The organism is Comamonas avium, assembly GCF_014836675.1.
GTDB classification, from domain to species: domain Bacteria; phylum Pseudomonadota; class Gammaproteobacteria; order Burkholderiales; family Burkholderiaceae_C; genus Comamonas; species Comamonas avium.
Genome location: NZ_JACSQK010000002.1, coordinates 513,355 through 569,521 on the forward strand (window position 1 = coordinate 513,355; position 56,167 = coordinate 569,521).

At 55.3% G+C, this 56,167-nt stretch carries 59 protein-coding genes (2 of these 59 running past the window's edge); 30 read left to right on the forward strand and 29 right to left on the reverse strand.

The window, feature by feature from the left end; translation table 11 throughout:
* The 6 genes in view from flgG to flgB are tightly spaced (at most 36 nt apart) and all read right to left on the reverse strand, a layout consistent with a single transcriptional unit that may run on beyond the window.
* Window positions 1-605, reverse strand: partial view of a flagellar basal-body rod protein FlgG gene (gene flgG, locus H9646_RS04990; RefSeq protein WP_191722220.1) — the 5' portion only. Its footprint begins 178 nt before the window's first position; only the first 605 of its 783 coding nucleotides appear in the window; the start codon lies at window positions 603-605; its stop codon lies beyond the left edge, outside the window.
* A 36-nt stretch (window positions 606-641) separates the two neighbouring features.
* Window positions 642-1,379: a flagellar basal-body rod protein FlgF gene (gene flgF, locus H9646_RS04995; RefSeq protein WP_191722221.1), complete on the reverse strand. Its 738-nt coding sequence runs from the start codon at window positions 1,377-1,379 to the stop codon at window positions 642-644.
* Between the two features lie 33 nt (window positions 1,380-1,412).
* Complete coding sequence (gene flgE / locus H9646_RS05000; protein WP_191722222.1) at window positions 1,413-2,711, reverse strand: flagellar hook protein FlgE; 1,299 nt, start codon at window positions 2,709-2,711, stop codon at window positions 1,413-1,415.
* A gap of 17 nt (window positions 2,712-2,728) precedes the next feature.
* A complete protein-coding gene (locus H9646_RS05005) occupies window positions 2,729-3,394 on the reverse strand; it encodes a flagellar hook assembly protein FlgD (RefSeq protein ID WP_191722223.1) in 666 nt (221 codons plus the stop codon).
* Window positions 3,395-3,417: 23 nt separating this feature from the next.
* On the reverse strand, window positions 3,418-3,822 hold the full coding sequence (gene flgC, locus H9646_RS05010; protein WP_191722224.1) for a flagellar basal body rod protein FlgC: 405 nt from the start codon (window positions 3,820-3,822) through the stop codon (window positions 3,418-3,420).
* A 28-nt stretch (window positions 3,823-3,850) separates the two neighbouring features.
* A complete protein-coding gene (flgB, locus tag H9646_RS05015) occupies window positions 3,851-4,276 on the reverse strand; it encodes a flagellar basal body rod protein FlgB (protein ID WP_191722225.1) in 426 nt (141 codons plus the stop codon).
* Window positions 4,277-4,445: 169 nt separating this feature from the next.
* Between flgB and flgA the strand changes: the two genes are divergently transcribed.
* From flgA to H9646_RS05030, 3 genes are all read left to right on the forward strand, one after another.
* The gene (gene flgA / locus H9646_RS05020; RefSeq protein ID WP_191722226.1) at window positions 4,446-5,189 is read left to right on the forward strand and encodes a flagellar basal body P-ring formation chaperone FlgA; all 744 of its coding nucleotides are present in this window, start codon (window positions 4,446-4,448) and stop codon (window positions 5,187-5,189) included.
* A gap of 93 nt (window positions 5,190-5,282) precedes the next feature.
* Window positions 5,283-5,609, forward strand: coding sequence for a flagellar biosynthesis anti-sigma factor FlgM (flgM, locus tag H9646_RS05025; RefSeq protein ID WP_191722227.1), 327 nt, complete (start codon window positions 5,283-5,285; stop codon window positions 5,607-5,609).
* 105 nt (window positions 5,610-5,714) lie between these two features.
* Window positions 5,715-6,080, forward strand: coding sequence for a hypothetical protein (locus H9646_RS05030; RefSeq protein ID WP_191722228.1), 366 nt, complete (start codon window positions 5,715-5,717; stop codon window positions 6,078-6,080).
* Between the two features lie 143 nt (window positions 6,081-6,223).
* Here H9646_RS05030 and H9646_RS05035 read toward each other — a convergent pair whose 3' ends face one another.
* The 9 genes from H9646_RS05035 to motA form a co-directional block, all read right to left on the reverse strand.
* Window positions 6,224-6,940 (reverse strand): RNA polymerase sigma factor FliA, encoded by a 717-nt coding sequence (locus H9646_RS05035; protein WP_191722229.1) that lies wholly within the window; start codon window positions 6,938-6,940, stop codon window positions 6,224-6,226.
* Window positions 6,941-6,944: 4 nt separating this feature from the next.
* A complete protein-coding gene (locus tag H9646_RS05040) occupies window positions 6,945-7,724 on the reverse strand; it encodes a hypothetical protein (RefSeq protein ID WP_191722230.1) in 780 nt (259 codons plus the stop codon).
* Window positions 7,717-9,246, reverse strand: coding sequence for a flagellar biosynthesis protein FlhF (flhF, locus tag H9646_RS05045; protein ID WP_191722231.1), 1,530 nt, complete (start codon window positions 9,244-9,246; stop codon window positions 7,717-7,719). Before flhF ends, H9646_RS05040 begins: the two co-directional genes overlap by 8 nt.
* Window positions 9,243-11,363 (reverse strand): flagellar biosynthesis protein FlhA, encoded by a 2,121-nt coding sequence (flhA, locus tag H9646_RS05050; RefSeq protein WP_191722232.1) that lies wholly within the window; start codon window positions 11,361-11,363, stop codon window positions 9,243-9,245. The genes flhF and flhA overlap by 4 nt, the downstream gene beginning before the upstream one ends.
* A gap of 22 nt (window positions 11,364-11,385) precedes the next feature.
* The gene (locus H9646_RS05055; RefSeq protein ID WP_191722306.1) at window positions 11,386-12,537 is read right to left on the reverse strand and encodes an EscU/YscU/HrcU family type III secretion system export apparatus switch protein; all 1,152 of its coding nucleotides are present in this window, start codon (window positions 12,535-12,537) and stop codon (window positions 11,386-11,388) included.
* Window positions 12,538-12,774: 237 nt separating this feature from the next.
* Complete coding sequence (locus tag H9646_RS05060; RefSeq protein WP_191722233.1) at window positions 12,775-13,524, reverse strand: protein phosphatase CheZ; 750 nt, start codon at window positions 13,522-13,524, stop codon at window positions 12,775-12,777.
* 4 nt (window positions 13,525-13,528) lie between these two features.
* A complete protein-coding gene (cheY, locus tag H9646_RS05065; RefSeq protein ID WP_287914643.1) occupies window positions 13,529-13,921 on the reverse strand; it encodes a chemotaxis response regulator CheY in 393 nt (130 codons plus the stop codon).
* Between the two features lie 75 nt (window positions 13,922-13,996).
* A complete protein-coding gene (gene motB, locus H9646_RS05070; protein WP_191722234.1) occupies window positions 13,997-14,974 on the reverse strand; it encodes a flagellar motor protein MotB in 978 nt (325 codons plus the stop codon).
* Window positions 14,975-14,977: 3 nt separating this feature from the next.
* Complete coding sequence (motA, locus tag H9646_RS05075) at window positions 14,978-15,835, reverse strand: flagellar motor stator protein MotA (protein WP_191722235.1); 858 nt, start codon at window positions 15,833-15,835, stop codon at window positions 14,978-14,980.
* 159 nt (window positions 15,836-15,994) lie between these two features.
* On the opposite strand from motA, the gene H9646_RS05080 reads away from it, so the two are divergent.
* A complete protein-coding gene (locus H9646_RS05080) occupies window positions 15,995-17,641 on the forward strand; it encodes an O-linked N-acetylglucosamine transferase, SPINDLY family protein (RefSeq protein ID WP_191722236.1) in 1,647 nt (548 codons plus the stop codon).
* Complete coding sequence (locus H9646_RS05085; protein ID WP_191722237.1) at window positions 17,638-18,795, forward strand: DegT/DnrJ/EryC1/StrS family aminotransferase; 1,158 nt, start codon at window positions 17,638-17,640, stop codon at window positions 18,793-18,795. Before H9646_RS05080 ends, H9646_RS05085 begins: the two co-directional genes overlap by 4 nt.
* Before the next feature lies 1 nt (window position 18,796).
* Here H9646_RS05085 and H9646_RS05090 read toward each other — a convergent pair whose 3' ends face one another.
* The 10 genes from H9646_RS05090 to H9646_RS05135 form a co-directional block, all read right to left on the reverse strand.
* Entirely contained in the window at window positions 18,797-19,810 is a 1,014-nt protein-coding gene (locus H9646_RS05090; protein ID WP_191722238.1) for a methyltransferase, read from the reverse strand.
* Between the two features lie 53 nt (window positions 19,811-19,863).
* Entirely contained in the window at window positions 19,864-20,964 is a 1,101-nt protein-coding gene (locus H9646_RS05095; protein ID WP_191722239.1) for an RIO2 family protein, read from the reverse strand.
* 60 nt (window positions 20,965-21,024) lie between these two features.
* On the reverse strand, window positions 21,025-22,368 hold the full coding sequence (locus H9646_RS05100) for a class I SAM-dependent methyltransferase (RefSeq protein WP_191722240.1): 1,344 nt from the start codon (window positions 22,366-22,368) through the stop codon (window positions 21,025-21,027).
* 56 nt (window positions 22,369-22,424) lie between these two features.
* On the reverse strand, window positions 22,425-23,099 hold the full coding sequence (locus tag H9646_RS05105; RefSeq protein ID WP_191722241.1) for a DapH/DapD/GlmU-related protein: 675 nt from the start codon (window positions 23,097-23,099) through the stop codon (window positions 22,425-22,427).
* A complete protein-coding gene (locus H9646_RS05110; RefSeq protein WP_191722242.1) occupies window positions 23,093-24,223 on the reverse strand; it encodes an aromatic ring-hydroxylating oxygenase subunit alpha in 1,131 nt (376 codons plus the stop codon). The genes H9646_RS05105 and H9646_RS05110 overlap by 7 nt, the downstream gene beginning before the upstream one ends.
* A gap of 13 nt (window positions 24,224-24,236) precedes the next feature.
* Window positions 24,237-24,872, reverse strand: coding sequence for an acetyltransferase (locus H9646_RS05115; RefSeq protein ID WP_191722243.1), 636 nt, complete (start codon window positions 24,870-24,872; stop codon window positions 24,237-24,239).
* Between the two features lie 28 nt (window positions 24,873-24,900).
* Complete coding sequence (locus tag H9646_RS05120) at window positions 24,901-25,668, reverse strand: SDR family NAD(P)-dependent oxidoreductase (RefSeq protein WP_191722244.1); 768 nt, start codon at window positions 25,666-25,668, stop codon at window positions 24,901-24,903.
* Window positions 25,669-25,672: 4 nt separating this feature from the next.
* On the reverse strand, window positions 25,673-26,710 hold the full coding sequence (locus tag H9646_RS05125) for a ketoacyl-ACP synthase III (RefSeq protein WP_191722245.1): 1,038 nt from the start codon (window positions 26,708-26,710) through the stop codon (window positions 25,673-25,675).
* Window positions 26,711-26,735: 25 nt separating this feature from the next.
* Window positions 26,736-26,966 (reverse strand): acyl carrier protein, encoded by a 231-nt coding sequence (locus H9646_RS05130; RefSeq protein WP_191722246.1) that lies wholly within the window; start codon window positions 26,964-26,966, stop codon window positions 26,736-26,738.
* Between the two features lie 99 nt (window positions 26,967-27,065).
* The gene (locus tag H9646_RS05135; RefSeq protein ID WP_191722247.1) at window positions 27,066-28,373 is read right to left on the reverse strand and encodes a flagellin; all 1,308 of its coding nucleotides are present in this window, start codon (window positions 28,371-28,373) and stop codon (window positions 27,066-27,068) included.
* 391 nt (window positions 28,374-28,764) lie between these two features.
* On the opposite strand from H9646_RS05135, the gene H9646_RS05140 reads away from it, so the two are divergent.
* From H9646_RS05140 to H9646_RS18365, 5 genes are all read left to right on the forward strand, one after another.
* Window positions 28,765-30,015 carry a flagellin gene (locus tag H9646_RS05140; RefSeq protein ID WP_191722248.1) on the forward strand — a complete coding sequence of 417 codons (1,251 nt, stop codon included), beginning with the start codon at window positions 28,765-28,767 and terminating at the stop codon, window positions 30,013-30,015.
* Window positions 30,016-30,236: 221 nt separating this feature from the next.
* A complete protein-coding gene (locus H9646_RS05145) occupies window positions 30,237-31,472 on the forward strand; it encodes a flagellin (RefSeq protein WP_191722249.1) in 1,236 nt (411 codons plus the stop codon).
* A 418-nt stretch (window positions 31,473-31,890) separates the two neighbouring features.
* On the forward strand, window positions 31,891-33,273 hold the full coding sequence (gene fliD, locus H9646_RS05150) for a flagellar filament capping protein FliD (RefSeq protein ID WP_191722250.1): 1,383 nt from the start codon (window positions 31,891-31,893) through the stop codon (window positions 33,271-33,273).
* Window positions 33,274-33,336: 63 nt separating this feature from the next.
* Complete coding sequence (gene fliS, locus H9646_RS05155; protein WP_404813081.1) at window positions 33,337-33,801, forward strand: flagellar export chaperone FliS; 465 nt, start codon at window positions 33,337-33,339, stop codon at window positions 33,799-33,801.
* A 67-nt stretch (window positions 33,802-33,868) separates the two neighbouring features.
* Complete coding sequence (locus tag H9646_RS18365) at window positions 33,869-34,117, forward strand: flagellar protein FliT (protein ID WP_225213982.1); 249 nt, start codon at window positions 33,869-33,871, stop codon at window positions 34,115-34,117.
* A 350-nt stretch (window positions 34,118-34,467) separates the two neighbouring features.
* Here H9646_RS18365 and fliE read toward each other — a convergent pair whose 3' ends face one another.
* The gene (gene fliE, locus H9646_RS05165; protein WP_191722251.1) at window positions 34,468-34,791 is read right to left on the reverse strand and encodes a flagellar hook-basal body complex protein FliE; all 324 of its coding nucleotides are present in this window, start codon (window positions 34,789-34,791) and stop codon (window positions 34,468-34,470) included.
* 183 nt (window positions 34,792-34,974) lie between these two features.
* Between fliE and fliF the strand changes: the two genes are divergently transcribed.
* The 13 genes from fliF (at window position 34,975) to fliR (ending at window position 46,144) form a co-directional block, all read left to right on the forward strand.
* The gene (gene fliF, locus H9646_RS05170; protein ID WP_191722252.1) at window positions 34,975-36,663 is read left to right on the forward strand and encodes a flagellar basal-body MS-ring/collar protein FliF; all 1,689 of its coding nucleotides are present in this window, start codon (window positions 34,975-34,977) and stop codon (window positions 36,661-36,663) included.
* 48 nt (window positions 36,664-36,711) lie between these two features.
* Window positions 36,712-37,707 carry a flagellar motor switch protein FliG gene (fliG, locus tag H9646_RS05175; RefSeq protein WP_191722253.1) on the forward strand — a complete coding sequence of 332 codons (996 nt, stop codon included), beginning with the start codon at window positions 36,712-36,714 and terminating at the stop codon, window positions 37,705-37,707.
* Between the two features lie 31 nt (window positions 37,708-37,738).
* Entirely contained in the window at window positions 37,739-38,545 is an 807-nt protein-coding gene (locus tag H9646_RS05180; protein WP_191722254.1) for a FliH/SctL family protein, read from the forward strand.
* A gap of 40 nt (window positions 38,546-38,585) precedes the next feature.
* Window positions 38,586-39,944 carry a flagellar protein export ATPase FliI gene (gene fliI / locus H9646_RS05185; protein WP_225214009.1) on the forward strand — a complete coding sequence of 453 codons (1,359 nt, stop codon included), beginning with the start codon at window positions 38,586-38,588 and terminating at the stop codon, window positions 39,942-39,944.
* 27 nt (window positions 39,945-39,971) lie between these two features.
* Complete coding sequence (gene fliJ, locus H9646_RS05190; RefSeq protein ID WP_191722310.1) at window positions 39,972-40,436, forward strand: flagellar export protein FliJ; 465 nt, start codon at window positions 39,972-39,974, stop codon at window positions 40,434-40,436.
* A 3-nt stretch (window positions 40,437-40,439) separates the two neighbouring features.
* Window positions 40,440-41,699: a flagellar hook-length control protein FliK gene (locus H9646_RS05195; RefSeq protein WP_191722256.1), complete on the forward strand. Its 1,260-nt coding sequence runs from the start codon at window positions 40,440-40,442 to the stop codon at window positions 41,697-41,699.
* A 222-nt stretch (window positions 41,700-41,921) separates the two neighbouring features.
* On the forward strand, window positions 41,922-42,464 hold the full coding sequence (locus H9646_RS05200) for a flagellar basal body-associated FliL family protein (protein WP_191722257.1): 543 nt from the start codon (window positions 41,922-41,924) through the stop codon (window positions 42,462-42,464).
* 18 nt (window positions 42,465-42,482) lie between these two features.
* Window positions 42,483-43,487 carry a flagellar motor switch protein FliM gene (fliM, locus tag H9646_RS05205; protein ID WP_191722258.1) on the forward strand — a complete coding sequence of 335 codons (1,005 nt, stop codon included), beginning with the start codon at window positions 42,483-42,485 and terminating at the stop codon, window positions 43,485-43,487.
* Window positions 43,477-43,926: a flagellar motor switch protein FliN gene (fliN, locus tag H9646_RS05210; RefSeq protein ID WP_191722259.1), complete on the forward strand. Its 450-nt coding sequence runs from the start codon at window positions 43,477-43,479 to the stop codon at window positions 43,924-43,926. The genes fliM and fliN overlap by 11 nt, the downstream gene beginning before the upstream one ends.
* Window positions 43,919-44,272, forward strand: a complete 354-nt coding sequence (locus H9646_RS05215; RefSeq protein ID WP_318244905.1) for a FliO/MopB family protein — start codon at window positions 43,919-43,921, stop codon at window positions 44,270-44,272. The genes fliN and H9646_RS05215 overlap by 8 nt, the downstream gene beginning before the upstream one ends.
* An 8-nt stretch (window positions 44,273-44,280) precedes the next feature.
* On the forward strand, window positions 44,281-45,057 hold the full coding sequence (gene fliP, locus H9646_RS05220; RefSeq protein ID WP_191722260.1) for a flagellar type III secretion system pore protein FliP: 777 nt from the start codon (window positions 44,281-44,283) through the stop codon (window positions 45,055-45,057).
* Window positions 45,058-45,075: 18 nt separating this feature from the next.
* Window positions 45,076-45,345 carry a flagellar biosynthesis protein FliQ gene (gene fliQ, locus H9646_RS05225; RefSeq protein ID WP_191722261.1) on the forward strand — a complete coding sequence of 90 codons (270 nt, stop codon included), beginning with the start codon at window positions 45,076-45,078 and terminating at the stop codon, window positions 45,343-45,345.
* Window positions 45,346-45,373: 28 nt separating this feature from the next.
* Entirely contained in the window at window positions 45,374-46,144 is a 771-nt protein-coding gene (fliR, locus tag H9646_RS05230; RefSeq protein ID WP_191722262.1) for a flagellar biosynthetic protein FliR, read from the forward strand.
* A gap of 98 nt (window positions 46,145-46,242) precedes the next feature.
* On the opposite strand, the gene H9646_RS05235 is transcribed toward fliR, so the two are convergent.
* Both H9646_RS05235 and H9646_RS05240 read right to left on the reverse strand, forming a co-directional pair.
* Complete coding sequence (locus H9646_RS05235; protein WP_191722263.1) at window positions 46,243-46,872, reverse strand: response regulator; 630 nt, start codon at window positions 46,870-46,872, stop codon at window positions 46,243-46,245.
* Window positions 46,873-46,908: 36 nt separating this feature from the next.
* Window positions 46,909-47,997 (reverse strand): hybrid sensor histidine kinase/response regulator, encoded by a 1,089-nt coding sequence (locus H9646_RS05240; protein ID WP_191722264.1) that lies wholly within the window; start codon window positions 47,995-47,997, stop codon window positions 46,909-46,911.
* A 139-nt stretch (window positions 47,998-48,136) separates the two neighbouring features.
* On the opposite strand from H9646_RS05240, the gene H9646_RS05245 reads away from it, so the two are divergent.
* From H9646_RS05245 to H9646_RS05275, 7 genes are all read left to right on the forward strand, one after another.
* Window positions 48,137-48,583, forward strand: a complete 447-nt coding sequence (locus tag H9646_RS05245; RefSeq protein ID WP_191722265.1) for a hypothetical protein — start codon at window positions 48,137-48,139, stop codon at window positions 48,581-48,583.
* A 50-nt stretch (window positions 48,584-48,633) separates the two neighbouring features.
* Entirely contained in the window at window positions 48,634-48,996 is a 363-nt protein-coding gene (locus H9646_RS05250; RefSeq protein ID WP_191722266.1) for a response regulator, read from the forward strand.
* 41 nt (window positions 48,997-49,037) lie between these two features.
* Window positions 49,038-51,161, forward strand: coding sequence for a chemotaxis protein CheW (locus H9646_RS05255; protein ID WP_191722267.1), 2,124 nt, complete (start codon window positions 49,038-49,040; stop codon window positions 51,159-51,161).
* Between the two features lie 114 nt (window positions 51,162-51,275).
* Window positions 51,276-51,764, forward strand: a complete 489-nt coding sequence (locus H9646_RS05260; protein ID WP_191722268.1) for a chemotaxis protein CheW — start codon at window positions 51,276-51,278, stop codon at window positions 51,762-51,764.
* A 92-nt stretch (window positions 51,765-51,856) separates the two neighbouring features.
* Window positions 51,857-52,729, forward strand: coding sequence for a CheR family methyltransferase (locus tag H9646_RS05265; RefSeq protein WP_191722269.1), 873 nt, complete (start codon window positions 51,857-51,859; stop codon window positions 52,727-52,729).
* Window positions 52,730-52,779: 50 nt separating this feature from the next.
* Window positions 52,780-53,481 (forward strand): chemoreceptor glutamine deamidase CheD, encoded by a 702-nt coding sequence (cheD, locus tag H9646_RS05270; RefSeq protein WP_191722270.1) that lies wholly within the window; start codon window positions 52,780-52,782, stop codon window positions 53,479-53,481.
* 17 nt (window positions 53,482-53,498) lie between these two features.
* On the forward strand, window positions 53,499-54,602 hold the full coding sequence (locus H9646_RS05275) for a protein-glutamate methylesterase/protein-glutamine glutaminase (protein WP_191722271.1): 1,104 nt from the start codon (window positions 53,499-53,501) through the stop codon (window positions 54,600-54,602).
* A 111-nt stretch (window positions 54,603-54,713) separates the two neighbouring features.
* On the opposite strand, the gene H9646_RS05280 is transcribed toward H9646_RS05275, so the two are convergent.
* Window positions 54,714-56,167: the 3' portion of an ATP-binding cassette domain-containing protein gene (locus H9646_RS05280; RefSeq protein WP_191722272.1), read on the reverse strand. The gene runs 481 nt beyond the window's last position; 1,454 of the gene's 1,935 nt are visible here — the last part of the coding sequence; its start codon lies off the right edge, out of view — the gene reads right to left on this strand; it ends in the stop codon at window positions 54,714-54,716.

Consider the following 56,167-nt stretch of genomic DNA (forward strand, 5'->3'; position numbering starts at 1 on the left):
TGTGGCGCACCCGAGGCGGCACTTTCGCGGTACAGGTTCTCGCCAATGGGCTCCAGACCGGCTGGATTGATGAACGAAGCTGTATTTAACTGGCCAATTTGCTGGGGCAAAGGGTTGCCTGGCACGGTGGCCGAGACCACGCCACTCTTGCTGATGCTCAGCTTGGTGGCGTCTTGCGGCACGGTAATGCCGTCCAGCAGCGGGTAGCCGCCTGCGGTCACCATCTGGCCGTTGGCATCTTTGCTGAATGTGCCGTCGCGGGTGTAAGAGGTGGTGCCATCAGGCATCTGTACCTGAAAGAACCCGTCACCGCTGATGGCCACGTCCATGTCTTTGCCCGACTCCAGGGGCGTGCCCTGTGTGAAGTTGCGGGTGGTGGCAACGGTGCGCACACCCAGACCCAGGTGCATGCCGGTGGGCAGAATGTTTTGTTCGTCGGCTTGCGAGCCGACCTGGCGCAGGTTTTGATAGATCAGGTCTTCAAACACTGCGCTCTGGCGCTTGTAGCCGGTGGTGGAGACGTTGGACAAGTTGTGCGAGACCACGTCCATTTGGGTCTGCTGGGCAGACATGCCGGTCTTGGCAATCCACAGGGAATTCATCATGGTGAAGTTTCCTTCCGTATTCGTTGGTCAGCGGCCTTAGCCGTTCATGCTCAGCAATTGGCTGGCCGTCTTGTCATTGGTTTCTGCCGTGGTCAGCAGCTTCATCTGCTGCTCAAACTGGCGCGAGGCGGCGATCATGCCCACCATGGCTTCCACCGCGTTGACGTTGGAGCCTTCCAGTGCACCGGCCACCATGGTGGCGTTGACGTCGGCTGGCAAGTCACCCTGCGCAGAGCGGAACAGGCCGTCATCGCCGCGCTGAATGGTTTGCTCCAGATTGGGTGTGACCATCTTCAGGCGACCAATGTTGATGGGGTCCTGGCCATCCAAAGTGGCCACCACCGTGCCATCACCGCCAAAGCTGATGCGGGCGTTCTGGGGAATGTCCACCGGAGCGCCGCCATCGGTGAGCACAGCCAGGCCGTTGGCTGTGACCAGCTGGCCTTCTGCATTTACTTCTAACGCGCCGTTGCGCGTATAGGCCTCCAGACCATCCAGACCCTGCACGGCAAACCAGGCATTGCCACGGGCCATCAGGTCCGTGCTTTTGCCGGTGGTCATGGCGGGGCCGGGCTGGTCCAGGTGGCCTGAGGTGGCATCCAGACCAAACACGCGCGTGCTGGAGCCCTGGCCTTCCAGTGGCACCGAACGGAAGGTGCTCAGCTCGGCACGGAAACCCGTGGTCGAGACGTTGGCCAGGTTGTTCGACAGCACCGCCTGCCGTTGAGCAGCGGCGTTGGCGCCGGTCATGGTGGTGTAGATGATGCGGTCCATGAATAACTCCTATGTGCGCGTGTTCAGTTGCGCTTAGCGCAGGTTGACCAGGGTCGAGAAGATCTGGTCCTGGGTCTTGATGGTCTGAGCGTTGGCCTGGTAAGCACGCTGGGCGGTCATCATGCCCACCAGCTGTGCAGTCAGGTCGACGTTGGACTCTTCCAGCGCGCTGCCGGCGATGGTGCCGAAGCTGCCGGTACCCGCTGTGCCATACACCGGTGGGCCCGAATCATTGGAGGCCACCCAGTTGTTGTTGCCATCGGGCTGCAGGCCCTGGCTGTTGGTGAACTTGGCCAGCGCCACCTGGGCTTCTGCGCGCGTGATGCCGTTGGAGTAAGTGGCCAGCAAGGTGCCATCCGAGGCGACATTCACCGAGGTGAGTTCACCCGAGGCGTAGCCGTCTTGCGTCAGCTTGGCCACCGAGAAGGCGCTGCCTCGCTGAGACACGCTGCCCAGGTCAATATTCACGTTCCAAGGCCCGGGATTGGGGTTGTTGGGGTTGGTGGTGGCAACCTGGGTGGACAAGGTGGTGCCTGTTGGGGTGCCGAAAGTGTGCGTGGTTTCGTAACCTGCATCACCGGGGTTCAGACCATTGGGGTCGACGCCCAGACCTGCGTAGGGGGCAACACCGTCGAGCTTGCCGGTGGAGTCAAACATCAGGCGGCCAATAGGCGCTGCGTTGGGGTCCAGGCTGTCGTACACGTCCCAGGTATTGGCACCTGTTTTCTGAAAATACATGGACAGCGGTGTCGCCATGCCCTGCTCGTCAAACACTTCCAGAGAAGTACCGTATGTGGCACGTGGAGGCGCGGGGTTGGCGTTTTGGTCCACGCGCGCATCCAGATTGAGCGTGGCCTTGACGTTGTCGGTCTGCTTGGCCGCAATCGGGGTGCCGGTAGGGAACACCAGATTGGTCAGGCTGACGCTGGTGCGCAGACCGGTGTTTGGATCGATCGGGTAGCCCTGCACCTGGTCGCCATTGACCGTGACCAGCTCGCCGCCCTTGTTCAGCTGGAAAGCGCCGTTGCGGGTGTAAGCAATGCCAGTGCCGGTTTGCACCACAAAGAAGCCATCGCCGTTGATGGCCATGTCCAGGCCGTTGGCACTGGGGGTGATCACGCCTTGTGTGAACTGTTGCGATACCGCGGCCACGCTCACACCAATGCCGGTGTTGTTGCTGCTGGATGCGCCCATGGCGCTGGCCACCATTTCATTGAATTCAGCACGCGAGCTTTTGAAGCCCACGGTGTTGCTGTTGGCGATGTTGTGGCCAATGACGTCCAGGTTTTTGCTGGAGGCGTTCAGGCCGGAAAGACCGTGATGGAAACCCATGCTTAGCTCCTAGAAATTTAGAACACAGCTTTGACGCTGTTGTAGTTAATGCTTTGACCGTTGGCCAGCTCCAGCATGAGGCCACCATTGGTGATGCTGGTGGCGACCACGGCGTTGGGCGACAAAGTGGTGGACTTGACCACCGCGTCGCCATTGGTGGCGGTGACCTTGAAGCGCAGGTCCATGCTTTCGCCGGTGTACTTACTGCCGTCCCAGGTGAAGTAGTTGCGCCCTGCAGTTGCCGAGCCCAGATCCATGGTCTCCACCACTTCGCCGCTGGCGGTGGTGATGGTGACGGTGACGTTGGAGGCGGAGCCATCCAGGTCAAAGGCTGCTGTGCCGCTCAGGCGCTTGGTGCCGTCTTCGTTTTCGGAGGCAGACAGGCCCAGCTGGTTGCCGTCGGACAGCACGGTGTGGCCAATCATGGAGATGCCTTGCTGCATCTGCATGGAGGCGAACTGCTTGGTCACGCTCTCGACGGTGCTGTTGAGCTTTTCAATACCGCTGACGGTGCTGATCTGTGCCATCTGCGACGTCAGCTGCGCGTTGTCCATGGGACTGGTGGGGTCCTGGTTTTGCAACTGCGCAACCAGCAGGGTCAGAAACTGATCCTGCATGTCTGCTGCTGTTTTGGGCGAGCTGTTACCGCCAGATGAGGTGTTGTTGGATACGCCGGAAATCATGCGTGCCTACTTTCTGTATGTGCTTATTGGCCCAACTGCAGCGTTTTGAGCAACAGCGATTTGGCGGTATTCATCACTTCCACGTTGTTCTGGTACGAGCGTGATGCAGAAATCATGTTGACCATCTCGTCTACGGCATTGACGTTGGAGTGGGTGACATAGCCCTGTTCGTCGGCCAGGGGGTGCTCTGGGTTGTGCAGGCGGCGGCCGGGGGTGTTGTCTTCGGTGATGCTTTTCACCTTGACGCCGGCAGCACCTTCGCTGCCCATGGGCGCTGTCTGAAAGACAACCTGGCGGGCCTTGTAGGACTGGCCATCGGGGCCGGCGACAGCATCAACGTTGGCCAGATTGGAGGCCACAACGTTCAGACGCTGCGATTGCGCGCTGATGGCACTGCCAGAGACGCTGAAAATGGAGAACATGGACATGGCGATGGTTTCCTTGTGTCAGTGCGGCTTACTGGCCGGTGATGGCGCTGAGCATGGTCTTGGAGGTGCCGTTGAGAAAGCGCAGCGTCGCTTCGTAGCGCACGGCGTTGTCCACAAAATTGGCGCGTTCACGGTCCAGATCCACGGTGTTGTTGTCCAGACTGGGCTGTGATGCCAGCGAGTAACCCAGGCGGCCCTGGCCGTCATTGCCAAACTTTTCCGTGGGCAGGGGCATGTGCTGAGCGTGCGAGGTGCTGGCTTCTTGCAGTGCCTGGCGCACTGATCCGTTGTCGCCCTGCGCTGCCTTGAGCGTTTTGGCGAAGTTGAAATCGCGCGCCACATAGCCGGGGGTGTCGGCGTTGGCAATGTTGCTGGAAATCACACGCTGGCGCTCTGCGCGCAACAGCAGAGCGTCGCTGTGGAAGTCCAGACGGCCGGTCATTTTGTCTAGCATGTGATTCCTTGCTGAAGATGAAAACAAAAACGGTGGCACCTGGCCACTGCGGACTTTGGTGCGTGCAGCGATTATGGAAACGCACTGCTTTTGCTAAAGCGCGAAGAAAGCGTGGTTGCACGGGTACTTCAATGCTTTAAAAAATGGCGCTCGCTCTAAAGTCGCTGTCATGCCCCATCTTGTATTTGCGACTCTCGCCGTCTCTTCACGTCTCTCGCGCGCTGTGGTGCGTGCGGCTGCCTGTGTACTGGTGAGCGGTGGTGCGGCTGTGGCGTCGGCCCAGGACCTGACGGAAATCAGCAGCCAGTGGCTGCAAGGGGCGCTGACCGATCAAACTGCAACGCAAACCATGCCGCTGCGCATGGAAGTGCAGGTGGGCAAGCTGGACCCCCGGCTGAACCTTGCGCCATGCCAGCGGGTAGAGCCTTATCTGCCCAGCGGCAGCAAGCTGTGGGGCCGTACCCGCATTGGAATGCGCTGTGTAGAAGGCGCACGACCCTGGAACGTGTTCTTGCCCGTCACCATCAAGGCACTAGGCCCTGCATGGGTGCTGACCAGCAATGTCAGCATGGGCGAGCAATTGACCCACGATCACGCAATGCAAAGCGAAGTCGACTGGGCGGAGTCGCCCCATTCGATCATCGCCATGCCAGACGACTGGGTGGGGCAGACCGCGGCACGCAACTTGACGGCAGGAATGGCCTTGCGCCAGACCATGGTCAAGGCCCCCCAGCTTTTCAAGCCGGGTACAGGTGTCAAAGTCTTGGCACAAGGCGGTGGTTTTACGGTCACTTCGTCTGGCAAGGCGCTGGAAGGCGGCTCTGTCGGACAAACCGTGCGCGTGCGCATGGACAACGGACGAACGGTGACCGGTACCGTCAATCAGCAAGGCGATGTCGTCGTTGCACAGTGATACAAGACTTTTTGAAAGAAAACACTCAAGTTCTCTTTCAATGGGTCGAAAGCTACACTACGGAGCCCTTGAGCGGGCGATTGGAGTAGGAAAATGAAGGTCGGACAAAATACCAACGTAGAAATGCTGGCAGCCAAGCTGCAGCAAAACGCTACGCAGCAAGCGCAGCAAAGTAAAAGCGGCACCGCCAGTGAGGTGGTGCAGCAAACCCGCAGCAATGCTGCGGGGGTGCCTGTGACTGTGTCGAACTCGGCACGGTCGCTGGACCAGAACGCCAAAACGTCGGCGGATGTGGACATGGCCAAGGTCAATGCCATCCGTGAAGCGATTGCCAATGGCACTTTCAAAGTCAATGCCAGCGTGATCGCCGACAAGATGCTGGTCGATACCGCCGACCTGCTGGGCGCGGCACGCGCTTAAACACCCACATCGGGCGCTTTGCGCCAGTCAGCCTTATCCGACCTTCGGCTGCACTGGTACCAAGCGCCCGAACTCCGTCTCAACCGCTCAAACACCCCCGACACCATGAAACTCAGCGAAGCCCTGGAACAGATTGACGGCATGATCGACCTGGTCAATGCCCTGATTGTGAAGAACCAGCCCGACTCCACCGAAGCTGCCATTCGTCAGCTGCGCGATGGCATGCAGGCTTTTGCGGGCTTGGCCCAGCGCTTTGGTGCGGAGCAATTTACCCCTGAGAACGTGCAGCGCATGCAGGCCATGTCCGAGCGCCTGACGCAAATGCGCGGCCATATCGCCAAAGTCTCTGCCATTACGGCGCAGCAGCTGGCCACCTTGATACCAGAGCAATCGGTCAGCCACACTTACGGCGCCAGCAAGCAGCCGGGTGCTACTGCTTCGGTGGCGCGGATGTACCACATCAGCGGTTAAGCATTAAATTGCATAGCTGCTTGCGCAGTGTTCATCGCATTTTCAATGTGAAATGTATTTGAAACGATGGACTGATAAGCGCTGGTAGTTATCAAAATAAAAAAGCGCCTTGTTTGGCGCTTTTTTTTGTGGGCAGATGCTTGTCAGTGTGCGCGCATCTTGGCGCGCAGGCGGGCAATGGCCTGGCTGTGCAGCTGGCATACGCGCGATTCGGTCACTTCCAGCACGGCCGCGATCTCCTTGAGGTTCATGTCGTGCTCGTAGTACATGCCCATGACGTATTTCTCGCGCTCTGGCAGGTTTTCAATGGCCTGCACCAGGGCGCTGCGCATGCGGTCATCGCGCAACATGCTGAAGGGGTCGGCATCGGCGTCGGCCACATGGCGGTCGAGAAAGCTGGAGCTGTCTTCTTCACCGGCAGAGATGTCTTCCAGATAGATCAGCTGGGTGCCGCGCACTTTGGACAGCATGGACTGGTAATCCACCAGCTCCATCTCCATGAAGGCGGCAATTTCCGATTCCCGGGGGGCTCGGCCCAGTTGCTGCTCCAGCCGGCGAATGGCCGATTCAATGTCTTTTTGCCCCTTGCGGGAGCTGCGGCTCATCCAGTCGTTTTCGCGCAGCTCGTCCAGCATGGCACCGCGAATGCGCTGGCCGGCAAAGGTCTCAAACTGCACGCCCTGGCTGGTTTCAAAGCGCGACAGTGCATCGGCCAGGCCAATCATGCCCACCTGGATGAGGTCATCCAGTTCCACATTCGGCGGAAGTTTGGCAATCATGTGTTGCGCAATGCGACGCACCAGCGGGGCATGCTGGCGAATCAGGGCATCGCGGTCCAACTGGCCATGGGCGGTGTACATTGACTCAATGGCTCCACACAGCAGATGAAGAAAGGGGGCTGACTCCAGCCGTTGCGCCATCTTGCGGGGCGTTCACGGTTTCGGAATGCTCCAAACATTGTAGGGCCCAGCGCTGCAGCTGTCGGGCTTGCAGCGGATCGAATTGCTCGCACAAAGGTTCGGTGTGCAGATGGCGCATGGCGCACTGCGACAGCGATTTCAAAACGTGGTCCAGCCCGTAGCCCGCCGGGCGCAGCGCCACCAGGCGCGGCATCAGGCCGCAGCCCATGTACAGCTGCTTGAGTGCGCGGTAGCTGCTGACCACGTTGCGTGACTGTGAAGGCACCAGCTGAATGGGGGGCTGCGTGCAGCCTTGCAGCATGCCTGCCAGCAAAGAGGCGGGAGCCCACAGCACCACCACCGCATGGTTTTGCACAAAGCGAAAGAGCAGATCGAGTGGGCGCTCGCCCGTGATCGATGCCTTGTGCTGCAGTTGCACCATGCCGCGTGCGGCGGGCAGTGTGGCAACGCTCAGCGGGTTGCTGATGTCTGCGGTCAACGTGGTGAAGGCATAGCCCTGACGGGGCTGCAGCATGTCCTGCAGACCGGGCAGTGAGGGTGACTCTTGCTCCGTGCCATCCAGCACGACCACGGGGTAGCCTTGTTGTTGCAGCTGCGCGCAGGCCATCCACAGTGCGGTGGCATCTGCGCTGTCACCGGATGGCACCACGGGCAGCACGCGCAGCGACGACTGTGCGCCTTGCCAGTGCAAACCGGTTCCCTGGTGCCAGACGCTCTCAAGCATGCATCGCTCCCTGAGACTGGCCCATGGAAGATTCGGTAAAGTAAAAATCCATGTCCAGCGATGAGGGGTCAAACGCCGACTTGGTGTGCGCGCGCATGGACGTGGCGACCAGTTCGTTGGCGTTGGCGCGCGTAAAGTCTTCGGGCACGCGCTGGCCGTTGGTGATGCCGCGCAGCACAAGCTGGTGGCGGATCAGCGCGTCCAGCGCCGGGGCCAGCTTCACGGCTTCATCCACCTTGGACAAGATGGCCTGCTTGCAGCCCACGCGCTTGAATGCGGCCAGTGCTTCGTCCAGCGTATCACCATGTGCGCCTGCGTTGGCGACCAGCAGACGTTCAATGCCTGGCAGGTTGAGCACTTCCAGAATGTCGTCCTTGCGAGGATCGCGGGGGGCCACGCCGGTAGTGTCGATGATCACCATCTTCTTGCCAGCCAGCAGACCCAGCAGGTCTTGCAGTGCGGCCTTGTCGTGGGCCAGATGCGCGACCACACCGAGCATGCGGCCATAGGCGCGCAGTTGTTCATGACCGCCGACACGGTAGGTGTCCAGCGTGATCAGGCCAACGCTGTTGGGGCCATGCTTTTGGGCGCACAGAGCGGCCAGCTTGGCTGCCGTGGTGGTCTTGCCTACGCCGGTGGAGCCCACCAGTGCAAACACGCCGCCCTTGTCCCAGATGGGAGCTTCGGCGTTGTCGGTGCGCAGATTGCGCTCCAGCACCTGTACCAGCCACTTCATGGCATCTGCAGGGCCCGCATTCTGCGGCAGGCGCTCCATGATGGTGCGCGACAACGCAGGCGAGTAGCCCGAGCGAATCAGCTTGAGCATCAAGTTGCTGTGCAGCGGATTTTGGCGGGTCTGGTTCATCCAGGTCAGGGTGTTGAAGCGCTCTTCAATCAGCTCCTTGACGGATTGCAGCTCATGCATCAAAGCCGGAGCCGCCGCTGGGGAGGCAACTGCCTTGCGGGGCTGCTCTGTGGGCAGCTCCAGCGCCAGACCGCGCAATGGGTTGTGCTTGATCACGGAAGGCGTAGTGGGCAGCGGTGCGCTGTCGCGCACGGTGTCGAGGCGGTTCTTGCGAGCAAAAGTGGGCAGCACTTCCTGGGGCAGCTCGCCCGTCATCTCTTCATTGCGGCGGCGCAGCATGCGTTCACGCACATAGTCCTGGAAAGACAGGGTGCTCATGGCCAGTTGCTCCGTGTCTTCTGCCACGCTTTGGCGTGGGTTGGCTTTCACGGCCGGCTTGGCTTGCTGCAGCAGGGCCTCCATGCGCATGGGCGCTTTGGGGGCTTGCTTGGGAGCACGGGTTTCATCGGCCTCGCGGGCCTGAATGGCGGCCATCAGGCCTGGGCTGGTGTGGTTGCCCTGGTCCAGATTGCCGAAGGTTTCTTCGGCAGTCGCCATGACTTCCACGCCGTTGCCCATGGGGCGGTTGGACAGGATCAGGGTGCTTTCACCAAAAGCGGCACGCGCCTTGTCCAGGGCCTCACGGGAAGTCGGGGCTATGAAGCGTTGGATGTTCATGCGTTTGCACCTTTAAGAATGGGGCCGATGCGGATGGTGTGGGTCTCGGGAATCTCACTGTGCGCAAGCACTTGGAGGCGAGGTGCCACACGGCGCACCAGGCGCGCGATAGCGTTTCGAATGGCGTCGGGCACCAGCAAGCAGGCGGGCATGCCCAGCTCTTCTTGCTTGTTGGCAACTTCGGCTGCACGTTGGGTCAGCAGGTCTGCCACGCCGGGGTCCAGCGACGGGGCCTGGGGGTTGCCCAGGGCTTGCACCAGCAGGCGTTCCAGTCCGGGCTCGATCGCAATGACGTTGAGTTCACGGGTGGGGCCGTAGATCTGCTGCACGATGGCAGGGGCCAGTGCAATGCGCACACGGCGGGCCAGCTCGACGGGGTCCTGGGTAGATGTGGCGTGTTCGGCCAGTGTTTCGATGATGGTGCGAATATCACGAATGTGCACAGCGTCTTCCAGCAGCAGCTGGAGCACTTTCTGGAACGATGTGATGGGCACCATTTTTGGAATAACTTCTTCGATCAACTTGGGCGCGGACTTGGCCACATGCTCCACCAGTTGTTGCACCTCATTGCGGCTTAACAGCTTGGCAGCATGTGTTTGCATCAAGTGTGACAAATGTGTCGCCATCACGGTTTCCGAATCAACGACGGTAAAACCAGCCATTTGTGCCGCTTCCTTTTGGCGTTCGTCGATCCAGTGCGCGGGCAGACCAAAGGCAGGGTCGGTCGTCGGAGTTCCGATCAACGGTGTGCTGATGCCTCCGGGGTTGATGGCCAGGTACATGCCGGGGAAGGCTTCGCCTTCGCCCACCATCACGCCGCGCAGCGTCAGGCGATAGGCGCTGGGCTTGAGCTCCAGGTTGTCACGCACGTGTACGGCAGGTGGCAAAAAGCCCACTTCCTGTGCAAATTTACGGCGCACCCCTTTGATGCGGGTGAGCAAATCGCCCTGGCGCTTCTTGTCTACCAGTGCAATCAGGCGATAGCCCAGCTCCAGCCCCAGCAGATCCACGGGCTGCAGGTCATCCCAGGTGGCTTCGCTATCTTGCTGAGGTGCAGCCAGCGCGCCGGGCATGGGCGCTTCAGCCGCGCCGCCGGACTGGGCTTGTTCGGCCGTCTTTTGGTTCCTGCGGTAGATCAGCCATGCGCCATAGGCAAACAAGCTACCCATCCCCAGAAACACGGTGTGGGGCATGTTGGGGATCAGACCCAGCATGATCAAAATCGCTGCAGTAATGGCCAGCGCACGGGGGGTGCCGAGCATTTGTGCCGCAATTTGCTGGCCGGTGTTGTTGTCTTTGCCCACGCGCGAGATCACCATGGCTGCAGCCACCGAGATCAGCAGGCCTGGAATTTGTGCGACCAGCGCATCGCCCACAGCCAGCAAAATGTAGCTGTTGGCCGCCTCACCAGCGCTCAGGCCGTGCTGTGCCATGCCGATGATGAAACCACCAACGATGGTGATGACCAAAATCAAGATACCGGCCATGGCATCGCCGCGCACAAACTTGGAGGCACCATCCATGGAGCCGAAGAAATTGGCTTCTTCCTGCACTTCCAGACGGCGGCGCTTGGCTTCGGGTTCGTCAATCAGGCCAGCGTTCAAGTCGGCGTCCACGGCCATCTGTTTGCCGGGCATCGCATCCAGCGTAAAGCGCGCAGACACTTCAGCAATGCGCTCCGCGCCTTTGGTAATCACCACAAAGTTGATCACCACCAAAATCGCGAACACGATCAAGCCCACAGCAAAGTTGCCGCCGATCAGAAAGTGGCCAAAAGCTTCAATCACCGCACCCGCTGCGCCTGGGCCGGTGTGGCCTTCCATCAGCACGACGCGGGTGGATGCCACGTTCAGCGACAGGCGCATCAGCGTGGTCAGCAGCAGCACCGAGGGAAAGGCCGCAAAGTCCAGCGGCTTGACCATGTAGGCGGCAATCATCATCACCATCAGCGCGGTGGCAATGTTCAGCGTAAAGAACGTGTCCAGCAGCCACGGTGGGATGGGCAGGACCATCAGGGCCAGAATGGCAATCACCAAAACGGGCGCAGCCAAGCTCTGGATGACCGAGCCGTTCTTGGTGTTCCACGCTTGCAGGTTCTTTATCAATGCAGTGCTCATGGGGTGCAGTGCTTTCTATCGCTTAAGGCTTCGCTGCCGCAGCACGCTTGGTGTGCGGATCAAGTTCTGGGGGCACGTGGGGTTGCGTCAGCTCGCCCGGTGCAGGAGCCTCGCCGCGCATGGCGGCCTGGAGGCGGTAAACATAGGCCAAGACCTGTGCCACGGCGGTGTACAGCGTGGACGGAATGGACTGATCAATTTCGGCATGTGCATACAGCGCACGGGCCAGCATGGGCGACTCCAGTACAGGAATGTCGTGGGCCTTGGCCACTTCTCGAATCTTCAGCGCCACCAGATCTGCACCCATGGCAATCACTTGCGGGGCGGACATGGTCTTTTCGTCGTAGCACAGAGCCACCGAGTAGTGCGTGGGGTTGGTCACCACAAAGTCAGCGCGGGGCACGGCCGATACGCTGGCGCGCTGGGCGATTTCGCGCTGTTTCTGGCGAATCTTGCCTTTGAGCTCGGGGCTGCCCTCGGACTCTTTGTGTTCTTGCTTGACTTCCTGGTGGCTCATCTTCAGGCGTTGCAAGAACAGCACCTTTTGCAGCGGTACATCGATGACCGCCACCACAAACACCACCACCAGCAGCATGATCATGCCGCTGACAATCCAGTCACCCACCTTGGCCAGCGCGGCCGCCCCACCCAGGGCAGGCAGGCTGGACAGATCGACAATACCGGTTTTGATATGGAACCAGCCGACGGTGGCCAAAATCAGGGTCAGCACCACATTTTTTAGGGCTGTGACCATCTGCTGTTTGGAAAATACGTTGCCAAGGCCTGCAATCGGATTGATGCGGCTGAACTTCGGCATGATGGGCTTGAAGCTGTAAATCCAGCCGCCCGACGCCAGTGTGGCAATGATGGATGCCACGTTGATGACCGTAGCAAAAATCACGCAGCCCATCACGCCCACCATGGCCATCTCCAGCAGGCGCTCCACCATCAATTGAGGCACCAGCACGGTGCTGGCATCAAAAGACAGTTGCTTGCTGATGGCAATGCGCAGGTGGTGCATCAGGGTCGGGCCGCCCATCATGACCAGCAGCGAGCCCACGCCCAGCACCGCCAGGTGGCCGAGGTCGCGGGAACGCGAAGTCTGCCCGTCATCGCGGGTTTTCTGCAGTTTCCGGCCTGTGGCTGGGAGGGATTTATCTTGGCTCGATTCCATGACGGCATGAGGGAAAGGTCTCATGCCATTGTCCGCAAGCGGTCAAATCGCTAAAGCGGGAAAAGCGAGCCACAGGGGGTGCTATTTCAGCGCCCGCAGCGGTGGCGGGTGCCGTGCAATCTGTTAGGCGGCAGTAAATTGCTACATTAAAACGAGCTATCAGCGCTTATGAAATGGATCTTTGCAAGCTAAAAGTATGTGAAACGTCCATTAGATAAGCGTTGGTAGCTCTTGTTTTTAAAAACCCAGGCTGGCCAGCAAATCATCCACTTGGGATTGAGAGGTCACCACATCTTCCGCGTCTGGGTTGACCACGGGGCCTTCCAGCTTGGGATGCACGGGCTGTGCCGTAGGCGGGGCTGCTGGCTCGGAAGACTCGGCCAATGCAGCGGCCCACAGATCGTCTGCCTCGTCGGCAGCAACCACCGCAGCGGCCGCCACCACAGAAGGGGCCACTGCTGCGCTGGCAGGTTCAGGTGCCTGAGGTGCTGTCTGCACCAGCAGCGTGACTAGCTGTGACTCAATGGAAGCTGCCAGCGTCACCACCTTGGCAATGACCTGCCCGGTCAGATCATGAAAGTCCTGGGCCATCATGATGTCGGTTAACTGGTTGTCCACGATTTCCGTGGATTTTTCCATGTCTTCCAGGTAATTCATGATGTGCCCCTTGGCCACCGCGGCCACCGGGTCAGCAATCATCGACTGGCGCATCTTCTTGGTCTGCGCCACGATGTCGGTCTGTCGGTCCTTGGCGTCATCCACCAGCGTCAGCACCTTCTCGGCCGCTTCTCCGGTCAGGCGCGCGATATAGGACAGTCTGTTTTGTGCATCCGGCAACTCTTGTGCTGAACCGCGCAAGCGCTCCGCATAGCCAAGCTCACGCAGCGCATCATGCAACTGACGCGTCAGCAGACCAATCTGAGTGTGTACATTGCCCTGGTCAAAGCCCGCAGGTAATGTATCGCTGGGGGGCGTTGCTTGGTCCATGAACTTAGCCCAACCCAACCTTCTTCAAGATCAGGTTGACCTTTTCTTCCAGCGTTGCCTTGGTAAAAGGCTTGACGATGTAGCCGGCAGCACCACCTTGGGCCGCAGCGACGATGTCTTCCTTGCGGGCTTCGGCGGTCACCATCAGGACGGGCAGGTGTTTGAGCTTTTCATCTGACTTGATTTCCGTCAGCAGCTGAAAACCATTCATGTTCGGCATATTGATGTCAGTAACGACAAAGTCGAACTTGCTGTTGCGCAGCTTGTGCAGCGCAACGACACCGTCTTCAGCCTCATCGGCCTCGGTGTAACCGCTTTCTTTCAACAAATTACGCACGATACGGCGCATGGTGGAGAAGTCGTCAACGATCAAAAAGCGAAGGGCATTGTTAGCCACGGGGGACCCTTTCGGTCAAATATGCACTGAATGAAGCCTGTGCAAAGCACGGGTTTCGTCCGATTTCACAAATTGTCACGGAGTTTGCGATGCTGGAGGGTGATTCTCCTGCTTTTCCGTATTCAATTTGCTGTCTTGGTAGACAGATGGGGTTTGCTTGCCTAGCAAACGCTCTTCTGCCTCGTGCGTGAGCACGGTAATAGTGATACGCCTGTTTTGTGCGGCGCGTGGTTCGTCAGGGTAGAGCAAATCGCTGGCCGCCAAACCTACTACGCGCGCCAGCTTGTCATTGGGCATACCGGCCGAGACCAGCTCGCGGCGCGAAGCGTTGGAGCGGTCTGTGGACAGCTCCCAGTTGCTATAGCCTTTGTCACCCGAGCCGTACGGCGCTGCATCGGTGTGGCCAGCCAGGCTGATGCGGTTTTCCACCCCACCGAGCGCAGAGCCAACTTCGCGCAATATATCTCGCATATAGGGCTTGACGATGGCGCTGCCGATGTCAAACATGGGGCGATTTTGTTCATCCACAATCTGGATTTGCAAGCCATCGGGGGTCACGTCCATGCGGATTTGTGACCGGTATTCGTTTAGCGTGGCATTGCTGGAGATCATCGCGTCAATCTTGGCGCGCAATGCCTTGATGCGCTGGGCATCCTGCTGTGCACGCTGCTGGCGCATGTTTTTGCGGTTCTGGTCGTTTTCATCCGCCTCGGAGCGTTTGACCTGGCCATGCACCTTCGCCAAATCAGTACCACCGCCAGGAATGATGCTGGAGCTATTGCCCGAGCCATCACCCCCGTTCATCGCCACTTTAAGTGGTGAGTTGAAATAAGCGGCAATGCCTTGCAGATCACCTTTGGAAGTGGAGCCCAGCAGCCACATCAGCAAAAAGAACGCCATCATCGCCGTCATGAAGTCGGCATAGGCAATCTTCCACGCACCGCCATGGTGGCCGTGGTCACCCTTCTTGATGCGCTTGATGATGATGGGCTGCAGCTTCTTTTCATTAGCTGCACCGGACTGAGCACCGCCGGGGGCGTTTGGGGGCGGCATCGCTTACTTCCTCTTGACGTGCTCTTCCAGCTCCAGAAAGCCGGGACGTTCGGTTGAGTAAAGAACCTTGCGGCCAAACTCAATGGCGGTGGGCGGGTTGTAGCCTTGCATGCTGGCAATCAGGGTGCACTTGATGCACTCGAACTCTTTGTGACCGTCCTGCTGGCGCTGTTCAACCAGCCCTGCCAAAGGCTCGACCAGCGCATAGGCCAGCAAGATCCCCAAAAATGTACCCACCAGTGCAGAGGCAATCATGCCGCCCAGCACAGAAGGGGGCTGGCCAACCGAGCCCATGGTGTTCACCACACCCAGCACCGCAGCCACAATACCGAAGGCCGGCAGCGCACCGGCAAGGCGCTGCAGCGCCACGACAACGCGATGACCTTCCTGGTGGTGGGCTTCAATTTCGTTGTCCATCAAGGACTCGATCTCATGTGAATTCAGATTGCCCGACACCATCATGCGCAGATAGTCGGTAATGAATTCGACCAGATGGTGATCGGCCATCAGGTCTGGATATTTTTGAAAGATTTCAGAGTTTTCAGGCTCTTCCACGTCCATTTCAATGGCCATCAACCCTTCTTTTCGGGCTTTTTGCAGCAAGTCATAGAGCAAGGCCAGCAAGCTCATGAAGCGTGCTTTGGTAAATTTGGATCCCTTGAGCGCTGAAGGAATCGACGCCATCGTGGCTTTGAGCACCTTGGGCTGGTTGCTCACAATGAAGGCGCCAATCGCTGCGCCGCCAATGGTGGCCATTTCGAATGGGAGGGCTTTGCCCAGTACGCCCATGTTTCCGCCATGAAGAGCGTAAACACCGAAGACGCAGCCGAAGGCGATGATGTAACCAATAAGGACAAGCATGGTGGTGATTCTGTCAGACTGAATGCCAATCAAAAGACGGAACTGGCACAAAAGCCAGCGTTTCTTTTTTGGTTTGGGTTGGGCCTGAGGGAGTCAAGCTCGGATAGGCTGGAGATATATGTCTATCGGCAGATCACCCCATTTTCTTGAGTACTGTGTATGAGCGCCCCCATTTTTTCTGCTGCCCCAGTGACGCTGGAGCAGGAGTTGCATCGAATCAACACCACGCTAGTGCCCCAGCATCAATTTCTGGAAGCACTGACGCAGTTGATGCTGCTGGCCAAGGAGCACGTGGCTGATGCTCAGTTGTGGCTTCTGATTGGGCACGTCTACACACGCATGGCGCACTGGACCGATGCCATTGCCGCACTGGAAACTGCCATTGCCTTGAACCCGCAATTGCATGCGGCCAATCGCTTGCGGGCTTTGGCGTTGTTCAGCATGGGGCAGCAGCAACAGGCATGTGATCTGATTGATAAAGTCGTGAAGAAGTCATCGGAGAGTGGCGACTGGATGCTGCGCGCCTACCTGCATGCGCACACCAGCCGCGACCCGATGAAAGCACTGCAAATGGCCCGAGACTGGGGCAAACGCTTTGCCGATCCGCTCACGCGCAATGCCAAACCCTTGAAAGTGGCAGACCGCAATCCGCGAAAGAGACTCAAAGTTGGCTATGTGACGGCAGACTTTCGAGAGCACTCCGTGGCATTTTTCATGCAGCCGGTGCTCGAGCATCACAACCCCAATGATGTGGAGGTGCATGTTTATTCCAACGGCCCCTCGGATCAAGTCACCACGCAAATGCGCGCCCTGGTGCCGCACTGGCATGAGATACAGGCTGACAGTGATGAAACGGTCTGCGAAAAAATCCGGCAGGACGGCATCGACGTACTGGTGGACTTGTCCGGCTTTACCCATGGCCATCGCCTGGGTGTATTTGCCCGGCGCGCAGCGCCCGTGCAAGTGACCTGGCTGGGTTATATGCAGACACTGGGCATGAAAGCAATGGACTACCGGCTGGTGGATGCTGGCGTAGCACCTCCAGGCCATGGTGGTTATTACTCAGAAGCGTTGTTTTACTTATTTTGCATGTCTAGCTATGTGCCGCCTGCGTATGCGCCGCTATCTGCAGAGCCTCCCATGCTGCGCAACGGCTATCCCACCCTGGTGTCGCTCAACAACTCTGCCAAAATTACCGATGCGACGCTGCGGATATGGGCTCGGATATTGCAGGCACGCCCCGACGCTCGTCTCATTATTGTGGTCAAAGAAGAAAACGCGGACGCAGCCCAGGCGCATATGCAGCCGCGCGTGCAAGCAGCGGGTATGCCATTGGAGCGCGTGTCAGTGCTGCAGCAGCAACCGTTGAGAAACTTTATGGAGCTGGGTCACATTGCCGATGTTGCACTGGACACTTCGCCCATATCCGGAGGCACGACTTCTTTGCATACTTTGTGGATGGGCCTGCCTATTGTTGCCATGGATGCTGTGCGCGCTGTAGATGCATCCACGGCACGCATGTTGCGCGGAAAGCTTGCCCCTCTGGGCGAAGTCGCCAAAGATGCGCAGAGCTACATCGATGCGGCGCTGAGCTTAATGAATTCGCCACAGCGTCTGGTGCAAATAAGGGCGCAGTCGCGCACTTGCCTTAAAAAATCTGTATTGATGGACTATGGTTCCCGCACGAAGGAGCTGGAGAAGGCTTATCGGCTTATGTGGCTGAACTATTTACATGGTCACCGCAAAGCGCTAAGTACCGAGACTGCTTTGAGCTCATTGCTTGCTGACACGGAAACGATGTCATGAGTGAGCGAAAAGAGTCGACCTGGATACCTCTTTTGGTTCCGGATATGCCGTCTCCGCAGGAGCTGCTGCCCTGGCTTGAGCGCATGCACAAAGCTCGGCAATATTCGAACTTTGGTCCCTTGGTCCAGGAGCTGGAAACAGAGTTTTCTGTGCAGTTCGATGTGCCGAAAGAGCAGCTTGTCACCGTTGCAAATGCAACGCTTGCCTTGGAATTGGTATTGCAAGCGCTCGATCTGTCTTCGGGCTCCCGCATATTACTGCCTGCTTTTACCTTTGTTGCTACGGCCACGGCAGTGATCCGAGCTGGGCATCAACCGGTGCTTGCGGACGTGGATGCGAGCACATGGATGCTCACACCTGAAATTGCGCGTGCTGCTTGCGAGCGCATGCGCATAGATGCTGTATTGCCTGTAGCCACGTTTGGCATGCCGCATGACATGCAGGCATGGCAAGAATTTGAACGAGATACAGGTTTGCCGGTCGTCATAGATGCAGCAGCGGCATATGGCAGCCAATCGCTGCAAAATGCAGAAGGAACCTTGGTTTTCAGTTTGCACACCACGAAAAGCTTGCCATCGGGTGAAGGAGGATTGGTTATCTCCACTCGTCCAAATCTAGCTAATAAGGTACGCCAGCTTTCCAATTTTGGTATCAATCTTAATTCTTCTGCTTCTGTGCCTTCCGGTTTTCTAGTCGCTCCTGGAACTAATGCCAAAATGAGCGAATACCACGCAGCTGTTGGCTTGGCTTCTTTGAAAAAATGGGAAATTTATGCCAGCAAACGACGTGAGTTACAGGGTGATTTAATAAGAAAAATAAACCTAATCAGTGATCACACCTTGTCTTGGCAGGCGGAGGGCTCCGGAGGACCGTTAAAAGCACCTACGTTGCTATGCGCCAAGTTGCCTAATATGGCTGCACGCCATGCATTAGAGCAAGCATGCCAAAGAGGCAATGTCATGACGCGCCGCTGGTACCAGCCCCTGCTGCATCACATGGATGCATTACAGCATCGGTGCTTGTCGTTGGCAGTGCCAAATGCTGAAGCACTGACACAGACCGTATTAGGATTGCCTTTCTTTACTGGCATGAGCCAAAATCAGTGTCAGCGAATAATCGATGTAATAACTGATGCAGTAAAAGCACAGGATTAATTTACTGTTTTATGCATTCCAGAATGCTGAGATCAAATACATTGGTTTCTTGCATATCTCGTATTTTCAATCCAGAACGTTGAAGTAAATTTTCGAAATCGGAAAGCGTTCTCAATTTTCCGCAAGTCCAGATGGCTTGTTCATAAGCACGGGCCTGCATGAGCACATTGTCCTTGTGCTGAGGTTGTTTGACGCCTTCAATGATGAGTAGCCGGGAAGATGAATCCATTGCCTGAGCAATATTCATGAGGACAGTGCAAACTGATTCATCGTCCCAGTCATGCAAAGTATGCTTAATCAAATAGGTGTTGAATCCTGTGGGAATGTGCTTGAGCATGTTGCCAACAATAAATGTTACTTGCGGCACCCCAGCTTGCTCTGCGACTTCTAGTGCATGTTCTTGGAATATAGGTTCCATATGGGGCTGATCAAGCACTGCACCCACCGCTTGAGGGTTTTGTATAGCCAGTTGAAAGGCCAATGCACCTTTGCCCCCTGCAATATCCAAAAATCGTTCGCCTGCATGCAATTGAATGATTTTCGTCAATTCAGGAAGATGTGCTAAGTGAGAAATTCGATCCTGAAATTTTTCAAATGATTTGCCTAGCGCGCGATTGGTGCGGTAGTGCTCCCAGATAGTGGCTCCATTCGCCGCCTCATAGGCATTCATGTCCTGTGTTAACCATGCTGGAGTTTGCGCTGCCGCAGATTGCAATCCCTCAGCCCAAATAGTGAAATAGTCACGTTCCCATGAATTGACCGCTCGTGTTAGATTCATCCCCTTCTTTCTTAGGAAGTAACAATTATCCTTTTGACCAAGGAAATCCATTGAAACTGCCAAATCTAATAATATTTGCAACTTTGCAGCATTGATGCTGCATGAGTTGGCAAGGTTCTGGGATGAGGATTTTCCGGCAATCAGCTTATCAAATATGTCTATTTTTATGAGTGTGTAAATACTTTGGGCGATATAGGTTGAATTTATTAGATCAAATGTGCTAAGTTTTTGAAGCATGATACAAGTGCCTGGGTATTGATATTTGATAAGTTTCTTTGATTTAGAGTTTTCTATGAACTTTGTTTCATGAAAAACACATCTGAAAAATAATTCAAAAATCGATAAGATAATTCTGGATCAATGTCTAGTGAATACTGTGCATTAAATAGTACAAAATTTGCAGTAAATTCTTCCAAACTTACGCCAGTTGTTTCCACGAAATATGAGTGTACGATTTTGGATATTGTCTCGTTCGAAAAATAATCAATAGTATTCGTTCTTCTCTTGACAGGGTAGCCCATGCCAACTTTAGCAATTGCCCAGCCAGCCCAATCGATAATTCGGAAATCATCTTTTGGCAGAATTAAGATATTAAATCTGTGAAGGTCGCTGTGATAAATGAATGAGCGAGATTTCTGAGATATTGAAAATATATTCTCAATATAGTTATTGACAGACGCGTTATTATTTTTATTTTTTTCTGAAAGTAATAGTGTTATTCTTTTTTTATCAATTGGGATTTCGTTGAATATTGAAGTGAATTTGGCGGAGGCCGTGTTCCAGAGATGGATGATTGACTTTTTATGCCATGTATCCTGGAATTCTTCTAAATCCGGGTGGCGTCCATTTTCTATATATTCATCAAAACAGAAGTAATAGTCGCCCTTCTGAAGCACACCGAGGGATTTTGCTGATTTAAGTTGAAGATTTTCAGTTTTTATAAGCGTTTGAAGAGTTTCAATTTCTTGAATATTAACTCTGTCTGCGTATATTCTTTCTATAATTTTTATTTCTTGCCCATGTTGAGTTGCTGTATGTAGCAAGATATCTAAGGCTGCATTGCCACCATTTAAATTAATGGTGTTTTTCCATAAAAAATCTGGATTTATCTCAGTTAATCGCTTCCGGAACTGTATGGGATTAAAGTGAATTCTTAAATATTCCTTTTCGTATTTTAAAAGATTTTCTAAATTTCCTGTGACCCAGGATGGGAGATTTTTTTTCGAATCATCATCTAAGCATTGAATAAAATAATAAACTCGATCAATATGCTTCTTGTCAAAAAAACTATAAATACAGCGCATCATGTCTGATTTTGAAATACTTATTTTTTCTGCAGGTGGCTGACCCAAAGAAATCTGGTGATGCTGATGGTTTATTTCTGTATTCATTTTAAAGTTATTTATAAAAATCGCGCCAATATGGCGCGATTAATTATGAGATTATGATTGTTATTCGTTTTTGTTGTATTGGAAAATAAAGAATGAACGTCTTCTTTTGTTGTCGTCCTTAAGAATGCCCTGGTGAATAATTGAAAATTTAGCTTCTAAGAAGGCTGGCATATTTCGGAAGAATTTAAGAAGTTCGGCATCATTGGTTACATCGTGGCTTTCTATCAAAACAAAACCATTGGGGTTGAGTAAGTTTTGCAGTATTTCAACATAGCCCTTCATGGGCAATCCGATCCATCCATGAACAGCGAACGAGAAAATAAAATCGTATTTTTTATCGTTGTTTTTGATGAAGCTGTGAAAGTCAGTGGTGAGGAAGTTGCAGTTCTTTATTTCTTTGTTCAGAGCAAGGGTGTTAGCAATTTCGATCAAATCAGGATTAATGTCGAACCCAGTATATTGAGCGGATATTTTAGAAACCTCAATGCCAAAGCAGCCGATATTGCAGCCTATATCAAGAATGTCGTGATGAGGTTGAATCCATTTTTCTAACGAATATTCTTTGATTCTTTCTAGTGTGGGGCGCTGCCCAGGCAAACCCCATGCTTCGTGGCCCTGGTAGAAAGCATACTTGGATCCAAACTGCTGATTATTCTGCGAGAAGATAGAATGGATTTTTAATTTGCACTCCAGCCATGCATCTTGTGTTTCAGGCTTTTGGGAAAAATAGCAAATAATAGATTCACCACCTTGGATATCCAACGAAAGGTCTTCTTCGGTGAAGAAATCTATTTCTTGATCGTCGCTGGGATATTCTGGCAATCTGAAAATTACAGGAATAGTCTTTTCTTTATGATAGATGAATCCTGCGTAATACCAATATCCAATAATTATATTTGGGAAATTCTTGTAATCGCCTGGATAATCCATTGCAGCGCCGGGTTCGTATGAACATGGTGCAATAGATTCTTTAATTTTCTTGATGGATGTCTTAGAGAAAATTTTATATTTATAAAAATTAACAGACTTCCAGGAGAGAATTTTTTTAATTAAATCCTCACGATGGGGATTGCTATTCCAAACTTCTTCTTCATGAGGATTTTTATTATTTTTGTTTTCAGTTAATGAAAAAATTCCTTGCGTGACTCGGTAATCATTATCTGGCGTTAAATTTTTCTTAAATAATTCAATTCTTTTTTGGCGAATTTTTTGTAAAGATGGGTCGTGAAAAAAATTCAAACTGACGGACCAGTGATAGGCCTCATCAATTTTTCCAAGAAATAGAGATAAATATGCAGCTTTTTTACGAAGCAGAAGACTGCTAGGGGTTGTTTCCAATTTTTTTATGGTTTCAAAATATTGGTCTTCGTAAGTAGTATGTGAGGCTTCTGCAGGTGTAGACATTTATATTCCTGGGTTGCTATTGATGCTGAAAATTTGATATTTATTTAACAGGCACTTTAAAAAGTACGGAAAGAGTAGCCAATCCCAGCTATCAAGGCTGGAGTCTGAAAACCAGGTTCCAAGAAAGCGCCATCCTGAAGTGGCTTATTCCATATGGTTCCTGGTTGATCAATGATGCAGTGATTGCCTATTTCCAAATCTTTACCAATATGTACATTGCTTCCAATCACACAATGACGTCCAATCTTTGTTTGAGAGCTAACGCTACTACCAGCACCGATGAAGCAATGCATACCTATCTGCACACTATTTTCCAGGCGTACTTGAGAGGAAATTAATACATTGGCTCCCAACGTGCACTTGCTGCTGATGATGGAGTGAGAGCCAATATGCACGTTTTCACCAATCTTTGCGCTGGGTGAAACATAAGCATTGGAGTGAATAAGACTGATTAACTTGTGGCCAGCAAGCTTGGCAGGCATGTACAGCTGCTCCAAGCGTATGTAGTTCAGTGCATGTTCATCAAGTGCGACGAAAACAAGGGACTTCTGTGGAATTTTAGAAAAAATAGAAGCGGATGAATTTTCGGTTAATGAAGCAATGCTTTCTATGCTGTGAGAAATAAGCTCGCTAGAAATAGAATAAGCGGCTTTGTCTGCGACGATTTCATCAAAAAGAGTGCCGTAACCTATGATGTGAACAGATTCTTTTATTTTTTCTGTAATTACCATGGACGCTCTCCCTTCAAGAGTTTTTCATAAACCTGTGCGAAAGATATAAGATATCTTTCATATTGCCCATGATGAACTTTGGGGCTTCCCGCATGAAGGCCTTTTTGCAAGCGTTCAAGATACATTCGATCTTCATGAAGCACATTGACATCATTGCGTATGCATCCACTCAAAATTGCAGGTAATGCACGAATACGTTGTTTTTCTTTTGCAACCGCCATTGTGAATCGAACAGCTGTACGGCTTGGGGTCAAGGGTTCATATTGTTCAATCTTGAAAACCATGCCCTCTGCGCAATTGAAATTCACATTGGGGAAAAGAAAGAAATTCTCGAAAAACCCGCCTTCGCCATAGCGATCAACCATAGAGTGCCATGGTTGAGGGGGGATTTTCAATGCTGCCCTGGTGTGGTAGCTTTGAGCATTTAGCGTGCTGGGTACATCGGGAAAAAATGGAATAGATGGCTGCTCGATTTTCTTTTTTGTTAAATTCGAGGAATTGTCTTTTGTTAATAAAGGAAGAAATGACTGGGGATGAACGTACGGAACATGGTTGTAATCTAAGACATTCTCATATTGAAGCTTCCAGTTGTAGTCAACTTCAACTGTTATGTGAGCTGTTTGTGCAGAGAAATGCGTGGATATATCCCGTAATTTGTCGAGAATTTCTGGGGTGAATTGCTTTTCGATCGGTAATGGATTTTCACTGAGATTGATGAAAATCATGTTCCCCACGATCTCTACTGCATAACGTTTCATGCATAATTTTTCTCTTTCTTCTGAGGAAAAATTGTAAAGATTAGATTCGTGGGGTATGCTTTTAACCGACCCATCATTATTGAATGTCCAGCCGTGATAAGGGCACCGCATGGGAGATTGCCCAAATCCTTCAGCCTGCAAGGGCACAAGGCGATGCGGGCATTGATTTTTAAAAGCTCTAATTTCTCCATTGCAATTTTGAATCAGTACAGGCTGCCCAGCCAAAGAGAGAGAGGCATACGCATTGGGAGCGGCCAAAGTACTACTCAGACAAGCAAAAAGCCAAAGCTGACGAAATATTTTGCTTCGCTCTTGTTCAAGAATCCCGGGGTCGGTGTAATGAAAATGGCTGAGTATGGATTGCATGGAACTGACTGAATTACGATGAGAATATGGTTCGCGCAGGATTTCCGAAAACAGTTGTTTTTGATGGGACATCCTTAATAACCACAGTACCAGCTCCAACGATAGCTTCCTCTCCTATCTGGACACCGGGAAGAATAGTCGCATGAGGATGTATGGTCGCAAATCGTCCTATTTTGGCTCCGCCACCAATAAATGACATGGCTCCAATCTGTGCATATTCTCCGACTTGCACATCGTGGCCTAGGATGGTTTGGCTGGAAATATTGGAGAAATTTTCCAATATCACATCCGGCCCTATTTGCGCGTATTCCGCAACAAAAACCCCATGACCAATTTTTACGCGTGGGGAGATATGACTTCTGGTAAGAATTGGAAAGAATTTACCATTCTTCAAGAAAAGTGGTTGTGAATATTCTTTTCGATCTTTTGGATTCCCTTGAGCGCAAACAAATGCATCCCCTAACTCCGGTTCATAAGTTAATGGGTTTCCTAGGATTGAAATATTGCAGTCATATGCTTGGAGAATGTCTTTGCGGCTATCAAGAAACCCCTTGATAGTCCACGAGATATTGAAGGAGGGGTCATTTTGCATCTGAGCAAGAACTTCTCTCCCCCAACCACCAGCACCAATAATGAGAATGTTGTCCATGAATTTTTATATGTGCTGTGTGGATGAATTAACTAATGGTCAGACCTCCATCCATGACCAGTGTTGTTCCGGTGATCCAGCGGCTGGCGTTAGACAGCAGAAAAACCACTGCATTTGCCACGTCCTCAGGTTTACCAAAGCCCAGCGGGTAGTTGGCACGCTCTTGCTCCAAAGAGCCGATCATGGTGGCGGTGGCTTCCAGTAGCGGGGTTTCGACCAGTGCGGGGGAGAGACAATTGGCACGGATGCGGCGTTTGATAACCTCCATGGCCAAGCAGCGCACCATGGCCAGTAGCGCTGCCTTGGTACCCGAATAGGCGGCAACACCAGGGACGCCAATGTGTGCGGCAATGCTGGCAATAAACACCATAGAACCATCTGCAGCTACTAAATTGCGCCTTAGCAGAGCCTGGGTCAGTAACATGGGGGCATCTACATTAATAGATTGAACCTCACGCAGGTGCTGCTCAGTCATCATGCGTACAGGGCTTAGGCGTGAAATGCCTGCACTGTGAACCACGCCATTAATAGTGCCTCCCGCCCCAACAAGCGCGACCAATTCATCGCGTTCAGAGGCTTTTGTCAGATCTGCCTCAATGGCTTGGTGTGCATGTGGCGAGATTGCTTTTAATTCTGACAGTGTCTGCGCCAGGCGCTGGGCATCGCGGCCAGTGCAGATGATTTCTGCCCCCATGCGAGCACAAGTCAATGCAATGGTTTTACCCAGACCTGAAGATGAGCCCGTTACCAATATGCGGTGACTCGCCAGAGAAAATGGATTGAAAGTGGGCGTCATTGCGTCATGCTTCCAGCATGGGAGGTAAGACGGCATTTTCTAAATCAAGAATGCAGGAACCCCACGAAAGACCAATACCAAATCCAGAAAGCAGCAGCTTGTGCCCGCGCGTGGAGAGGGTTTCATGCAGCCGCGCTGTCATGGTGACCGCTAGCGATGCGCCGCTGGTATTGCCTAGATCTGGCAAAGTGGATGGCACTTTCTCAGCACTAAGCCCCAGCTTTTTGCGGATGGTCTCGTTGATCATCCGGTTGGCTTGGTGAAAAAGAAAATAGTCGATTTCTGCCTTATCTACTTGCGCGTATTGCAGTAATCGCTCCACAGCAGGTGGCACTTGCTGGGTAGAAAAACTCAATACAGCCGGGCCATCCAAAATTAGGTCAGCAGGCCAGTGCATTACACCGTGTTCGTCCCTTTTTGGAATCAGGTGCTGTACACCAAAGGGTTCGCGGTGGCCGCCGGCTGGCAGCATGATCGCTCCTTTGCCGCGGCCATCACTATTGAGGTCGAAATACATCGGTGGTGCGTCAGGATCAAACTCTAATGCTGTGGCGGTGCCAGCGTCTGAAAAGAGTGGGTCCTTAACGTTGGCGCATTTGTCACCAACTAGCAACAGGGCTTTTTTCACACCGCCAGCAGAAATCATGCTGCCCAGCAGATGCAGGCCGAATGGGTAGCCGGAGCAGCCAAGATTTACGTCAAAAGCAATGGTTGATTGAGACAGCCCCAGCCTGTCTTGCAAAATGATGGCAGTGGAGGGGATCAGGTAATCGGGGGACTGGGTTACGACGATCAGCGCGTCGATTTCCTCGCGATGCCAGTGCAGCTCTTCCAGTAACTTTTCTGCAGCTACCAAGGCCAAGTCTGAAAAGGTCTGCCATTCAGGGCAGATACGCCGCGTCTTAATGCCGATATTTCGTACCAAGCGCTCTCGCTCTGAGCGTTGCGAAGGTGGACAGTCGCGAATGTTGTCCAGTACGCGGTGTGGAACGCAGCTCGCCATGCCTGCGAAGCGTACGTTGTGCAAAGTGGAAAGCGCCATGGGCAGTCCTTTAGTGTGTGGATTCTTAGCCCAGCAGCTTGTGCAGGTCAGCCACCGTCGTGCAAGTTTTAAGGTCGTCGCCTGTAATGGCTTTGCCAAATTCCACGTCAAACATCACGATCACTCCCAAAGCCGCCAGTGAATCCCACTCGGGCAGACTTTGGAGTTTGGTCTCTGGCGTTACTTCAACAACTTCTTGAAAATCCACGGCGGTCAGAAAGTTGTCAATGAATTGGTCGATAGAGGGGGTTGTCATAGGTAATCGGGGTGTAAAAGTTAATAAAAAAACCGCTTCGGCGCCAATGATAGACGCTGAAGCGGTTATGCCCTGGCTCAGAAATGGAGCCTGCTAGGCTTAGCCTTGCAGCAGCTGAAGCACGTTTTGCGGGATCTGGTTGGCTTGCGCCACCATCGCTGTGCCAGCTTGCTGCAGAATCTGTGTGCGGCTCAGGTTGGCAGTTTCAGCCGCAAAATCGGCGTCAATGATACGACCGCGTGCGGCAGAGAGATTTTCTACCTGAATGTCGATGTTGTTCACCGTATTCTCAAACCGGGCCTGTACTGCGCCCAGTGTGGCGCGCGCACCGTTGACCTGGTCAACTGCGCTGTCAATCTTCTTGAGCGCCACCCATGCGCCCGACTGGGTGCTGACATCCACATCTTCAATGCCGCGCGCATCCATCACTGAGCTTGCGCCAGCAGTACCACCGGCGATGTTAATGTTCGCAGTGTCTAAGCCAGTCATTGCGGCTGTAAAGTCTGCCCCGGGGCTGCCAAATGTTCCTGTGGGATCAGCTGGATCAGTAATGCTGCCAAACTGAACTTGTACGGGGCCGCCATTGGCGTCAAGCTTTTCAGACATGAACTCGACTTTATAGTTTTCGGTGCCCTCAATCTTGGTCAAATACGCACTGACACCTGTATCAGCGCTCTTTTTATTGATGGCTTCTACCACTTGGCCCAAACGCTGTTGGGGGCTGTCCGCGGCAGGCAGCTTGCCCAAGGACACGGTGGTCGTGGTGCCGCCAGAAGTGATCTGAATGCCAATGTCTCCTACCGACGGTACGGTGAAATCCGCCAAAGGCTGTCCTGCCGCGATCGGAGTGGCTGTTCCAACGCTTGCTTCTTCGGTTTTGGCATACGACACCGATGACAGCTGTGACGAGCGTGTATCTACCAGTGCGCCCAGCGTGATGTTGTCACCTGAATTAGCGCCGACCTGAAAGACGGCGCCAGCAAAGCTGCCGTCCAAAATTTTGGTGCCGTTGAAGTTGGTTTGCTTGGCCACCCGGTCAATTTCAGCGCTGAGCTGGCTGACTTCAGCCTGCAGTGCCTTGCGGTCGCTGGCGCTGTTGGTGGCGTTACCGGCCTGCACAGCCAATTCACGCATGCGCTGCAGCATGTCCCCCACCTTGCCCAGCGCGCCTTCGGCGGTCTGCGCTAGCGAGATGCCGTCGTTGGCATTACGCGAGGCCACTGTCAGGCCTTTGACTTGGGTATTCATGCGCTCAGCAATTGCCAGGCCAGCCGCATCGTCCTTGGCGCTGTTGACGCGCAGGCCAGACGACAGGCGCTGCATGGTCGTGTTGAGAGACTGGCCCGACAGCGCAAGGTTACGCTGCGCGTTGATCGAGGCGATGTTGGTGTTGATAGTTGCGGCCATTGCTGTGTTTCCTTTGGAAAAGCGGGTTGCTTTGCATCGCTACAGGCACCATAGGCACGAATACGTAGCAGGCAACGCTAGCGATGGGGACGATTCTTCCTTGACAACGCCATCCACATACCGTGAATAAGCGCTTGGTTTACCTACTTTCTTGGGGCTTTGCATGCAGTGATCACTGGCGGTGATGCCATTCCTCAGAGGGAAGTTGGGGAGTAATGAAAAAAAAGCTAAAGAAAAAAAATAGTGATCCGATAACAGTCTTGTACGGAGCAGGCATGCAGCACTTAACCAAAGAAGCGCTGCCAACTAAGGCACATAGAGGCCTGAGGCCATGCTCCGGCAGACCAAGCAATCATTCATTGAACACCGTTAGCACGTAAGGAATCGCATCATGGCCATGACCATCAACACCAACGTCGTCTCGATCAACGCACAACGCAACCTGGGCCTGTCCGGTAGCACGCTGAGCACCTCCATGCAGCGTCTGTCTTCGGGCCTGCGTGTCAACAGCGCCAAGGACGATGCGGCTGGCCTGGCCATTGCTGAGCGCATGAATACCCAGACACGTGGTCTGACTGTGGCTGCTCGCAATGCCAACGACGGCATCTCGCTGGCCCAGACCGCTGAAGGCGCACTGGGCAAGGTGGGTGACATGCTGCAGCGCATGCGTGACCTGGCCGTGCAGTCGAGCAACGCCACCAACAGCAAGAGCGACCGTGAAGCTCTGCAGGCTGAGCTGTCTCAGCTGCGTGGTGAAGTGGACCGTGTTGCCAAGACCACTACGTTCAACGGCTCCAAGCTGCTGGAAGGCAGCTTCACCGGCGGTGTGTTCCAGGTGGGCGCCAACGCCGGCGACAACATCACTGTCGGCGCATTGAGCGATGTACGTGCTGACAAGCTGGGTACTTCGGTGTATGGATCTGGCGAGATTGCCGCTACGGATGTGACGGGTGCAGCAGGCATGTTCGGCACTGGTGCAACCGCCAGCATGACCGCTGCGGATACGACCATCAGCATCACAGGTGCAGGCGCAGGTGCCGTTGCCCAAACGGTGACTATCAAGGCTGATGCCAATATGACGGCCGAGCAGGCTTTGGGTAAGGCTGTCGAGGCGATCAACTCCAAGACTGCAGACACAGGCGTAACAGCGTTCATCGAGAAGAACGCCGCAGGTGTCAATCAGATTCAATTCCGTGCTACCGCTGACAAGGCTGGTGAAGTTGACACCATTGCCATCACTTACAGCCGTGGCGCAGACGTGACCGGTGTTGGTGGAGGTACTTTGGTGGCTGCTGGAGCGATTGACGATATTGCTGCGGGCCAGGAAAAAGGTATTGATGGGATTGACATCAGCACCCAATCTGGCGCATGGGAAGCCTTGCAGCGTATCGACAAATCGATTGACCAGGTCAGCTCCGCACGTGCTCAGCTGGGCGCTATCCAGACACGTTTTGAAAAGTCGATCGAGAACATCGACATCCAGAACGAAAACATCACTGCAGCACGCGGTCGCATCATCGATGCTGACTTCGCTTCGGAAACAGCCAACCTGAGCCGCTCGCAAATCCTGCAGCAAGCCGGTACAGCCATGGTGGCCCAGGCCAACCAGTTGCCTCAGCAAGTGCTGAGCCTGCTCCAGTAACAAGACAGCGAACGTGTCAGGGCCTCTCTGCCAGACACGTTCGCTTTACCAAACATGGGCCATGCGCAATACCTGAACGTGCGGCGCAAGGCTCTTGAAGAACGGGTAGTCAACTGCCTGATAAAGAAGGTCTGGAGGCTTTGTATGCAGGGTTTTTCCTTGTGCGGGGATCGCCAGAACCGTCAATTACAGAGTGAGCGTTAGTTAAAAGGGGAAATCAAATGGCAATGACCATCAACACCAATGTTGTGTCCATCAATGCACAACGCAACCTGGGGCTGTCTGGCGGTTCGCTGAGCACTTCCATGCAGCGTCTGTCTTCGGGCCTGCGTGTTAACAGCGCCAAGGACGATGCGGCTGGCCTGGCAATTGCTGAGCGCATGAGCACCCAGACACGTGGTCTGACTGTGGCTGCCCGCAATGCCAACGATGGCATCTCGCTGGCACAAACGGCAGAAGGCGCGCTGGGCAAGGTGGGCGACATGCTGCAGCGCATGCGTGACCTGGCTGTGCAGTCGAGCAATGCAACCAACAGCAAGAGCGACCGTGAAGCTCTGCAGGCTGAGCTGTCTCAACTGCGTGGTGAAGTGGACCGTGTGGCCAAGACCACTACGTTCAACGGCTCCAAGCTGCTGGAAGGTAGCTTCACTGGCGGCGTGTTCCAAGTGGGTGCGAACGCGGGTGACAACATTACCGTAGGTGCATTGGGCGATACGCGTGTGGACAAGCTGGGTAATTCCATCTACGGCAAGGCTGATGCCGTTGACGTCGATTTGGTGAAGGGTAATACGGCTGCTGGTTTGTATGGCACAGGTACGACTGCCATGACTGCTGCAGACACCACCATCACGATTACGGGCTCTAACGGCACTGCAGTCACCGCGACTGTCAAGAAAGATGCCAACATGACGGCGGATCAGGCCTTGGGTAAGGTCGTTGAAGCCATCAACTCCAAGACGGCAGACACTGGTGTGACCGCTTTCCTGGAAAAGAACGCGACTTCTGGCGATATGGAAATCAACTTCCGCGCTACCGCTGATAAAGAGAGTGAACTGGCGGCCATTGAAGTCAAGGCTCAGGTGACGGGCGGTGCAGAAATTGAATTGGTAGCGGCCAATGCCATGGCTACCAACGCTGGTGGCGTAGGTATCGATAAGCTCGATATCGGTACCCAGTCTGGTGCATGGGAAGCGCTGCAGCGTATTGACAAAGCGATTGACTCGGTCAGTTCCGCTCGTGGCGAGCTGGGTGCTATCCAGACCCGTTTCGAGAAGGCTGTTGAGAACATCGACATCCAGAACGAAAACATCACTGCCGCTCGTGGTCGCATCATTGATGCTGACTTCGCTTCTGAAACAGCCAACCTGAGCCGTTCGCAGATTCTGCAGCAAGCTGGTACGGCCATGGTGGCCCAGGCCAACCAGTTGCCACAGAACGTGCTGAGCCTGCTGCGTTAATCACGGTTTCTGTCCATTCGGCTCCCATGGGGGCTGGATGGACGGAGCGAATGAACGTTTTGCTTTTAATGGCAGCCTTGTGCAGACAAGGCTGTCTTTTTTTTGGTTTCTATCTTGGTAGCGCTTGAGTTGTCTGCTTTTTTTTCTGCGTGAAATAATGCTTTTTTTGCCTTGACTGGCGGTAGCTGTGGGGCTGTCAAAACATCTCAAGTTTTGCCATGGCGTGTCGATACATCAGTCATGACGAGGGGCGTTGCGCTGTGCTCGTAAGTCGGATGGATTGGCGGGTGCTACAGGTTTTGTTTGGGCTTTTGCGTCTGAACGGCTTGCGTCACAATAAGCGGCGGTGCAAGCTGTCTGCTCAGGGTGACGCGACACCTCAGGCAAAACGTCGCACTTTATTCAGGAGGTTTTCACCATGGCAATTTCATCAGCGGGTATCGGCAGTGGTCTTAATGTTGCAGAGATCGTTGAAAAAATGGTGGCTGCCGAGAAAACCCCACTGAAAAAGCTGGAGACGCGCGCCGAAGGAATTCAGACCCAGATTTCGACCTACGGCGAGATCAAGTCGCTGACATCGACGCTGGGCGATATCGTTTCCAAGCTGGCGCGAGACAGTGCCTGGAACACGGTGAATATCAGCTCCAGCAATTCCACCCTCTCAGGGGTGATGACAGGAATTGCCACGCCTGGTACTTACAACATCAAAGTGACCCAGCTGGCGCAGTCGCAAACCACGGTCATTGGTGGTGCAGGTGCTGCAGCATTGGCCAAAGATGAATCCATGGGCAGCTCAGGAAAAATGAAGCTCACCATGGGAACGACGACCAAGGAAATTGATATTTCCAGCTCTGACACCCTGACGCAGATCGCCGCCAAGGTGAATGAGGCGGGCATGGGCATTCAGGCTTCCGTGATCACGGATGTGGACGGCAAAGAGCGCTTGATGATGCGTTCCAAGGAAAGCGGTACAGATAAGGCGTTCAGTGTCGATATTGATGCTTCACTGACCAAGCTGGGGCAAAACCAGGCCCAGGCGGCACAAAATGCCAAGGTCGAGTTGAATGGCGTGGTGGTGGAGTCGAGCTCCAATACGTTTGCCAACACCATTCCGGGTTTGTCCTTTACTGCATCTGAAGTGACGGCGAATGCCGCGACGCTGACGGTCAAGGCCGACACCGAGACGATGAAGAAGAACATCAAGGAGTTTGTAGATGCCTACAACGCCTTGAATGATCTGTTGTCCAAATCCACCAAGGGCTTGCGCACAGAGGCGGGCAAAGTGGATGAGGCTGCGCAAAGTACGGGCGCCGGCGTGTTGCAAGGTGATAGCGCCACGGTAAGTTTGCAAAACTCGCTGCGTATGCTGACCATGGGTGTGTCTGGAACCAGCGGTGCGTTCAAGAGCTTGTCTTCCATCGGTATTCAGATGCTGGAAGGCGGCAAGTTGTCGGTGGATGAAACCAAGCTGGATAAAGCAATTGTTTCTGTAGACGACCTGCGCGGGCTGTTTGCGGAAAAAGCAGATTCCATGGGGCAAAACGGTGGCATTGCGGTGAACTTCAAGGCTTTCACCGACAAGCTGCTGGCCTATGAGGGCACACTCAACGGCAAGGATGATGCGTTGAAAAAAGCACTCAAAAGCAATGGCGCAGAACAAGCCAAGGTGAATGATCGTGCGCAGGCGCTGGAAGAGCGGCTGTACAAGCAGTACACGGCGCTGGATGTGAAGATGTCTTCGCTCAACGCGTTGGATTCCTACGTCTCGCAGATGGTGACGAGCTGGAACCAGTCCAAGTAACGTCGCAAGGACCAAAGTCGGACACGCTTGAGTATTCGACGGACCAATTTTCTGAATGGGCGTGTGATCCCTGCGACAGGCAGGCCAGGCGTCATAGAACAAGAGTTAAGGATCAACATGTTTTCATCTCCAGGTTTTAGCAAGGCCAATACCTACCGCCAGGTGGGCGCGCATTCGGGTGTGGAGAACGCTTCGCCGCACCAGTTGATCCAGATGTTGTTCGATGGTCTTTTCCAGTCCCTTAATGCCACGCGCGGCGCGATGGAGCGCGGTGATGTGGAGGAAAAAGGTCGCCATATCAACAAATCTGTGCGCATTTTGCAAGAGGGCCTGGTGCTGGGCCTGGACCTTGAAAAGGGCGGTGAATTGGCTGCTAATTTGCGGCTGCTTTATGACTATTCTGTGGCCCAATTAACGAAAGCCAATGCCCACAATGATGTGGTTTTGGTGGAAGAAGTTATTAAGCTTTTGCAGCCCGTGGCGCAAGGCTGGAAAGAAATTGGACCCACTGCGAATCAAACCGTGTGAGGTGGTGGCTGTGCAGGAGAACAGATTGCTTGATTACTACAAGGCTATTGAGGCAAAGAGCGCTCAGATGTTGTCCGCTGCCATTCAACAGAACTGGGATTCTGTGATGGAGTGCGAAAGATCGTGTGCGGTGCTGATTGGTGAATTGCGCGTGCAATCCCATGAGGTGCAATTGACGGCACTGCAGCGCAAAGAAAAGACACGCATCATGCAGAGCATTTTGCGCAATGATGCACAAATTCGTGTGCTGGCCGAACCGTGGCTGGCAACGCTGGAGCACATGGGCAAAATGCCTGCAACCTCTGCGCTGCACTGAGTCATTACGTTGTTATCGCGATACCCTCCAAGGTTTTGCGAAAGCCCATTTGCCGCAAGGTGAATGGGCTTTTTTATTGGCGCAGGCAGGACTGTTTTAATTGCATAGCTGTTAGCGCTTATGTATCAATGATTTCAATGCTAAATAGTGCTGAAGTCCTTGTATATATTGCGCTGCTAGCTCACTTTATCTATATCTTGAAGGTGTTGAACCACGCTATGCGCGAGATGTCCGCACGTATGCAGGCAAAAAAAAGACCGCAACCCGAAGGGTGCGGCCATAAATTACAGAGTGAGCGTTGGGGCCTGTTGCTGGCCACGGGGGGGCGAGCAACATGCACAAGCAGGTGCTCAGACCTGCATGTTCATGACGTCGGTATAAGCCTGAACCAGGCGGTTGCGGACATGCAAGGTGGCTTGAAAGCCGATTTGTGCTTTTTGCATGGCAACCATGGTTTCTTCCAGGCTGACCGAGGGGTTTTCCAGCTGCACTTCTTTTTGCAGATGGGTGGAGTGGTTTTGCGCGGTGCTCACCGAGCGCAGCGCGTTTTCAAGTGCGGAGCTAAAACCATGGCCTTCAGCTTCTGCGGTTTGCACAGGTTTGGTCAACCGCTGGGCCATGTCGCTGGACAGTGTGGTCAACGGTGAGGTAGCGCTATGAAGTCGAAGGTCCATGATGTGTTTCCTTGATCTCTTTATGTGATCGATGGCGCAATCGTAGGCAATTGCAAACAAAGCATCTGCGCAAATAAGTGGGGAAACGGGCGCTTTATCTGGGGAACGGAAAAGCAGGAAGTTTGAATAATCGGCAACACGTTGGGTTCCGTGTCGAGCCCAAGCACTCCATCTGGAAAGAACATGTCTGCTGTTGCCGAAATTCCTGTTGCACAAACTCCGCCCGCCACAAGCCTCAGCGCATGGCCGCAGCGGGTAGCAAGTCTCGACCGCAACCAGCGCATCATGATTGGCGCGGTGGCCGCTCTGGTTGTGGCTGGTTTGGTGGCTGCCTTGATGTTTAGCCGTCAGCCTGATTACCGTGTGCTGTTCACCAATTTGAGTGACAAAGACGGTGGTGCGATCGTGGCGCAGCTGACCACCATGAATGTGCCCTACAAGTACACCGAAGGTGGCGGCGCCATCATGATCCCCGCAGACAAAATCCACGATGTGCGATTGAAGCTGGCTACGCAGGGCTTGCCAAAGGGCGCAGTCTCGGGCTTTGAGATCATGGAGGCCAGCAAGTTTGGCATCACACAGTTTCAGGAACGTGTGAACTATCAGCGTGGGCTGGAGGGCGAGCTGACACGCTCGATCCTCGGTTTGTCTGCGGTGCAAAACGCCCGCGTGCATCTGGCATTGCCCAATCAGAATGGTTTTTTCCGTGAGCAGCAAAAGCCTTCGGCTTCGGTGCTGCTGACGCTGTACCCCGGCCGCATGCTGGACCGCACGCAGATTGCCGGCATCGTGCATTTGATTGCTTCGAGCGTTCCAGAAATGGTGCCCAGTGCAGTGAGCGTGCTGGATGACTCTGGCAAGCTGCTCTCGCAAACCACCAACCCAGATGAAAGCCCGGTGAATGTGCAGCAGCTGATGTACCAGCAACAGCTGGAAAAGCAGTACACACAGCGCATTCTGGATATTTTGGAGCCCGTGGTTGGTAAGGGTAATGTCAAGGCCCAAGTGACTGCGGAACTGGATTTCTCGCGCTCGGAGTCCACGTCTGAGTTGCATGCCCCCAACCAGGGTCAGGCAGCTAGCGCGGTGCGAAGCCAGCAGGTGCTGGAAGCTACCGGTGAAAAAGAACCTGTGCCCCCGACAGGTGTGCCTGGTGCAACCAGTAACCAGCCACCCCAGACGGCTGCTGCACCGATCAATGGCGCTGCGCAAACACTGCAGGCTGCCAATGGTCAGAACACCAATATCTTGACGATTCCTGGCAGCAAGCGTGAATCGGTCACCAACTACGAAGTGGATAAGACGGTTCGAGTGACACGCAACAGCACGGGGTCTATCAAGCGCATGACAGCGGCTGTGGTGGTCAATTACCTGCCAGGTACCCCGGTGGAGCCAGGTGCGGCAGCCTTGCCGCAGGCCATGTCAGAGGCGCAGCAAGCGCAAATGCTGGCCTTGGTGCGCGAGACCATTGGTTTCAGTGCTGAGCGCGGCGATTCGGTCAACCTCATGAACACGCCTTTCCAGCAGGAGCTGCGTCTGGCCTCGGATCTGCCGGTGTGGCAGCAGCCCGAAACCCTGGCATTGGTCAAGTCTGTGCTGTGGCCCGTAGGCCTGGTTCTGGCTGCTTTGATTTTGATGTTTGGTGTGGTGCGACCCATGCTCAAGGCGCGCAAGAAGAAAGAGCTGGCGCAGCAGCTGGATCTGCTGGAAGCCGAAGAGCTGGAGCGCCCGGCGCTGGCACCACCGGCCAAGCCCGGAGAGCCCACAGTGGAAGAGTTGCGTTTGGAGCAAGCCCGTGCGCTGGCCAAACAGAATCCGATCGCCGTGGCGAATATCGTCAAGACGTGGGTCAATGGCGAGAACAGCCACTAAGTCCTGACAACGTGCGCTTAACTATCTACGGAACACAAAGAGTTTGTTATGGATGATCGAGGTCTGAACGACGCTGCCATTTTGCTGATGTCCCTGGGTGAGGAAGAGGCAGCCGAGGTCTTCAAACACCTGTCGCCCAAAGAAGTACAAAAGCTCGGCGAGACCATTGCGCGCATGCGCGGTGTTTCCAAAGAGAAAGTGGACTTTGTGATTGCGCGCTTTACAGATGATTGCGCGGCCCAGAGTCTGCTGGTGGAAGACGCCAGCGACTATGTCAAAGCAGTGCTGCGCCGTGCCCTGGGTGACGACAAGGCGGCCTTGCTGCTGGATCGTATTTTGCAAGGCGGCGACGTATCCGGCATTGAAAGCCTCAAATGGATGGACCCTGTGTCGGTGGCGGAGCTGCTGCGCAACGAGCACCCGCAGATAGTGGCGGCCATCTTGGTACATCTGGAATATGACCAGGCTGCCGCTGTGCTGATGCAACTGCCCGAGCGCATGCGCAGCGAAGTGGTGCTGCGTGTGGCCACGCTGGAAGGCATTCAGCCTTCGGCGCTGAAAGACCTGAACGAAGTGCTCTACAAGGTGCTGGCGGGTGGCGACAAGATTCGCAAGACCTCACTGGGTGGCGTGAAGACGGCCGCGGAAATGATCAACTTGCTGGGTGGCAATTCTGATGTGGCCGTGCTGGACACCATCCGCAACTACGACGCAGATCTGGCACAAAAGATCATGGACAAGATGTTCGTGTTCGACGACCTGGTCAAGCTGGACGACCGGTCGCTGCAGCTGGTGATGCGCGAAGTGGCGTCCGAGACGCTCATCGTTGCGCTCAAGGGCGGTTCGATGGAAGTGCGCGACAAGATTCTGGCCAATATGTCCATGCGTGCGGCCGCTGCACTGCGCGAAGACCTGGATGCCCGTGGCCCCATGCGCCTGTCCGAGGTCGAGGCCCAGCAAAAAGAAATTCTCAAGGTGGTGCGTCGATTGGCCGACGAGAACCAGATCACGCTGGGCGGTGGCCCGGAAGACAGCTTTGTCTGAAGCCCGCCAGAGATTTGATGATTAGACGCATATGACACGTTTTATTCCCAGCGAAGAAATTGACAACCAACGTGTTCGCCAGTGGCGCTTTGGTGGTGTGAGCAGTGGCGCGCGCAAGGGTTTTTCTGCGATGCCGGAAATGACAATGGATCCAGCTTTGCTGCCTGTGGCGCAAGAGGCTCCAGACATTGCGGTAGATGAAGTGCTGGAAGAATTGCCGCCAGAAACGGTGGCTGAAGAAACGCCGCCTGCAGCACCTGTTTTTTCTGAGCAAGAGCTGCATCAGCAACTGGAGCAGGCGCGCCAGGAGGCCTACCAGCAAGGGTTGGAGCAAGGCCAGCAGCAGGCTGGCCAGGAATGGCAGGCGCGCATGGCCGATTACCAGAACAATCTGGGGCGTGACACTGCGCAGCGTTTGAACGAAGTACTGCACGCGGCGCAATCGTCCCTGCAGGGGCTGCAGCAGCAAATGGCCCCCGATCTGCTGCAGCTGGCTACCGATATTGCACGCCAGGTGGTGCGCCAGGAGCTGCGTTGCAATCCCCAGGCTCTGCAGCCTGTGGTGAGTGAAGCGCTGGATATGCTGGGTGCGGAGACCAAGCCGGCGCTGGTGCGCTTGAACCCCGAAGACTTCAAGCAGATGGAAACACATTTGCGTGCGGCTTTGCCTAATCCCAAAGTGGAATGGCTGGCAGACCCCAGCGTGGCTGTGGGCGGCTGCCTGGTAGAGAGCCAGGGCGCGCAAATTGATGGCAGCCTGGAGCGCCGCTGGCAGCGTGCTGTGGCAGCGCTGGGCTTGGTGTCCACGTGGTACGAAGGTGCGAACCATGGCAATTGACAACGCCCCCTTCACCTCTACCATCGCGCAGCTTCAGGACATGCTGCGTGTGGGCAGTGAGCGGGTGAACCAGCCCATGCCATTGCACAGCCATGGCACGCTGACCCGCTTGACGGGACTGGTGCTGGAGGCCAGCGGCCTGCGTGTGCCTGTGGGTTCGCAATGCCATTTGCAAATGCCCGGTGGGGAGCCCATTTTGGCCGAGGTGGTTGGCTTTGCTGGCGACAAAGCGTTCTTGATGCCTGCGGGTGACATTCAAGGGCTGTCTTGCGGAGCCACCGTCACGCCTGCCGAGCCATTTGTCTCGCCCCTGCGGTTTGGTGACACCGAAGCACCTTCACTGGCCAAAGGCTTGTTGCGTCTGCCCATGGGCAATGGTTTGCTCGGTCGTGTGGTGGACTCGCAAGGCTTTGCGCTGGATCACGTTGGTGATCTGGTCGATGTGGTGGCGCAGACACTGGATCGCGAGCCGATCAATGCCATGGAACGCGCGCCGGTGCGCGAAAGCCTGGATACAGGCGTGCGCGCAATCAACAGTTTGCTGACCGTAGGCCGTGGCCAGCGTTTGGGCCTGTTTGCGGGCTCGGGTGTGGGTAAATCGGTGCTGCTGGGCATGATGGCGCGTTACACCCAGGCTGACGTGATCGTGGTGGGCTTGATCGGTGAGCGTGGCCGAGAAGTTAAAGAGTTTGTGGAAGACATCCTGGGTGTCCAGGATCGTTCGCGTGCCGTGGTCGTTGCGGCGCCCGCTGATGCGCCGCCGCTGCTGCGCATGCAAGGTGCCACCTACGCCACCGCGATTGCGGAGTATTTCCGGGACCAGGGCAAGCATGTGCTGCTGCTCATGGATTCGCTCACCCGCTATGCCCAGGCCCAGCGTGAAATTGCGCTGGCTATTGGCGAGCCTCCGGCTACCAAAGGCTATCCACCATCGTGTTTTGCCAAACTGCCGGCATTGGTTGAGCGCAGCGGCAATGGCTTGAATGGTGTGGGCTCCATCACCGCGTTCTACACCGTGCTGTCAGAAGGCGATGACCAGCAAGACCCGATTGCGGATGCGTCGCGCGCCATTCTGGACGGTCACTTCGTCTTGTCGCGTGCGCTGGCCGAGCAAGGCCATTACCCGGCAATTGACATTGAGCAATCGGCATCGCGGGTGATGCACAACGTGGTCAGTCGCGAGCACTTCGAGTTAGCTAGACGCTTTAGAGCCGTCTATTCGCGCTATCAAAAAAGCAAAGATTTGATACAAGTAGGAGCTTATGCCAACGGCTCCGATCCGCAGGTGGATGAGGCCATACGGCTGCAGCCAGCAATGGCCAATTTCCTACAGCAAACCATGTTTGAGTCTGCTTCGATGGAGCAGTCGCTGGCGGAGATGGCTGCGGTTTTGAATTAGCTGTAATAGACAACGAGAGGGATGTGGATGTCGTCGCTCAATGCTTTGATGATTGCCATTGAAATGGCTGTACGTAAACGAGACGAAGCGCGTCAGGCGCTGCGTGAGCGTCAGCGCGCCTGCGATGCGGCGAAATCCCAGATGGAGCAGCTCGACAATTACGCCAGTGAAATGCAGCAGCGCTGGGGTGCCAGCGAGGGTGCTGCAATGAAACCAGAGGTGATGTTTCACCATCGGCAGTTCATGGAGCGTCTGCAGCATGCCATCGATTTGCAGACCAAGGTTGTAGCGGATCAAGCCATTCGCCTGGAAGCCTCGCAAAAAGGCCTGATGGCAGCTGAGCTGCGATTGAGCAGCTTGAATAAAGTAGTGGAAACCCGCCGGCGTGACATCGCTTTGGCGCAAATGCGCCGTGAACAGAAACAGACCGATGAGCGCGCAGCTTTGCAGTTCATCGGGCGCACTTTCGGAATGCAATTCCAAGAGGCATAAACCATGGCCATTCAGCAAACCACAGCCCCTGCGGCTGCCAAGTCGCAGCTGGCAGATAAGGCAGAAAAACCCAAAGAAGCCAAAGACGGGCAGGTGTCTGCGCCCGCTTTCTCCAAGCTGCTCAAAGGTGCGCAAAGTGAAGGCGGCGATCTTGCGCAAGCGTTGCAAGTCGGAAATATGTCTGCGCTGGCCGGCATGGATACCGACACGTTGCCCTTGAGTGACGCAACCTATGTGCCAGGGCTGGAGCTGCTGCAAGGCGCATGGGGTTTGGACAGCCTGGTGGGGCAGACCCAGCGTTTGGATGTTTCAGACGCCGATGCCGCCTTGCAAGACGGCAGCTTCCTTCAGGCCAGGCAGGACGCGGGTCTGGCGGGTGTCCTGACAAATAATTTGATGTGGGGTGCACAGCCCAATGTGGCTCTGGGTCAGAGCGTAGCCACCGTGGCTGCCGGGGTTCAGTCTGCTTTGAATGCCCCTGTCGAGGCAGATGCCAAGACTGCGATGGCGGCAGCATCGGCGTTGCTTGCGCAAGCTGCAGACGTTGCTGAGTCTGTGGCGCAGGCGGTGACCGAAGGCTTGAAGACCGATCAGGCCAGCGAGGGCCGTGTTGCTTTGCAAGGGGCGTGGAAACTGGAAGATCCCCAAGCCATGGCCAATCCTGCATTGCATCGGGTGATGGGGCAGATTGAGCAGTGGGCTGCGGCCAGCGCCGGGGTACAGCCCAAGGCGACAGAGCGTGTTGAAGGCAAGAGCGCTGGCGCCGCGGCTGAGTGGCTGTCTGCAGGGCAGGGTAGTGGGACAAGGCTCACTGAAAATTCCGTGCAGGAGACGCAGCAAACCCAAGATGCCGCATTCGAAGCGCAAGCCGATGCGCCGGTTGAAGACATGCGCTTTTGGCTGCAGGGCAAACAGCAGCGTGCCGAAGTCGTCTTGGATAAAGATGGGCAGGCTGTGCGCGTGCAGGTGAGTGTGCGTGGCAATGAGGCGCACGTGACTTTCCGTGCCGATCAGGCCCAGACCCGTGAGATGCTGGATGCCAGTGTGGCGCAATTGCGAGAAATGCTGGAGCAGCAGGGTGTGCAACTGGCGGGTGTGTCGGTGCAGGCCGATGACCGCGGGCAGCAGCAATCTTCAGGCCAGCAGGCCTCGTCGGGTCCCTGGCAGGGTGGGCCAGCACAGCATGCGCAAGTGGCGGTTCCCGTTGCTGAAGTTGCGTCAACGCGCCCCCAGCGTGCGCAGGGTTTGGATTTGTACGCCTAAGATCGACATGTTCATGCGCGCCTTGCGCAGCGCATGGGCTGTCAGAGAAGCTCAGACGATTTGTTTACCGGCTGTTTGAGCCTTTTATTCTGGCTATGATTTCGCGCTATTCAGCCAATAATGAGCCTATGACTGTGTTGCATGCGCAAGCACAAGCGCTGAGTGCAGGCTCAGCCCAAGTTTGGTGAAACAAACTTTCTTATATCCATCAAGGAAAACAACGTGGCCGCAACCAACTCTGCCGCCGCTCCGGCACAAGCCAAGAGCAAGAAATTGATCGTTATCGGTGCCGTGGTCGCCTTGCTCGTTGTCGTTGCTGCAGCGGTGCTGCTGTTTACAGCCAATAAATCGCACGATGACCCTTATGGTGACGGTGAAGAGTCATCGGCCAAGGCCGTCTCTGTAGTGCCGACCTTTTTGCCCCTTGAGAACATGGTGGTGAATTTGGCAGACCAAGGCGGTGATCGTTTCGCACAGATCGGCATTACGCTGGAGCTGCAAGACGAAGCCACTGCGACGTTAATCAAGCAATACATGCCCAGCATTCGCAATGGCGTGTTGATGCTGGTTTCGCAACGTACGGCGGATGAGCTGCTACTGCGCGAAGGCAAAGAAAAACTGGCTGCCGATATCTTGCGCGAAGTGACGCGCCCTCTGGGCATGGGTGCCACAGCGGCACCAGCGGAGGAAGAGGCCGAGCGCCCCCGTCGCCGTGGTGGCAACGTGGTACGCCGTGTGCTGTTTTCCAGCTTCATCATTCAATAAGCGCAAGGATTCATTGGTATGAGTGATTCTTTTCTGTCGCAAGAGGAAGTAGATGCCCTTTTAGAAGGGGTAACGGGCGAGCGCCAGAAATCCGATGCCGAAGAGGTGGATGAAGGCTCAGTCCGCAATTACGACATTTCCAGCCAGGAGCGCATCGTGCGTGGGCGTATGCCCACCATGGAAATTGTGAATGAGCGTTTTGCGCGCAATTTCCGCATTGGCTTGTTTAACTTTATCCGCCGCAGCCCTGAAGTCTCGGTCGGTACGGTCAGTGTGCAGCGCTACAGCGCTTTTCTGCGCCGGCTGGCGGTGCCTACCAATTTCAATATCGTGGCCATTCGGCCGTTGCGCGGCAATGGTTTGATTGTGTGTGAGCCATCACTGGTGTTTGGCATCATCGATACCTTGTACGGTGGCGCTGGCCGCTTGCAAACACGTATTGAGGGTCGAGATTTTTCTGCTACCGAGCAGCGTGTGATCAATCGTCTGGTGGACGTGATCAGCGATGAGTACAAAAAAGCATGGCATGGCATCTACCCGCTGGAGCTGGCTTATCAGCGCTCGGAAATGCAGCCCCAGTTCGCCAACATTGCCACGCCCAGTGAAATCGTGGTGTCGACCGCGTTTCAGCTGGAAATTGGTGATGTATCTGGCTCTATCCATATTTGCATGCCCTATGCAACCATGGAGCCGATCCGCGACATCCTGTATTCGTCAACACAAGGCGACTCGATTGAGGTGGATCGCCGCTGGGTCAAAGTGCTGACGCGAGAAATTCAATCGGCCGAGGTGACCCTGGTGGCTGAGCTTGCCCGTGCAGATGCAACGGTCGAGCAAATGCTGGCCATGAAGCCTGGTGACTTTATTGAGCTGGATCGTCAGCCCCGTATTCGTGCATCGATTGGCGGTGTGCCAGTGTTTGAATGCCAGTACGGTACGCACAACAACAAATACGCCGTTCGCATTGAGCAGTGTCTGCGCGGCGTAGACTCGAATTGGACCGGAGATAAGAATGGCAACTGACCCTAACAACAACGACAGCGTTTCTGGTGATGACCCTTTCTCGGATTGGGCCGAAGCTTTAGAAGAGCAAAAAACCACCGACGACGGGCAAGCCACCCTGGACGCTGAGCAAGGCGGCCCCTTGTCTGGTAATCCCACCTACAACACGGGTGCAGCTGGTACAGAAGTGCCCGTGAACGACATCAACATGGTGCTGGATATTCCAGTGCAGCTGTCTGTCGAGCTGGGTCGCACCAAGGTGCCCATCAAATACATCCTGCAACTGGCACAAGGCTCGGTGGTCGAGCTGGACGCTTTGGCGGGCGAACCCATGGACGTGCTGGTCAACGGCTACCTGATCGCCCAAGGCGAGGTGGTGGTTGTGAACGACAAGTTCGGTATTCGCCTGACGGACGTGGTCACCCCTTCTGAGCGCCTGCGCCGCGTCAGCCGTGGGTAGCGCCAGCTTTACCTCCTCGCTGCTGGTGCTGCTCATCATGATCGGTGCCTTGGCGACGTTGCCCTGGTTGCTCAAGCGCTGGCAGCAGCGCCAGCAAATAGCCCGCACGGGTTCTGCTGTCAGTGCGCAAGTGCTGGCATCGGTGGCGGTGGGCCCCAGTCAGCGTGTGGTCACGGTAGAGGTGGGGCAAGGTGCACACAAAACCTGCTTGGTGTTGGGCGTGACTGCCCACAATGTTCATTGTCTGCACGTGTTGGGGCAGCCCGCGTCTGCGCAGCCCGCGCCCATCAGTTTCTCGGGTGCGATGGCGCAAGCCCAAGAGACGGTGCAACCTCCGCAACCATGAGAGCTCGCATGCGATTAGGCTTTCTTGCCTCCAAAGCCCACTGGGCTGCACCGGCCGCCGCTTTGGCGGCTTTTTGCTTGATGCCGGCAGCCGCTTGGGCGCAAACTTCTGCGCCCAGTCTGCCTTTGCTTGTGGGCTCTGGCTCGGGTGGCAACAGTTTCTCGGTGCCTATTCAGACTTTGCTGTTCTTTACGGCACTGTCGTTTTTGCCCGCTATTTTGCTGATGATGACGGGCTTTACCCGCATCGTGATTGTCTTGAGCTTGATGCGTCAGGCGCTGGGCACGCAGTCTGCACCGCCCAATCAGGTGATCATCGGCCTGTCGCTGTTTTTGACGCTGTTTGTCATGGGGCCGACGCTGGACCGTGTGTACCAGGAGGCCTATTTGCCTTACAGCAAGAACACCATGCAGTTTGAAGAGGCGGTAAAGAAGGCCGAAGCACCCATGCGCGATTTCATGGTGCGCCAGACACGCCAGACGGATTACGCCCTGTTTGCGCGTCTGGCCAAGCTGGAGCCCGGCACGCAGATTGAAGATGCACCGTTTCGCGTGGTGGTGCCAGCTTTTGTAATCAGCGAGCTGAAGACGGCGTTCCAGATCGGCTTCATGATCTTTATCCCGTTCTTGATCATCGACATGGTGGTCTCCTCCATCCTGATGTCTCTGGGCATGATGATGCTGTCGCCCGTGCTGGTGGCCTTGCCCTTCAAGATCATGCTGTTTGTCTTGGCTGATGGCTGGAATCTGCTGGTAGGCTCGCTGGCCGCCAGTTTTGCCATTTAGCGCTGAAAGGTTTGTGTCATGACTCCTCAGATGGTGCTGACTTTCGGGCGTGAGGCGCTCACGCTCTTGTTGATGATTTCGCTGCCTGTGCTGCTGACGGTCTTGGCTGTGGGCCTGGTGGTCAGTATTTTTCAGGCGGTTACGCAGATCAATGAAAACACCTTGTCCTTTGTGCCCAAGCTGGTTGCAGCTGTATTGGTGTTTGCAATTGCCGGGCCGTGGATGTTGAGTACGGTGGTGGACTTTATCCGCCGCACGATCGAGAACATTCCCAACGCGCTGGGCTAAGGCGGCACAGTTTGCTGAGGGTTCTAGCGTGATTGGTATCTCAGAAGAGCAGTTGATGGCGTGGCTGTCGCCCGTTATCTGGCCGTTCTTGCGCACCCTGGCCATGTTCACCGCTGCACCGGTTTTTTCGCAAAAAGCCATTCCCATGCGCGTCAAGGTGGGGCTGGCCTTTTTGGTGGCCGTGTGCGCCCAGGCGGTGCTGGATCAGCCCATGGTGGCAGTCAATTCCCCCGAGGCATTGACATGCGTGATTCAGCAAGTGGGCATTGGCTTGGCGATTGGCTTTAGCGCGCGCCTTGTGATTGCGTCCATGGAAGTGGCGGGTGAAGCCATTGGCTTGCAGATGGGATTGAGCTTCGCCTCGTTCTTTGACCCCACCAGCGGCGCGCAGCTGAGCGCGGTGTCGCGCTTCTTGGTGCAGATCTTCACGCTGTTTTTCATTGTGGTGAACGGACATCTGTTTGTGCTGATGGCCGTGATCAAGAGCTTTGAGGTTTTTCCAGTCGACGGCTCTTTTCTGCAAGCCGTGGCACAAATGCGTTTGCACGAGCTGGGCAGTGCGGTTTTCTCCAGCGCCCTGTGGATTGCGTTGCCCATGATGGCGTTGTTGCTGTTTGTGAATCTGGTCATGGGCGTGATTGCCCGGATCGCGCCACAAATGAACGTGTTTGCGGTGGGTTTTCCGGTCACGCTGACGGTGGGCATGCTCGGTATTACCGCTACCTTGCCGATGATGGAGCAGCCGTTCCTTAGCCTGATTGAGCGCACGCTGTCCGTTTTTGGTGGTGGTTTTTTATAAACTCAGAAAAAATAAGAGCGCCTGGCGCATAAGGTAAAAGGACTTCAGGCACTAAACATGCTGAAGTCCTTTTGCCTTATGCGCTGGAAGCTATTGTTTTAGACCAGATTGTTGCGAATGGCGTAAACCGTCAACTCTGCGTTGTTGCTCAGTTGCAGCTTTTCAAGCACCCGCGCGCGGTACACGCTGACAGTTTTGGGGCTGAGCATCAGCTCTTCTGCAATATCGGTCAGGCGTTTGCCGCTGGCCATTTTTTGCAGGGTTTGCATTTCTCGCTCAGACAGGGTTTCGTGCGGTGCCTCAGGGCTGGGCTGCGCCAGACTGTCTGCCAGCATCTGGGCCACTTCCGGGGTCAAGAACTTGCGGCCCATGCTCACGGTGCGCACGGCCTCGATCAGTTGCAGGGGGTCACCAGCCTTGTTGGCATAGCCGTGTGCACCTGCCTTGAGGCTGCGCAGCGCGTATTGGTCTTCAGGGTACATGGAGACCATCAGCACTTTAATGTCGGGGTAGCTCTCGCGCACGCTGACGAGCACTTCCAGGCCATTGCGCCCCGGCATATTGATGTCCAGCAGCAGTACGTCGCAAGGGGTGTTGCGCAATACGTCGCGTAGTTCGGTGTAGCCTGCGGCCTCACCGTGTACCTGAATGTCGGTGACCTCAGACAGCGTGTCGCGAATGCCCCGGCGCAAAACGGCGTGGTCGTCGCAAATCACAACATCAATCAAGCGTGCTCCCTTTTTTCGGCCTCTTGGTGCAGCATCTTACGTGAGTGGCACGGAAACAATAATGCTTGTGCCTTTTCCGACTTGACTGCTTATATCCAGCCAGCCACCCACTGTGCGAGCCCGCTCAGCCAGACCGCGCAGACCAAAAGCTTTGGGTTTGCTGCGCTGCTCAAGGGAAATGCCGCAACCGTTGTCGCGCACTTCCAAAGTGAGGTGGCCTTCTGTATTGGATAAGTCAATGTGCACCATGGAGGCTTGTGCGTACTTGCCCACGTTGGTTAAAGCTTCCTGGGCGGTGCGATAGGCCACCACCTGAATGTCGGCTGGCACGTCAATGTGGGCAGGGGCATCTAATCGAGTCACGATGCCCGTGCGGCGCTCAAAATTCTCTGCCAGCCACTGCACAGCGGCAACCAGCCCCTGATCCAGCACGGGCGGGCGCAGGTTCATCATGATGCGCTGGCTGGCACCCAGGGCATGGTCAAGCATGTCCAGTGCAGCGTGGGCATGGTTCTGGACCTCGGGGGCTGTCGCATTTCGGCCAATCCATGAGAGATCGAATTTGACGGACGTCAATGAACCGCCGATGTCGTCATGGATCTCCCGTGCAATGGCGGCCCGCTCCTGCTCGATCGACTGCTGCAGGTGCTCGGTCAGTTCTGCCAGCTGGCGCTCAGAGCGGGCTAGTTCAAGCATGGCATGCTCCTTGGCGCGGAGCGCTTCATGCACCTCCAGCGTGCGCAAGAGCACATGGGGCAGGCGCGACATATCGTCTTTGAGCAAGTAGTCCGCAATGCCTTGGCGGATAGCGTCTACAGCGGCTGTCTCTCCAATGGCGCCCGATAAAAGAAGAAAAGGAGGGCACTTGGGCAGTGCGCGCGCTTTGTCCCAGGCGTCCAGCGCTGTGAAGCCCACCAGGTGGTAATCGGCCAGGACCAGGTCGAAAGTGTGTGCTTCAAGCAGGTCGAAAAAAGTCTCCAGACTGTCGGTGCAAATGATCTCGCAAGCGATAGCTGCCTTGCGTAAAGTGATTTCCGCCAACCGTTGGTCTGCTTTTGAATCTTCAAGGTGAAGTACAAGCAGGGGCTTATCTGTTGGATTAGCAAGCGCGGAGGGCGCTATCATTGGAAACATCTTGGAACAAACTTTTCGGGGTGTGGATTCCTTCATGCCATGAGTCACAGCTCATGGCAAGCGACGGCAGCCGGACTGGCTGCTTTCGTGTCTGGAAGACATGCTGCGGTTCCACCATCTTGGAGAAACGATGCAACCAACGCAAATACCTGCAGCAGAACCTGTCGTTCAGGTGCCTGTCATGGTTGCGGCCGAATTACAGGATTCCCTGTTGGTCGTCATGCGGGACTTGCACCGTTTGGAGGGCTTGCTCAATCATGCCACGACCAATTTGCTGGAACGATTTGGCGAAGCCAATGTATTGCTTTCCGGCAATGGCATTGCCGATGACCCAGGGCTGGATGCCGCCCGTACCGCTTTGCGCAGTGCGGTCACTGAATTGCAGTTCCACGATATGGCGACTCAGCTGATTGGGCACACGACACGGGTTTTGCAGGGGTGTGCTTTCCGCTTAGCGTCGGAAACCATGGGGCGTGAAGAAGACGAATTGGAAGCGCCAGTCATGTCCATTCAGCCAGAGCGGCCCAATCCAGTCACGCAAAGCGAGATGGATGCCGGTTCGATCGAACTGTTTTGATCTCTAGAGCCTGAATACATTCAAAACTTAAAAGTCCGTTGGAGCTTTACATGCATACGATCCTCGCTGTTGATGACTCACCATCCATGCGAAAAATGGTCTCCTTCACCTTGGCAGGGGCCGGCTACAAAGTGGTCGAAGCGGTGGACGGAATGGACGCCCTGGAAAAAGCCGAAGCGCAGCACGTTGATTTGGTGCTGGCTGACCAGAATATGCCTCGCTTAGATGGCATTGGCCTGACACGCCGCCTGCGTGAGCACCCCCGCTTTAAAAACACGCCCATTCTGATTTTGACCACTGAGTCCAGCGATCAGATGAAGCAAGCGGGCAAAGCCGCAGGCGCGACGGGTTGGCTGGTGAAACCGTTTGATCCCAACCGTCTGATTGAAGTATTGCAGAAGGTGATTCGCTAACACCAGTTCAAGCGGATGCTAGGAAAAAGATAGGAACCCAAATGGCGGATACACATCAAGGCGGGGCAGAAGCCGATTTCGACCTGACCCAGTTCTACCAGATCTTCTTTGAAGAAGCCGGTGAGAACCTCGACCAGATGGAGCAGATGCTGCTCAATCTGGACCTGAACGAAGCCAATGACGAAGAACTCAACGGAATTTTCCGTTGTGCGCACTCGATCAAAGGTGGCTCTGCAACTTTTGGTTTTTCGGACGTTGCTGAGCTGACGCACAAGATGGAGTCCTTGCTGGACCGCCTGCGTCGCCATGAGATCACGCCTGTCCCCGAAATGGTGGATGTGCTGCTGGAATCTGCAGACGCCTCGCGCAGCCTTTTGGCGCGCCATCAGGCTGGTGGTGAAGGTGAAGTCATGCCAACAGCGGATCTGGTGGCTCGCATCAGCCGCCTGGCCGCTGGTGAAGGCGGAGAAGCTCCGGCGCCAGCGCCTGCACAGGCTCCAGCGGTTGTGGCACAGCCCGTCTTGGTGGCAGAGTCTGCACCCGCCCCTGCAGCAGCCGTTCCCGGCGGTTTGCGTCAGCTCCAGATCAAGATTGGACCTGTCGAGGTGCTGGAGTCGGTAGATGCCATTAAAGAGCTGTTTCGCGATATTCCCGGTCTGGGAGACATCGAGGATCTGCCCTGTGATGAACCGCAAACGCGCTTGTTTGCAGTGCAGACGCACTCCACGGACGATGACCTCCTGGATTTGATGGCTTTCCACGTCGCCAAGGAGCAGGTCCAGATTACGGCTCCTGCTGCCGCTGCCGCAGTGGCAACCGTTGCATCCGTTGCGACACCGGAGGCGGCGACCGCTGCTGCGGTGCCAGAAACCGAGCATCTGAGCCCGGCTTTGCTCCCTGAAGGGGAGGCTTATGGCATTTTTGAAGGTGCTCCAGGTGCCCCAGCCATCAAACCCGCGGGCAGCGCAGCCAAGGCGGCGACACGGCCCAACATGGCTCAGATGGAGTCCACCAGCATTCGTGTGGATGTGAAAAAAGTAGACCAGCTGATCAATCTGGCTGGCGAGCTGGTGATCATTCAAGCCATGCTGGCGCAAAACAGCCGGGCATTGGATCCTTCAGCCAACCAGCAGCTGCTTGCTGGGCTGGCAGATCTGGATCGCAACACCCGTGACTTGCAAGAAGCAGTCATGTCTATCCGCATGATTCCCATGTCGACGGTGTTCAGCCGCTTTCCGCGCATGCTGCGTGATTTGGCGAACAAGCTGGACAAGAAGATCAATTTGGTCACGCAAGGAGAGGCGACCGAGCTGGACAAGGGGCTGGTGGAAAAAATCACCGACCCATTGACCCACTTGGTGCGTAACAGCCTGGACCATGGCATTGAAATGCCCGAAGACCGCATCAAGGCAGGCAAGTCTGAAGTGGGCACGCTGACGCTGGCGGCTTCGCACCAGGGGGGCTCTATCGTCATTGAGGTGCGCGATGACGGCAAGGGCATGAGCCGCGAGAAGATCCTGCGCAAGGCCCGTGAGCGCGGCATGGATGTCTCCGACAGCATGCCTGACAGTGAAGTCTGGATGCTGATTTTTGCTCCTGGCTTCTCGACGGCCGATGTGGTCACCGACGTCTCAGGCCGTGGTGTGGGCATGGACGTGGTGCGCAAGAACATTGCGGCGCTCAACGGCTCGGTAGAAATTGACTCCGTTGAAGGCGTTGGCATGCGTGTATCGATCCGCCTGCCCCTGACGCTGGCCATCATGGATGGCATGTCCGTTGGTGTGTGTGACGAGGTCTATATCTTGCCGCTGTCATCGGTGGTGGAGTCATTCCAGGTCAACGCGGCCGATGTCAGCACCGTGACCCAGGGCTCGCAACTGGTCAAGGTGCGTGACGAATACATGCCTGTGATTGGGCTGGAGCGGGTCTTTGGTGTACCGCGCGGTGAAGGCAGCAATCGCAGTGACATCATGGTCGTGGTGGAGTCCGACGGCATGCGTGTGGCGTTGCTGGTCGATGAGCTCTTGGGCCAGCACCAGGTGGTGGTCAAGAACCTTGAGAGCAATTACCGCAAGGTGCCCAACGTCTCTGGCGCAACGATTCTGGGTGACGGGACTGTGGCACTGATTTTGGATACCAATAGCTTGGTCCGCCGGGCGCGTTAAAAACAAACCAAGTGGCTCAGAGGTAGCGCAGGGCTACTTCGGGCCATCAGTTAAACGATAATTTTTGGTGGTTCTGAAGGCGTCTTCAAAGGTCCACCGATTTAGGAGAAAGCAATGAACATCATGGGAAAGAATGCAGAGAGCAAAGCTTCAGGCGCTCGCGAGTACCTCACCTTCCGTCTGGGCGATGAGGAGTACGGCATCGACATTCTCAAGGTGCAGGAAATCCGTGGCTATGAACAGCCGACACGCATTGCCAACGCGCCGGAGTTCATCAAAGGCGTGGTGAATCTGCGCGGCACGATTGTGCCGATTGTGGACATGCGCTTGAAGTTCAACTGCTCGGAAGTGGAATACAACAGCTTTACGGTGGTCATCATCTTGAACCTGCGCAATCGCGTGGTCGGCATCGTGGTGGACTCCGTCAGCGACGTGATGGCTCTGGCCCCCGAAGCCATCCGCCCCGCACCCGATATTGAAAGCGCCATTGACAGCGGCTGCATTCTGGGCCTGGGCTCGGTGGGCGATCGTATGCTGATCCTGCTGGACATTGAAAAGCAAATGTCCAATGTGGATATGGGCTTGGTCGCTCCTGCGGAATAAGTCGCGGCAACGCCTTTTGGTAGTCCGCCATGCGCAGGGCTGTTTAGTTTTTTCGCGTAGCCTCTTCGCGTGCACTTTGGTTGTAAATATCCATGCGTCAAACCGATCAACTCTCCGACTCCGTGCTTGGTTCAGGGGGCGGGCCTATGAACCAAGGTCGAGAGTTCACCTGGGCGTCATCGGACTTCGTTCGTGTGCAGGCGCTGATTTATAAGCATGCAGGGATCAGCCTGCACGATGGCAAGCACGCCATGGTCTACAGCCGCCTCTCGCGCCGTCTGCGAGAGACTGGCCACGAAAGCTTTGACGAGTATCTGACGTGGCTGGAAAAGCAGGGTGATGCGCACGAGTGGCAGGAGTTTGTGAATGCGCTCACCACCAACCTGACCTCGTTCTTCAGAGAGCAGCACCATTTCGATATCTTGGCGCAGCACCTCAAGAGCAAGCCCGCCAGCACACCGTGGCGTGTGTGGTGCAATGCGGCCTCGACGGGCGAGGAGCCTTACTCCATCGTGCTGACTGCACAGGAAGCCTTGGGTGCCAACGCCAACTTCAAATTGACGGCCAGCGATATTGACTCGAAGGTGCTCAACACGGCCTCCAACGGCGTCTACCGGATGGAGAACGTCAAAAGCCTCAGTCAGGAGCGATTGCACCGATTTTTCATGCGCGGCAAGGCTTCTAATGCGGGAATGGTCCGCGTCAAGCCTGAGCTGAGACGCATGATCGACTTCTTGCAGGTCAACCTGATTCGTGACGACTGGCCGTTCAAGGAACCGTTTGACATTGTGTTTTGCCGCAACGTCATGATCTACTTTGATGCAGCCACGCAGCGCAAAGTGCTCGAGCGCATTCACCGGGTGATGAAGCCCGGGGGGCTGCTGTTTGTGGGGCACGCAGAAAATTTCAGCGAATCACGTGACCTGTTTATCTTGCGTGGCAAAACGGTGTACGAGCGTATTTAAATGGCCTTTATCCGCACTCACTGCCTTGGCAGGACGATCAAGGCCCAGCCATGAATCCCCAACCACACGTGGCGCTGAAGGGCACCAACGCACCTTGGGCTAGCCGGTCTGCGCCGCTGGTGCCCGCACCGCCAGCGTCGCTGGACATGCTGCGCAGCCGCTCGCGCAAGCCAGGAGAGGCTTCTTTCTTTTATTTTGATCACCACTTTCAGTACAACGCCGTCAAGGTGTTGCCAGGCGAGTATTTTGTGACTGGCGAGAACATGGTGATCTGCACCGTGCTCGGCTCCTGCATTGCTGCCTGCCTGTGGGATCGCACCTTGAACATCGGTGGCATGAACCATTTCATGCTGCCCGAGGGTGACAGCACCGATGTCAGCGGGCGCTACGGGTCATACGCAATGGAGTTGCTGATCAATGAAATGATCAAGCTGGGTGCACGGCGCGAAACCATGCAGGCCAAAATTTTTGGAGGTGGTCAGGTGATGGCCAACTTCACGACCATGAACGTCGGTGAGCGCAACACCGACTTCGTGACCCAGTATTTGCAGACAGAGCGGATTCCTATCGTCTCGGAAGACGTGCTGGACATTTATCCTCGCAAGGTGGTGTATTTTCCCGCCACAGGCAAGGCCATGGTCAAACGTTTGGCCCATGCGCACCCTGAGACTTTGGTGGAACAAGAGCGTTCGCGCGGCAGTGCTGCACAGTTGGCCAAGACCAACGCAGGCGGCAGCGTGGACCTGTTTTGAGAGAGGCTGAATAGAAAATGAACCGAAAGACCCGGGTGATTGTGGTGGACGACTCTGCGCTGGTGCGCAGCCTGCTCGCAGAAATCATCAATCGCCAGCCAGACATGGAGTGCATAGGCACCGCAAACGACCCCTTGGTTGCGCGTGAAATGATTCGTGAGCTCAACCCGGACGTGATCACTCTGGACATCGAAATGCCCAAGATGGACGGCATCGATTTCCTGGGCCGCATCATGCGTCTGCGCCCCATGCCCGTGCTGATGATTTCGACGCTGACCGAGCGTGGCGCAGAAATTACCATGCGCGCGCTGGAGCTGGGCGCGGTGGATTTTGTCTCCAAACCCCGCGTGGGCGTGGCCAATGGTTTGAGCCAGCTGTCCACCGAGATCGTGGACAAAATTCGCATTGCTGCTTCTGCGCATGTGCACCGCATGGTCAAGCCCGCAGCCACAGCCACTGATACCGGCACCGCAGCCACGGCGCGACCGGCCTTCAGCAGTGCTACTTTGCTGGGCAAGCTGTCTACGGAAAAGTTGATTGCCATTGGTGCATCCACCGGCGGCACCGAAGCCATCAAAGAGGTGCTGACGAACATGCCTGCCGATGCGCCCGCCATCGTCATCACCCAGCACATGCCGCCCGGCTTTACCACCAGCTTTGCCGCACGGCTCGATAGCCTGTGCCAGATCACCGTGAAAGAGGCCAGCAATGGCGAACGCCTGCTGCCCGGCCACGCCTACATTGCACCGGGCGGCAAGCAGTTCGCCATCTCGCGCAGCGGCGCCAACTATGTGGCGGTGGTCGACGAGCAGGCTCCTCCCGTCAATCGCCACAAGCCATCGGTTGAGGTGCTCTTCAAGTCCGTGGCGCAGTTTGCCGGGCGCAATGCCACCGGCGTCATGCTGACCGGCATGGGCGCCGATGGTGCTGCCGCCATGCGCGAGATGAAAGATGCGGGCAGCTACAACTACGTGCAAGACGAAGCCAGCTGCATCGTCTTTGGCATGCCACGCGAAGCCATCGCCCATGGTGCGGCCGATGAAGTGCTGCCACTCACACAGATCGCCCCCGCATTGCTGACCAAGCTGCGCGCATCGCCAGACGTACGCCACCGCATCTAAAGCAAACAAAAAAGGAGCTGCTAGCGCTTTACAAGCAACAGTTTCAGATAGAAAACTATTTGAAACTGTTGATGCAAGGGCGCTGGCAGCTCCTTTTTTTTGTTTTTCGTTTTAAGCCGACAAACTTTCCCAGCGCTCTAGTGCCTGCAGCAAGGCCTCATCAATCTCACCATCACGGGCATGCAGTTGCATGGCGCGGGCATTGTCCTGGGCGTACAGCGTGCCGTCTTCCAGCGTCTTGCGGATTTCTGCTTGCTCTGCTTCCAGCGCAGCAATCTGTTCAGGCAGCAGCTCCAGCTCTCGCTGTTCTTTGTAGCTGAGTTTGCGCTTGGCCACCGCTGCAGGCACAGCTGCTGCAGCGGGTGCGACAGCTGTTTCTTTGGCAGATGGCTTGCCTGCGCCCTTCTTGGCTGCTTGATCTTGCAGTGCCTTGGCGCGCTTGGACTGAACCAGCCAGTCCTGCACACCGCCTTCGTACTCGCGCCACTTGCCATTACCTTCTGCGGCAATCGTGCTGGTCACCACGTTATCCAGGAACGTGCGGTCGTGGCTCACCAGGAACACCGTGCCGTCATAGTTTTGCAGCAAGTCTTCCAGCAGCTCCAGCGTATCGATGTCCAGATCGTTCGTGGGTTCGTCCAGCACCAGCACATTGGTTGGGCGGGCAAACAGACGGGCCAGCAGCAAACGATTGCGCTCACCACCCGACAGGCTGCGCACCGGCGAGTTCGCACGCGCAGGCGAGAACAGGAAGTCACCCAGATAGCTCTTGACATGCTTGCGCTGGTTGCCAATTTCAATCCACTCGCTGCCAGGGCTGATGAAATCCTCCAGCGTAGCGTCCAGATCCAGCGCATTGCGCATCTGGTCAAAATAGGCCACGGTGATATTGGCGCCTTGGCGCACGGTGCCCCAGGGGCTTTCGCCCGGCTCAGGTGCGGGTGCATTGGCAGGTGCCGCATCGGGTTGCAATTGCCCCAAGATGAGTTTGAGCAGGGTCGTCTTGCCGGCACCGTTGGCGCCCAGCAAGCCAATCTTGTCGCCGCGCAAAATGGTGGCGCTGAAGTCGTCCACGATCACACGGTCGCCAAAAGCCTTGCTCACATGGGTAAGCTCAGAGACCAGCTTGCCGCTTTTCTCGCCACTGCTCACATCCATCTTCACACTGCCTTGGGCATTGCGACGGGCTGCGTGTTCGGAGCGCAGCTCCTGCAGACGCACAATGCGGGCCGTGGCCCGGGTGCGTCGAGCTTCAACTCCCTTGCGAATCCAGACTTCTTCTTGCGCCAGCAGCTTGTCTGCCTTTGCGTTGATCACTGCTTCTTGTGCCAGTTGCTCCGCCTTGTTGGTCACATAGGCGCTGAAGTTGCCAGGGAAAGACATCAGGCGACCACGGTCCAGCTCCACAATGCGTGTTGCCACGTTGTCCAGGAAAGAGCGGTCGTGGGTAATCAGCACGATCGAGCCCTTGAACTCTTTGAGCAGACCTTCCAGCCATTCAATCGAATCCAGATCCAGGTGATTGGTTGGCTCGTCAAGGAACAATACGTCAGGCTGCATCACCA

Excerpts from the sequence above, each read along its gene's own strand:
- flgF (WP_191722221.1), bottom strand. The coding sequence starts at position 1,379 with ATGGACCGCATCATCTACACCACCATGACCGGCGCCAACGCCGCTGCT.
- flgE (WP_191722222.1), bottom strand. The coding sequence starts at position 2,711 with ATGGGTTTCCATCACGGTCTTTCCGGCCTGAACGCCTCCAGCAAAAAC.
- H9646_RS05005 (WP_191722223.1), bottom strand. The coding sequence starts at position 3,394 with ATGATTTCCGGCGTATCCAACAACACCTCATCTGGCGGTAACAGCTCG.
- flgC (WP_191722224.1), bottom strand. The coding sequence starts at position 3,822 with ATGTCCATGTTCTCCATTTTCAGCGTCTCTGGCAGTGCCATCAGCGCG.
- flgB (WP_191722225.1), bottom strand. The coding sequence starts at position 4,276 with ATGCTAGACAAAATGACCGGCCGTCTGGACTTCCACAGCGACGCTCTG.
- flgA (WP_191722226.1), top strand. The coding sequence starts at position 4,446 with ATGCCCCATCTTGTATTTGCGACTCTCGCCGTCTCTTCACGTCTCTCG.
- flgM (WP_191722227.1), top strand. The coding sequence starts at position 5,283 with ATGAAGGTCGGACAAAATACCAACGTAGAAATGCTGGCAGCCAAGCTG.
- H9646_RS05030 (WP_191722228.1), top strand. The coding sequence starts at position 5,715 with ATGAAACTCAGCGAAGCCCTGGAACAGATTGACGGCATGATCGACCTG.
- H9646_RS05035 (WP_191722229.1), bottom strand. The coding sequence starts at position 6,940 with ATGTACACCGCCCATGGCCAGTTGGACCGCGATGCCCTGATTCGCCAG.
- H9646_RS05040 (WP_191722230.1), bottom strand. The coding sequence starts at position 7,724 with ATGCTTGAGAGCGTCTGGCACCAGGGAACCGGTTTGCACTGGCAAGGC.
- flhF (WP_191722231.1), bottom strand. The coding sequence starts at position 9,246 with ATGAACATCCAACGCTTCATAGCCCCGACTTCCCGTGAGGCCCTGGAC.
- flhA (WP_191722232.1), bottom strand. The coding sequence starts at position 11,363 with ATGAGCACTGCATTGATAAAGAACCTGCAAGCGTGGAACACCAAGAAC.
- H9646_RS05055 (WP_191722306.1), bottom strand. The coding sequence starts at position 12,537 with ATGGAATCGAGCCAAGATAAATCCCTCCCAGCCACAGGCCGGAAACTG.
- H9646_RS05060 (WP_191722233.1), bottom strand. The coding sequence starts at position 13,524 with ATGGACCAAGCAACGCCCCCCAGCGATACATTACCTGCGGGCTTTGAC.
- motB (WP_191722234.1), bottom strand. The coding sequence starts at position 14,974 with ATGCCGCCCCCAAACGCCCCCGGCGGTGCTCAGTCCGGTGCAGCTAAT.
- motA (WP_191722235.1), bottom strand. The coding sequence starts at position 15,835 with ATGCTTGTCCTTATTGGTTACATCATCGCCTTCGGCTGCGTCTTCGGT.
- H9646_RS05080 (WP_191722236.1), top strand. The coding sequence starts at position 15,995 with ATGAGCGCCCCCATTTTTTCTGCTGCCCCAGTGACGCTGGAGCAGGAG.
- H9646_RS05085 (WP_191722237.1), top strand. The coding sequence starts at position 17,638 with ATGAGTGAGCGAAAAGAGTCGACCTGGATACCTCTTTTGGTTCCGGAT.
- H9646_RS05090 (WP_191722238.1), bottom strand. The coding sequence starts at position 19,810 with ATGCTTCAAAAACTTAGCACATTTGATCTAATAAATTCAACCTATATC.
- H9646_RS05095 (WP_191722239.1), bottom strand. The coding sequence starts at position 20,964 with ATGAATACAGAAATAAACCATCAGCATCACCAGATTTCTTTGGGTCAG.
- H9646_RS05100 (WP_191722240.1), bottom strand. The coding sequence starts at position 22,368 with ATGTCTACACCTGCAGAAGCCTCACATACTACTTACGAAGACCAATAT.
- H9646_RS05105 (WP_191722241.1), bottom strand. The coding sequence starts at position 23,099 with ATGGTAATTACAGAAAAAATAAAAGAATCTGTTCACATCATAGGTTAC.
- H9646_RS05110 (WP_191722242.1), bottom strand. The coding sequence starts at position 24,223 with ATGCAATCCATACTCAGCCATTTTCATTACACCGACCCCGGGATTCTT.
- H9646_RS05115 (WP_191722243.1), bottom strand. The coding sequence starts at position 24,872 with ATGGACAACATTCTCATTATTGGTGCTGGTGGTTGGGGGAGAGAAGTT.
- H9646_RS05120 (WP_191722244.1), bottom strand. The coding sequence starts at position 25,668 with ATGACGCCCACTTTCAATCCATTTTCTCTGGCGAGTCACCGCATATTG.
- H9646_RS05125 (WP_191722245.1), bottom strand. The coding sequence starts at position 26,710 with ATGGCGCTTTCCACTTTGCACAACGTACGCTTCGCAGGCATGGCGAGC.
- H9646_RS05130 (WP_191722246.1), bottom strand. The coding sequence starts at position 26,966 with ATGACAACCCCCTCTATCGACCAATTCATTGACAACTTTCTGACCGCC.
- H9646_RS05135 (WP_191722247.1), bottom strand. The coding sequence starts at position 28,373 with ATGGCCGCAACTATCAACACCAACATCGCCTCGATCAACGCGCAGCGT.
- H9646_RS05140 (WP_191722248.1), top strand. The coding sequence starts at position 28,765 with ATGGCCATGACCATCAACACCAACGTCGTCTCGATCAACGCACAACGC.
- H9646_RS05145 (WP_191722249.1), top strand. The coding sequence starts at position 30,237 with ATGGCAATGACCATCAACACCAATGTTGTGTCCATCAATGCACAACGC.
- fliD (WP_191722250.1), top strand. The coding sequence starts at position 31,891 with ATGGCAATTTCATCAGCGGGTATCGGCAGTGGTCTTAATGTTGCAGAG.
- H9646_RS18365 (WP_225213982.1), top strand. The coding sequence starts at position 33,869 with ATGTTGTCCGCTGCCATTCAACAGAACTGGGATTCTGTGATGGAGTGC.
- fliE (WP_191722251.1), bottom strand. The coding sequence starts at position 34,791 with ATGGACCTTCGACTTCATAGCGCTACCTCACCGTTGACCACACTGTCC.
- fliF (WP_191722252.1), top strand. The coding sequence starts at position 34,975 with ATGTCTGCTGTTGCCGAAATTCCTGTTGCACAAACTCCGCCCGCCACA.
- fliG (WP_191722253.1), top strand. The coding sequence starts at position 36,712 with ATGGATGATCGAGGTCTGAACGACGCTGCCATTTTGCTGATGTCCCTG.
- H9646_RS05180 (WP_191722254.1), top strand. The coding sequence starts at position 37,739 with ATGACACGTTTTATTCCCAGCGAAGAAATTGACAACCAACGTGTTCGC.
- fliI (WP_225214009.1), top strand. The coding sequence starts at position 38,586 with ATGCTGCGTGTGGGCAGTGAGCGGGTGAACCAGCCCATGCCATTGCAC.
- fliJ (WP_191722310.1), top strand. The coding sequence starts at position 39,972 with ATGTCGTCGCTCAATGCTTTGATGATTGCCATTGAAATGGCTGTACGT.
- H9646_RS05195 (WP_191722256.1), top strand. The coding sequence starts at position 40,440 with ATGGCCATTCAGCAAACCACAGCCCCTGCGGCTGCCAAGTCGCAGCTG.
- fliM (WP_191722258.1), top strand. The coding sequence starts at position 42,483 with ATGAGTGATTCTTTTCTGTCGCAAGAGGAAGTAGATGCCCTTTTAGAA.
- fliN (WP_191722259.1), top strand. The coding sequence starts at position 43,477 with ATGGCAACTGACCCTAACAACAACGACAGCGTTTCTGGTGATGACCCT.
- fliP (WP_191722260.1), top strand. The coding sequence starts at position 44,281 with ATGCGATTAGGCTTTCTTGCCTCCAAAGCCCACTGGGCTGCACCGGCC.
- fliQ (WP_191722261.1), top strand. The coding sequence starts at position 45,076 with ATGACTCCTCAGATGGTGCTGACTTTCGGGCGTGAGGCGCTCACGCTC.
- H9646_RS05240 (WP_191722264.1), bottom strand. The coding sequence starts at position 47,997 with ATGATAGCGCCCTCCGCGCTTGCTAATCCAACAGATAAGCCCCTGCTT.
- H9646_RS05245 (WP_191722265.1), top strand. The coding sequence starts at position 48,137 with ATGCAACCAACGCAAATACCTGCAGCAGAACCTGTCGTTCAGGTGCCT.
- H9646_RS05250 (WP_191722266.1), top strand. The coding sequence starts at position 48,634 with ATGCATACGATCCTCGCTGTTGATGACTCACCATCCATGCGAAAAATG.
- H9646_RS05255 (WP_191722267.1), top strand. The coding sequence starts at position 49,038 with ATGGCGGATACACATCAAGGCGGGGCAGAAGCCGATTTCGACCTGACC.
- H9646_RS05260 (WP_191722268.1), top strand. The coding sequence starts at position 51,276 with ATGAACATCATGGGAAAGAATGCAGAGAGCAAAGCTTCAGGCGCTCGC.
- H9646_RS05265 (WP_191722269.1), top strand. The coding sequence starts at position 51,857 with ATGCGTCAAACCGATCAACTCTCCGACTCCGTGCTTGGTTCAGGGGGC.
- cheD (WP_191722270.1), top strand. The coding sequence starts at position 52,780 with ATGAATCCCCAACCACACGTGGCGCTGAAGGGCACCAACGCACCTTGG.
- H9646_RS05275 (WP_191722271.1), top strand. The coding sequence starts at position 53,499 with ATGAACCGAAAGACCCGGGTGATTGTGGTGGACGACTCTGCGCTGGTG.